At 70.4% G+C, this 56973-nt stretch carries 51 protein-coding genes, 1 tRNA gene and 2 pseudogenes (2 of these 54 running past the window's edge); 33 read left to right on the top strand and 21 right to left on the bottom strand.

The annotated features are described in order from the left end of the window. A protein-coding gene (locus MDN94_RS29640) for an NUDIX hydrolase (protein WP_482728911.1) crosses the window boundary here: on the bottom strand, positions 1 to 172 show its 5' portion. 356 nt of this gene lie to the left of the window's left edge; only the first 172 of its 528 coding nucleotides appear in the window; it begins with the start codon at positions 170 to 172; its stop codon lies off the left edge, out of view. A gap of 110 nt (positions 173 to 282) precedes the next feature. Here MDN94_RS29640 and MDN94_RS29635 point away from each other — a divergent pair, with 110 nt between their 5' ends. The 3 genes from MDN94_RS29635 to MDN94_RS29625 all read left to right on the top strand — a co-directional run bounded on the left by MDN94_RS29635 (position 283) and on the right by MDN94_RS29625 (position 3419). After that, entirely contained in the window at positions 283 to 1938 is a 1656-nt protein-coding gene (locus tag MDN94_RS29635) for an FAD-binding dehydrogenase (protein ID WP_482728910.1), read from the top strand. A 184-nt stretch (positions 1939 to 2122) separates the two neighbouring features. Beyond that, positions 2123 to 2788, top strand: a complete 666-nt coding sequence (locus MDN94_RS29630; protein ID WP_482729115.1) for a molybdopterin-dependent oxidoreductase — start codon at positions 2123 to 2125, stop codon at positions 2786 to 2788. Continuing rightward, positions 2730 to 3419, top strand: coding sequence for a cytochrome b/b6 domain-containing protein (locus tag MDN94_RS29625; RefSeq protein ID WP_482728909.1), 690 nt, complete (start codon positions 2730 to 2732; stop codon positions 3417 to 3419). Before MDN94_RS29630 ends, MDN94_RS29625 begins: the two co-directional genes overlap by 59 nt. On the opposite strand, the gene MDN94_RS29620 is transcribed toward MDN94_RS29625, so the two are convergent. Then, on the bottom strand, positions 3405 to 4802 hold the full coding sequence (locus MDN94_RS29620; protein ID WP_482728908.1) for a GntT/GntP/DsdX family permease: 1398 nt from the start codon (positions 4800 to 4802) through the stop codon (positions 3405 to 3407). The genes MDN94_RS29625 and MDN94_RS29620 overlap by 15 nt on opposite strands. Positions 4803 to 4811: 9 nt before the next feature. After that, on the bottom strand, positions 4812 to 5321 hold the full coding sequence (locus MDN94_RS29615) for a gluconokinase (RefSeq protein ID WP_482728907.1): 510 nt from the start codon (positions 5319 to 5321) through the stop codon (positions 4812 to 4814). Between the two features lie 152 nt (positions 5322 to 5473). Between MDN94_RS29615 and MDN94_RS29610 the strand changes: the two genes are divergently transcribed. The 4 genes from MDN94_RS29610 (at position 5474) to MDN94_RS29595 (ending at position 9708) form a co-directional block, all read left to right on the top strand. Continuing rightward, complete coding sequence (locus MDN94_RS29610) at positions 5474 to 6175, top strand: FadR/GntR family transcriptional regulator (RefSeq protein WP_482728906.1); 702 nt, start codon at positions 5474 to 5476, stop codon at positions 6173 to 6175. Positions 6176 to 6396: 221 nt separating this feature from the next. Then, positions 6397 to 7854: an amino acid permease gene (locus MDN94_RS29605; RefSeq protein WP_482728905.1), complete on the top strand. Its 1458-nt coding sequence runs from the start codon at positions 6397 to 6399 to the stop codon at positions 7852 to 7854. A gap of 139 nt (positions 7855 to 7993) precedes the next feature. After that, positions 7994 to 9079: an S-(hydroxymethyl)mycothiol dehydrogenase gene (locus tag MDN94_RS29600; RefSeq protein WP_482728904.1), complete on the top strand. Its 1086-nt coding sequence runs from the start codon at positions 7994 to 7996 to the stop codon at positions 9077 to 9079. Then, positions 9079 to 9708, top strand: coding sequence for an MBL fold metallo-hydrolase (locus MDN94_RS29595; RefSeq protein WP_482728903.1), 630 nt, complete (start codon positions 9079 to 9081; stop codon positions 9706 to 9708). The genes MDN94_RS29600 and MDN94_RS29595 overlap by 1 nt, the downstream gene beginning before the upstream one ends. Here MDN94_RS29595 and MDN94_RS29590 read toward each other — a convergent pair. The 4 genes and pseudogenes from MDN94_RS29590 to MDN94_RS29575 all read right to left on the bottom strand — a co-directional run bounded on the left by MDN94_RS29590 (position 9681) and on the right by MDN94_RS29575 (position 11509). Further along, positions 9681 to 10625, bottom strand: a complete 945-nt coding sequence (locus MDN94_RS29590; protein WP_482729114.1) for a pseudouridine synthase — start codon at positions 10623 to 10625, stop codon at positions 9681 to 9683. The two genes, MDN94_RS29595 and MDN94_RS29590, sit on opposite strands and share 28 nt — an antisense overlap. 147 nt (positions 10626 to 10772) lie before the next feature. Then, positions 10773 to 11039 (bottom strand): annotated as a pseudogene (locus MDN94_RS29585) (DMT family transporter); the annotation flags it as partial. Beyond that, positions 11039 to 11266: a hypothetical protein gene (locus MDN94_RS29580; protein WP_482728902.1), complete on the bottom strand. Its 228-nt coding sequence runs from the start codon at positions 11264 to 11266 to the stop codon at positions 11039 to 11041. The gene MDN94_RS29580 and the pseudogene MDN94_RS29585, both read right to left, overlap by 1 nt. A 155-nt stretch (positions 11267 to 11421) precedes the next feature. Further along, a tRNA-Leu gene (locus tag MDN94_RS29575) sits at positions 11422 to 11509 on the bottom strand. Between the two features lie 186 nt (positions 11510 to 11695). On the opposite strand from MDN94_RS29575, the gene MDN94_RS29570 reads away from it, so the two are divergent. From MDN94_RS29570 to MDN94_RS29560, 3 genes are all read left to right on the top strand, one after another. Then, complete coding sequence (locus tag MDN94_RS29570) at positions 11696 to 13021, top strand: M20/M25/M40 family metallo-hydrolase (RefSeq protein ID WP_482728901.1); 1326 nt, start codon at positions 11696 to 11698, stop codon at positions 13019 to 13021. A 177-nt stretch (positions 13022 to 13198) separates the two neighbouring features. Then, entirely contained in the window at positions 13199 to 13432 is a 234-nt protein-coding gene (locus tag MDN94_RS29565; RefSeq protein ID WP_482728900.1) for a chaplin, read from the top strand. Positions 13433 to 13577: 145 nt separating this feature from the next. Continuing rightward, positions 13578 to 14369, top strand: coding sequence for a chaplin (locus MDN94_RS29560; protein WP_482728899.1), 792 nt, complete (start codon positions 13578 to 13580; stop codon positions 14367 to 14369). A 117-nt stretch (positions 14370 to 14486) separates the two neighbouring features. Here the strand turns inward: MDN94_RS29560 and MDN94_RS29555 are convergent, their stop codons facing one another. Then, positions 14487 to 14675 carry a DUF5703 family protein gene (locus tag MDN94_RS29555; RefSeq protein ID WP_005319466.1) on the bottom strand — a complete coding sequence of 63 codons (189 nt, stop codon included), beginning with the start codon at positions 14673 to 14675 and terminating at the stop codon, positions 14487 to 14489. Positions 14676 to 14722: 47 nt separating this feature from the next. Between MDN94_RS29555 and MDN94_RS29550 the strand changes: the two genes are divergently transcribed. Beyond that, on the top strand, positions 14723 to 15376 hold the full coding sequence (locus MDN94_RS29550) for a hypothetical protein (protein ID WP_482728898.1): 654 nt from the start codon (positions 14723 to 14725) through the stop codon (positions 15374 to 15376). Here the strand turns inward: MDN94_RS29550 and MDN94_RS29545 are convergent. Then, a complete protein-coding gene (locus MDN94_RS29545; protein ID WP_482728897.1) occupies positions 15312 to 17753 on the bottom strand; it encodes a helix-hairpin-helix domain-containing protein in 2442 nt (813 codons plus the stop codon). The two genes, MDN94_RS29550 and MDN94_RS29545, sit on opposite strands and share 65 nt — an antisense overlap. Continuing rightward, on the bottom strand, positions 17750 to 18733 hold the full coding sequence (locus MDN94_RS29540; protein ID WP_482728896.1) for an aldo/keto reductase: 984 nt from the start codon (positions 18731 to 18733) through the stop codon (positions 17750 to 17752). Before MDN94_RS29540 ends, MDN94_RS29545 begins: the two co-directional genes overlap by 4 nt. Before the next feature lie 129 nt (positions 18734 to 18862). Here MDN94_RS29540 and MDN94_RS29535 point away from each other — a divergent pair, with 129 nt between their 5' ends. The 3 genes from MDN94_RS29535 (at position 18863) to MDN94_RS29525 (ending at position 22476) form a co-directional block, all read left to right on the top strand. Beyond that, on the top strand, positions 18863 to 19912 hold the full coding sequence (locus MDN94_RS29535; RefSeq protein ID WP_482728895.1) for an LLM class F420-dependent oxidoreductase: 1050 nt from the start codon (positions 18863 to 18865) through the stop codon (positions 19910 to 19912). 232 nt (positions 19913 to 20144) lie between these two features. Next, positions 20145 to 20930, top strand: a complete 786-nt coding sequence (locus tag MDN94_RS29530; RefSeq protein ID WP_482728894.1) for a ferritin-like domain-containing protein — start codon at positions 20145 to 20147, stop codon at positions 20928 to 20930. 1 nt (position 20931) lies between these two features. After that, on the top strand, positions 20932 to 22476 hold the full coding sequence (locus tag MDN94_RS29525; protein WP_482728893.1) for a hypothetical protein: 1545 nt from the start codon (positions 20932 to 20934) through the stop codon (positions 22474 to 22476). 27 nt (positions 22477 to 22503) lie between these two features. Here the strand turns inward: MDN94_RS29525 and MDN94_RS29520 are convergent, their stop codons facing one another. Then, positions 22504 to 23496 (bottom strand): magnesium and cobalt transport protein CorA, encoded by a 993-nt coding sequence (locus tag MDN94_RS29520; RefSeq protein ID WP_482728892.1) that lies wholly within the window; start codon positions 23494 to 23496, stop codon positions 22504 to 22506. 68 nt (positions 23497 to 23564) lie between these two features. Between MDN94_RS29520 and MDN94_RS29515 the strand changes: the two genes are divergently transcribed. From MDN94_RS29515 to MDN94_RS29495, 5 genes are all read left to right on the top strand, one after another. Then, a complete protein-coding gene (locus MDN94_RS29515; RefSeq protein WP_482728891.1) occupies positions 23565 to 24266 on the top strand; it encodes a histidine phosphatase family protein in 702 nt (233 codons plus the stop codon). Between the two features lie 91 nt (positions 24267 to 24357). Continuing rightward, positions 24358 to 24948 carry a DUF3090 domain-containing protein gene (locus tag MDN94_RS29510; RefSeq protein WP_441266469.1) on the top strand — a complete coding sequence of 197 codons (591 nt, stop codon included), beginning with the start codon at positions 24358 to 24360 and terminating at the stop codon, positions 24946 to 24948. After that, on the top strand, positions 24912 to 25739 hold the full coding sequence (locus MDN94_RS29505) for an SCO1664 family protein (RefSeq protein WP_482728890.1): 828 nt from the start codon (positions 24912 to 24914) through the stop codon (positions 25737 to 25739). Before MDN94_RS29510 ends, MDN94_RS29505 begins: the two co-directional genes overlap by 37 nt. A 92-nt stretch (positions 25740 to 25831) precedes the next feature. Next, positions 25832 to 27061, top strand: a complete 1230-nt coding sequence (mshC, locus tag MDN94_RS29500; RefSeq protein ID WP_482728889.1) for a cysteine--1-D-myo-inosityl 2-amino-2-deoxy-alpha-D-glucopyranoside ligase — start codon at positions 25832 to 25834, stop codon at positions 27059 to 27061. Positions 27062 to 27216: 155 nt separating this feature from the next. Then, positions 27217 to 28176: an SMP-30/gluconolactonase/LRE family protein gene (locus MDN94_RS29495; protein WP_482728888.1), complete on the top strand. Its 960-nt coding sequence runs from the start codon at positions 27217 to 27219 to the stop codon at positions 28174 to 28176. 88 nt (positions 28177 to 28264) lie between these two features. Here the strand turns inward: MDN94_RS29495 and MDN94_RS29490 are convergent, their stop codons facing one another. Further along, positions 28265 to 29386: a PAC2 family protein gene (locus MDN94_RS29490; RefSeq protein ID WP_482728887.1), complete on the bottom strand. Its 1122-nt coding sequence runs from the start codon at positions 29384 to 29386 to the stop codon at positions 28265 to 28267. Positions 29387 to 29617: 231 nt separating this feature from the next. On the opposite strand from MDN94_RS29490, the pseudogene MDN94_RS29485 reads away from it, so the two are divergent. Beyond that, positions 29618 to 30018 (top strand): annotated as a pseudogene (locus MDN94_RS29485) (fuconate dehydratase); the annotation flags it as partial. A 122-nt stretch (positions 30019 to 30140) separates the two neighbouring features. Here MDN94_RS29485 and MDN94_RS29480 read toward each other — a convergent pair. The 5 genes from MDN94_RS29480 to MDN94_RS29460 form a co-directional block, all read right to left on the bottom strand. Beyond that, complete coding sequence (locus tag MDN94_RS29480) at positions 30141 to 30812, bottom strand: FadR/GntR family transcriptional regulator (protein ID WP_482728886.1); 672 nt, start codon at positions 30810 to 30812, stop codon at positions 30141 to 30143. A 110-nt stretch (positions 30813 to 30922) separates the two neighbouring features. Further along, positions 30923 to 32548, bottom strand: a complete 1626-nt coding sequence (locus MDN94_RS29475; RefSeq protein ID WP_482728885.1) for a glycerol-3-phosphate dehydrogenase/oxidase — start codon at positions 32546 to 32548, stop codon at positions 30923 to 30925. Positions 32549 to 32560: 12 nt separating this feature from the next. After that, positions 32561 to 34087, bottom strand: a complete 1527-nt coding sequence (glpK, locus tag MDN94_RS29470; RefSeq protein WP_482728884.1) for a glycerol kinase GlpK — start codon at positions 34085 to 34087, stop codon at positions 32561 to 32563. Positions 34088 to 34139: 52 nt separating this feature from the next. Further along, positions 34140 to 34931, bottom strand: coding sequence for an MIP/aquaporin family protein (locus MDN94_RS29465; RefSeq protein WP_482728883.1), 792 nt, complete (start codon positions 34929 to 34931; stop codon positions 34140 to 34142). Between the two features lie 231 nt (positions 34932 to 35162). After that, positions 35163 to 35927 carry an IclR family transcriptional regulator gene (locus MDN94_RS29460; RefSeq protein WP_482728882.1) on the bottom strand — a complete coding sequence of 255 codons (765 nt, stop codon included), beginning with the start codon at positions 35925 to 35927 and terminating at the stop codon, positions 35163 to 35165. 240 nt (positions 35928 to 36167) lie between these two features. On the opposite strand from MDN94_RS29460, the gene metH reads away from it, so the two are divergent. The 3 genes from metH to MDN94_RS29445 all read left to right on the top strand — a co-directional run bounded on the left by metH (position 36168) and on the right by MDN94_RS29445 (position 42593). Then, positions 36168 to 39677, top strand: a complete 3510-nt coding sequence (gene metH / locus MDN94_RS29455) for a methionine synthase (RefSeq protein WP_482728881.1) — start codon at positions 36168 to 36170, stop codon at positions 39675 to 39677. Positions 39678 to 39785: 108 nt separating this feature from the next. Further along, positions 39786 to 40487 carry an HAD family hydrolase gene (locus tag MDN94_RS29450; protein ID WP_482728880.1) on the top strand — a complete coding sequence of 234 codons (702 nt, stop codon included), beginning with the start codon at positions 39786 to 39788 and terminating at the stop codon, positions 40485 to 40487. A gap of 507 nt (positions 40488 to 40994) precedes the next feature. Continuing rightward, positions 40995 to 42593 (top strand): ABC transporter substrate-binding protein, encoded by a 1599-nt coding sequence (locus MDN94_RS29445; RefSeq protein ID WP_482728879.1) that lies wholly within the window; start codon positions 40995 to 40997, stop codon positions 42591 to 42593. Positions 42594 to 42726: 133 nt separating this feature from the next. Here the strand turns inward: MDN94_RS29445 and MDN94_RS29440 are convergent, their stop codons facing one another. Then, positions 42727 to 43398: a response regulator gene (locus MDN94_RS29440; protein WP_177151020.1), complete on the bottom strand. Its 672-nt coding sequence runs from the start codon at positions 43396 to 43398 to the stop codon at positions 42727 to 42729. A 13-nt stretch (positions 43399 to 43411) separates the two neighbouring features. Next, positions 43412 to 44446, bottom strand: a complete 1035-nt coding sequence (locus MDN94_RS29435; RefSeq protein WP_482728878.1) for a RecB family exonuclease — start codon at positions 44444 to 44446, stop codon at positions 43412 to 43414. A gap of 123 nt (positions 44447 to 44569) precedes the next feature. On the opposite strand from MDN94_RS29435, the gene MDN94_RS29430 reads away from it, so the two are divergent. From MDN94_RS29430 to MDN94_RS29420, 3 genes are all read left to right on the top strand, one after another. Beyond that, entirely contained in the window at positions 44570 to 45808 is a 1239-nt protein-coding gene (locus tag MDN94_RS29430; RefSeq protein ID WP_482728877.1) for a site-2 protease family protein, read from the top strand. 18 nt (positions 45809 to 45826) lie between these two features. Then, positions 45827 to 46714 carry a tRNA (adenine-N1)-methyltransferase gene (locus tag MDN94_RS29425; protein WP_005319518.1) on the top strand — a complete coding sequence of 296 codons (888 nt, stop codon included), beginning with the start codon at positions 45827 to 45829 and terminating at the stop codon, positions 46712 to 46714. 156 nt (positions 46715 to 46870) lie between these two features. After that, positions 46871 to 47497 (top strand): hypothetical protein, encoded by a 627-nt coding sequence (locus MDN94_RS29420; RefSeq protein WP_482728876.1) that lies wholly within the window; start codon positions 46871 to 46873, stop codon positions 47495 to 47497. Positions 47498 to 47512: 15 nt separating this feature from the next. Here MDN94_RS29420 and MDN94_RS29415 read toward each other — a convergent pair whose 3' ends face one another. Further along, positions 47513 to 47824, bottom strand: coding sequence for a ferredoxin (locus tag MDN94_RS29415; RefSeq protein WP_441265406.1), 312 nt, complete (start codon positions 47822 to 47824; stop codon positions 47513 to 47515). Positions 47825 to 48088: 264 nt separating this feature from the next. Between MDN94_RS29415 and arc the strand changes: the two genes are divergently transcribed. From arc to prcA, 5 genes are all read left to right on the top strand, one after another. Continuing rightward, positions 48089 to 49855 carry a proteasome ATPase gene (gene arc / locus MDN94_RS29410; RefSeq protein ID WP_482728875.1) on the top strand — a complete coding sequence of 589 codons (1767 nt, stop codon included), beginning with the start codon at positions 48089 to 48091 and terminating at the stop codon, positions 49853 to 49855. A gap of 259 nt (positions 49856 to 50114) precedes the next feature. Next, a complete protein-coding gene (gene dop, locus MDN94_RS29405) occupies positions 50115 to 51626 on the top strand; it encodes a depupylase/deamidase Dop (RefSeq protein ID WP_482728874.1) in 1512 nt (503 codons plus the stop codon). A gap of 120 nt (positions 51627 to 51746) precedes the next feature. Further along, positions 51747 to 51965 (top strand): ubiquitin-like protein Pup, encoded by a 219-nt coding sequence (locus tag MDN94_RS29400; RefSeq protein ID WP_037777052.1) that lies wholly within the window; start codon positions 51747 to 51749, stop codon positions 51963 to 51965. Positions 51966 to 52111: 146 nt separating this feature from the next. Further along, positions 52112 to 52957, top strand: a complete 846-nt coding sequence (gene prcB, locus MDN94_RS29395; RefSeq protein WP_441265403.1) for a proteasome subunit beta — start codon at positions 52112 to 52114, stop codon at positions 52955 to 52957. Positions 52958 to 53001: 44 nt separating this feature from the next. Next, complete coding sequence (gene prcA, locus MDN94_RS29390) at positions 53002 to 53799, top strand: proteasome subunit alpha (protein ID WP_482728873.1); 798 nt, start codon at positions 53002 to 53004, stop codon at positions 53797 to 53799. Between the two features lie 165 nt (positions 53800 to 53964). Here the strand turns inward: prcA and MDN94_RS29385 are convergent, their stop codons facing one another. Further along, positions 53965 to 55011 carry a LacI family DNA-binding transcriptional regulator gene (locus tag MDN94_RS29385; protein ID WP_482728872.1) on the bottom strand — a complete coding sequence of 349 codons (1047 nt, stop codon included), beginning with the start codon at positions 55009 to 55011 and terminating at the stop codon, positions 53965 to 53967. Positions 55012 to 55154: 143 nt separating this feature from the next. On the opposite strand from MDN94_RS29385, the gene MDN94_RS29380 reads away from it, so the two are divergent. After that, entirely contained in the window at positions 55155 to 56426 is a 1272-nt protein-coding gene (locus MDN94_RS29380; protein ID WP_482728871.1) for an MFS transporter, read from the top strand. Positions 56427 to 56435: 9 nt separating this feature from the next. Further along, positions 56436 to 56973: the start of a Pup--protein ligase gene (gene pafA / locus MDN94_RS29375; protein WP_005319528.1), read on the top strand. It continues 824 nt past the right edge of the window; only the first 538 of its 1362 coding nucleotides appear in the window; it begins with the start codon at positions 56436 to 56438; its stop codon lies beyond the right edge, outside the window.

Below are 56973 nucleotides of genomic sequence, written 5' to 3'. Positions count from 1 at the left end.
TGGCCGTGCGCCGGTGCACGAAGACGCGTCCCTCGGCATCCCTGACGAGGATGAACGCGCACCGGTGGCGCAGTCCGCGCGCGTACGCCTCGCCGCGCGGGGCCTGTCCGATCACACGGTCGTGCTCGTCGACGATGTCGAGGATCTCTTCTGCGGGCCGCACGGAAGTCATGGCACCCATGAAAACACCGCCGCACGCCGCCGTTGACCGGTCCGCCATTGACGAGTTACCCACCCGTAAGGAAGATCGGGTGCCACCGGCCCGACGGAGAATGGACAACCATGGCGTACGACGCTGATGTGATCGTGATCGGGGCAGGACTCGCGGGCCTCGTGGCCACGGCCGAACTCGTCGACGCCGGACGGAAGGTCATCCTCCTCGACCAGGAATCCGAGCGGTCCGTCGGGGGCCAGGCGCACTGGTCCTTCGGCGGCCTCTTCTTCGTCGACTCGCCCGAGCAACGCCGCATGCGCATCAAGGACAGCCACGCGCTCGCCATGCAGGACTGGCTGGGCACCGCAGGCTTCGACCGCGAGGAGGACCGCTGGCCGCGCAAGTGGGCGGAGGCCTACGTCGACTTCGCCGCAGGGGAGAAGCGGGCCTGGCTGCACCGGCAGGGCGTGCGGTTCTTCCCCGTCGTCGGCTGGGCGGAGCGCGGCGGCTACGACGCGAACGGCCACGGCAACTCCGTACCCCGCTTCCACATCACCTGGGGCACCGGCCCCGGCCTGGTGGCACCCTTCGAGCGGCGCGTCCGTGAAGGAGTCGCCAGAGGGCTGGTGCAGCTGAGGTTCCGGCACCGGGTGACCGGTCTCGCCGGCAGCGCGGGCGTCCTCGACACCGTCACCGGTGAGATCCTCGAGCCGTCCGACGCGGAGCGCGGCGCGGCGAGCAGCCGCGAGGTCACCGGCGCCTTCGAGCTCAAGGCCCAGGCGGTGATCGTCACTTCGGGCGGTATCGGCGGCAACCACGACCTCGTCCGCGCGCAGTGGCCGAAGCGGCTCGGCACCCCGCCGAAGAAGATGCTCTCCGGCGTCCCCGCGCACGTCGACGGGCTGATGCTCGGCATCGCCGAGCGCGCCGGCGCGAGCCACATCAACCGCGACCGGATGTGGCACTACACCGAGGGCATCGAGAACTGGAACCCGATCTGGGCCAGGCACGGCATCCGCATCCTGCCGGGCCCTTCCTCCCTCTGGCTGGACGCACGCGGCAGACGGCTGCCGGTGCCGCTGTTCCCCGGCTTCGACACCCTCGGCACGCTCGAACACATCATGCGTACCGGCCACGACTACACCTGGTTCGTGCTCGACCAGAAGATCATCGGCAAGGAGTTCGCCCTGTCGGGCTCCGAGCAGAACCCGGACCTGACGGGCAAGTCCGTCCGCGACGTCTTCGTACGTGCCAGGGCCGACGTGCCCGCGCCGGTGAAGGCGTTCATGGACAGGGGCGTCGACTTCGTCGTGGAGAAGGACCTGGGCGCGCTGGTGCGAGGCATGAACGAACTTACCGGGGACGGACTGATCGACGAGGCTGAGCTGCGGCGCGAGATCACGGCGCGGGACCGGGAGGTCGCCAACCCGTTCACCAAGGACCTTCAGGTCACGGCGATCCACGGCGCCCGCAAGTACCTCGGCGACAAGCTGATCCGCACCGCCGCGCCGCACCGTCTGCTGGACCCCAAGGCGGGTCCGCTGATCGCCGTACGGCTCAACATCCTGACCCGCAAGTCGCTCGGCGGCCTGGAGACGGACCTCTCCTCGCGGGTCCTGGACGGGTCCGGCGCCCCGCTGCCGGGCCTGTACGCCGCGGGCGAGGCGGCGGGCTTCGGCGGCGGCGGCGTCCACGGCTACCGCTCCCTGGAGGGCACGTTCCTCGGCGGCTGTCTCTTCTCGGGCCGCGCGGCGGGCCGTGCGGCGGCGAGGGCGGTGTCATAGGGGCGGGGGCGCGGCCCCCCAAGTGTGACGGAAGTCTGACGGCCCCCCGTCACCCCTGGCATCCGGCCCGGCCAAGTGCTCGAATCGAAGGGTGACGTCCCCACACTCCGACCCGGCCGGCCCCGCCGAACCCGCCGAACCCGATGGTCCCGGCGCCCCCGTCGGCCGCCGTGTCGTGCTCGGCATGCTCGGTCTCGGCGCCGCCGGTGTCGCCGCCGCGCCCTATCTGCAGCGTGGCCTGGAGAGCTTCCTCGGCGCCACCGCCGACAAGGACCCGACGGGCCTGACCGGGCTGCTGCCGAACGGCGGCGGATTCCGCTACTACTCGGTCGCGTCGTCCGTGCCACGCAAGACCGCGGAGACCTACCGCCTGACCGTCGACGGCCTCGTCCGGAAACCGGCCACGTACACACTGGCCGACCTCCGGGCCATGCCGCAGACGCGGATCGTGCGGGACGTGCAGTGCGTCACCGGGTGGCGCGTGCCCGACACGCCCTTCGAGGGCGTGAAGCTCTCGCAGCTGCTTGACGCCGCCGGCGTACGTCCGCAGGCACGGGCGATCCGGTTCACCTGCTTCGACGGGACCTACAGCGAGAGCCTGACGCTCACACAGGCCCGGCGGGACGACGTCCTCGTCGCGCTGCGGATGCAGGACAAGCCGGTCAGCCACTCGCACGGCGGCCCGGTCCGGCTGTACGTGGCGCCGATGTACTTCTACAAGTCGGCGAAGTGGCTGTCCGGGATCACGGTCACGTCCTCCGTCCGGCCCGGTTACTGGGAGGAGCGGGGCTATGACGTCGACGCCTGGGTCGGCCGGTCCAACGGCCGCACCGACACCCCCACCGTCTGAGCCCGCCGCACGGGGTGAGCCGATGGAACGCACCGCCCGCAGACGGCGCTTCACCCGTGCGGAGCGCCTGCTGCACCGCACGACCGCCGCGCTGATGCTGCTGTGCATCGTGACCGCGGCCGTGCTCTACGTGCCGCAGCTGGCCGAACTCGTCGGCCGCCGGCACCTCGTGGTGACGGTCCACCAGTGGGCCGGGGTGCTGCTGCCCGTGCCGTTCGTCCTGGCGCTGGCCTCCCGCGCGTTCCGCGCGGACCTGCGCCGGCTGAACCGCTTCGCGCCGTACGACCCGGCGTGGCTGCGTGCCGTGCGCCGGCGCGAGCACGGTCCGTCGGCGCGTCCGGCGGGCAAGTTCAATGCCGGGCAGAAGATCTACGCGGCCTGGACGGCCGGAGCGGTGCTGGTCATGCTCGGCACCGGTCTGCTGATGTGGTTCACCGGCCTCGCGCCGCTGGTGTGGCGGACGAGCGCCACCTTTGTGCACGACTGGCTCTCCCTGGCTGTCGGGATCGCCGTCGCCGCGCACATCGCGATGGCGCTCGCCGACCCGGAGGCACGCCGCGGCATGCGCACCGGGTCGGTCGAGCGCCGGTGGGCCCGAGAGCACCACCCGAGGTGGCTAGAGGACGAGTGACAGCAGCAGCACGAACACGATGCCGACGACCGAGATGATCGTCTCCATCACCGACCAGGTCTTGATCGTCTGGCCGACGCTCATGCCGAAGTACTCCTTCACCAGCCAGAAGCCGGCGTCGTTGACGTGGCTGAAGAACAGCGAGCCGGCGCCGATCGCGAGGACGAGCAGGGCCGCGTGCGAGGTCGACATGTCGGCCGCCAGTGGCGCCACCAGGCCGGCCGCGGAGATCGTGGCCACGGTCGCGGAGCCGGTCGCGAGCCGGATCGCGACGGCGATGAGCCAGGCGAGCAGCAGGGTCGGGATGGCCCAGTCCTTGGAGAAGTCCAGGATCATCTGTCCGACACCGATGTCGATCAGCGTCTGCTTGAAGCCGCCGCCGGCGCCGACGATGAGCAGCACACCGGCGATCGGGGCGAGCGACTTCTCGACCGTCGAGGAGAGCCGGCTCTTGGTGAACCCGGCGGCCCGGCCCAGCGTGAACAGGCCGACGATCACGGCGGCGAGCAGGGCGATCAGCGGAGAGCCGATGACGTCGGTGACGCGCTGGACGCCGTTCTCCGGGTTGTCCACCACGATGTCGACGAGGGCCTTGGCCATCATCAGGACGACGGGGAGCAGCACCGTGGCGACGGTGGCGCCGAAGCTCGGCCGCTTCTCCAGGTCGTCGGAGGCGCGCTGCGGGATCATCTTCTCCGGCGCGGGGATGTCCACCCAGCGCGCGGCGTACTTGGAGAACACCGGACCGGCGATGATGACGGTCGGTATCGCGACGACAAGGCCGAGGGCCAGGGTGACGCCGAGGTTGGCGCCGATGGCGTCGATCGCGACCAGCGGGCCGGGGTGCGGCGGGATGAGGCCGTGCATCACGGACAGACCGGCGAGCGCCGGGATACCGATCCGCATCAGCGAGTAGTTGCCGCGCTTGGCGACCATGAGCACGACCGGGATCAGCAGGACGATGCCGACCTCGAAGAACAGCGGAAGTCCGATGATCGAGGCGATCAGCACCATCGCCCAGGGCATGGCCCGGCCGCTCGCCTTGGCGAGGATCGTGTCGACGATCTGGTCCGCGCCGCCGGAGTCGGCGAGCAGCTTGCCGAGGATCGCGCCCAGGGCGATCAGCACACCGACGCCCGCGACGGTCGAGCCCAGGCCGGCGGTGAAGGAGGCGATCGCCCTGTCGAGCGGTGCTCCGGCGAACGCGCCGAGCGCGAGCGACCCGATGGTCAGCGCCAGGAAGGCGTGCAGCTTGAACTTGGTGATGAGCAGAACGATGACAGCGATGCCCGCGAGGACGGCGATGCCCAGCTGTGCGTTGCCCGCCGAGGTGATCGGTTCGACGGCGTCCGCTGCCAGCATCTCGACGCTGAGACTGGTCACGGTGATTCCTTAGTCTTCGAGCCCGCGCAGCGCGGCGACGGCCCGTTCGGTGATTTCTTCGGGGGTTCCGGACACATCGACGGCGACGCCCGCCTCGTCCTCCTCCAGTGGCTGGAGGGTCGCGAACTGGGAGTCCAGCAGCGCCGTGGGCATGAAGTGGCCCTTGCGCTCCGCCATCCGCTGCTCGATGAGCTCGCGGCTGCCGGTGAGGTGGAGGAAGACGGCGTCGGGCGCTGCAGCCCGCAGCCTGTCGCGGTACGCACGCTTGAGCGCGGAGCTGGAGACCACTCCGCCGAGCCCGGCCCGGCCGTGGGCCCACGTGCCGATGGCGTCCAGCCACGGGCGGCGGTCCGCGTCGTCCAGGGGGACGCCGGCCGTCATCTTGGCGATGTTCGCCGGGGGATGGAAGTCGTCGCCTTCGGCGTACGGGACGCCCAGGGCGGCGGCGAGCAGGGGCCCGATCGTGGTCTTGCCGGTTCCTGCTACGCCCATCACCACGACGACGTGGGGGGTGCTCATTACGTGCCTCGCTGTCCTCGTCGACCGCTCGATGTCGGTCCGTCGCGCTACTGAAACCTATTAGGTACGACGTATTCAAGAGGCTGAGACATAAACGTCATACTTTTTGTTCCCGCGGGCCAGCGTGTGATCCACGCCCGTAGGCTTTGCCCATGACCACAGAAGGCCGAGGGCTTCACACCCATGTGCTCGACACCCTCGGCCTCGCCATCACGGCGGGCGAGTATCCGCAGGGCAGCGTGCTGCGTACCGACGAGGTCGCCCAGCGTTTCGACGTGTCACGCACGGTCGTCCGTGAAGTGGTCCGCGTCCTCGAGTCCATGCACCTCGTGGAGTCCCGCCGCCGCGTCGGCGTCACCGTGCGTCCCACCGAGGAGTGGAACGTCTTCGACCCCCGCGTCATCCGATGGCGGCTGGCCGGCGCCGACCGACCGCGCCAGCTGCGCTCACTGACCGTGCTGCGCTCCGCGGTGGAACCCGTCGCTGCCGGACTCGCCGCCGTCCACGCGACCCCCGAGCAGTGCGCGGCGCTGACCGAGGAGGCCCTCGGCATGGTCGCCACCTCCCGCGGCCAGCAGCTCGAGGGGTATCTGAAGCACGACATCGCCTTTCACCGGGTGGTGCTCAACGCCTCCGGCAACGAGATGTTCGCGCGGCTGGGGGACGTCGTCGCCGAGGTCCTCGCGGGCCGTACCCACCACCATGTGATGTTCGACGACCCCGACCCGGCGGCGGTGACGCTGCATGTCCGGGTGGCGGAGGCCGTTCGCGAAGGCGATGCGGAAAGAGCCGAGCGGCTCACCCGTGAGATCGCCGTCGGGGCCCTCGAGGAACTGGACGTACTCGCGCCCTGAACTTCGTGACACCCTGGCTTACCTTGCCGAAACCTCTGAAGTACCTCAGATGTCTGTCTGAGTGAGGTGCGACACTGCCAAAATCCCAGGGTTGCCCTGACGATGAGCCCTTGGGCCATTCATGCCCGAAGCCGGGCCGGGGCGTCCCCTTCCTTCACCCCTGGGAAGGCGCCGGCGCAGGCCGGGTACCGCACACCCCCTCACGAAGGCGAACAACCTCAATGAGTGACCGCACCATGGCTGCGGCCGATACGCCCGTCGCCGGCGCGACGGGTTCCCCCCACGTGGACGCCGGAGACGCCGGGTACCGCAAGGACCTCAAGTCGCGGCACATCAACATGATCGCCATCGGCGGTGCCATCGGTACGGGGCTCTTCCTCGGCGCCGGTGGCCGCATGGCCGGAGCAGGTCCCTCCCTGTTCATCGCCTACGCCGTCTGCGGCGTCTTCGCCTTCTTCGTCGTGCGCGCGCTCGGTGAGCTGGTGCTCTACCGGCCGTCCTCCGGCGCCTTCGTCTCCTACGCCCGTGAGTTCATGGGCGAGAAGGGCGCCTACACGGCGGGCTGGTTGTACTTCCTGAACTGGTCGACGACCGCCATCGCCGACATCACCGCGGCCGCGACCTACGCCCACTTCTGGGCGATGTTCAGCGACGTCCCGCAGTGGGTGCTGGCGCTGATCGCGCTCGCCGTGGTCCTCACCGCCAACCTCATCTCGGTGAAGTACTTCGGTGAGATGGAGTTCTGGTTCGCGATCATCAAGGTCGCCGCGCTCGTCGTATTCATGCTCATCGGCATCTACCTGGTCGTCACCTCCCACGACGTCGGCGGCCACACCCCGGGCTTCTCCACCATCAGTGACAACGGCGGTATCTTCCCGAGCGGCTTCATGCCGATGCTGCTGCTCATCCAGGGCGTCGTCTTCGCCTACGCCTCCGTCGAGCTGTGCGGTGTCGCCGCCGGTGAGACCGAGAACCCCGAGAAGATCATGCCCCGCGCGATCAACTCGATCATGTGGCGCGTGGGCCTGTTCTACGTCGGCTCCGTCGTCCTGCTGGCGCTGCTGCTCCCGTACACGGCGTACTCCGGCGACGAGAGCCCCTTCGTCACCGTCTTCGACAAGCTCGGCATCCCCGGTGCGGCCGGCGTGATGAACCTCGTCGTCCTGACCGCGGCCCTGTCCAGCCTGAACTCGGGCCTCTACTCGACCGGCCGCATCCTGCGGTCCATGTCGATGTCCGGTTCCGCGCCCCGGTTCACCGGCGTCATGAACAAGGGCGGCGTTCCCTACGGCGGCATTCTGCTCACCGCCGCCTTCGGTGTCCTCGGCGTGCTGCTCAACTACGTCATGCCGGGCGACGCCTTCGAGCTGGTGCTCAACTTCGCCTCGATCGGCATCATCGGCACCTGGGCGATGATCATGGTCTGCTCGCTGCTGTTCTGGCACCGCTCCCAGGACGGCCGCGTCACCAGGCCCGCCTATCAGCTGCCCTGGGCCCCGTACACGCAGATCGTCACGCTGCTCTTCCTGGGCTCCGTCGTCGTCCTGATGTGGATGGACGAGGGCATCTCCCGCACAACCGTCAACTGCCTGCCACTGATCGCGGCCGCGCTGGTCGGCGGCTGGTTCCTGGTCCGTAAGCGGGTGCGCACCGTGGCCGCCGCGGGCAAGGAACTCTGACCCTTCGCCTCGAGAACCCCGCCGAAGGCCCCCGCGGCACGTCCCGCGGGGGCCTTCGCCGTGCCCGTGCCCTGCCGGGTCCTCGAACAGTCCATAGTGGGTGGCGACGTCCACCGCACGAGGAAGGGCAGGTTCTGCGATGCCGCAGCAGGTGCAAGGTGTGATCGCACCCGGGAAGAACGAGCCGGTACGGGTCGAGACGATCACCGTCCCCGACCCGGGGCCGGGCGAGGCCGTGGTGAAGGTGCAGGCGTGCGGGGTCTGCCACACCGATCTGCACTACAAGCAGGGCGGGATCAACAACGACTTCCCGTTCCTGCTCGGCCATGAGGCCGCGGGCGTCGTCGAGTCGGTCGGCGAGGGCGTCACCGACGTCGGGCCGGGCGACTTCGTGATCCTCAACTGGCGTGCCGTGTGCGGCCGCTGCCGCGCGTGCCTGCGCGGGCGCCCCTGGTACTGCTTCGACACGCACAACGCCCGGCAGAAGATGACCCTCACGGACGGCACCGAGCTCTCGCCCGCGCTCGGCATCGGAGCCTTCGCGGAGAAGACCCTGGTCGCCGCCGGGCAGTGCACCAAGGTCGACCCGGCGGCCTCCCCGGCGGTCGCCGGACTGCTCGGCTGCGGTGTCATGGCCGGCATCGGCGCCGCCATCAACACCGGCCAGGTGGGCCGCGGTGACTCGGTGGCCGTCATCGGCTGCGGCGGCGTGGGCGACGCGGCGGTCGTCGGCGCGCGGCTGGCCGGGGCCGCCCGGATCATCGCCGTCGACATCGACGACCGCAAGCTCGAGACGGCGAAGAAGATGGGCGCCACCCACACCGTCAACTCGGCCTCCACCGACCCCGTCGAGGCGATCCGCGCACTCACCGGAGGCTTCGGCGCCGACGTCGTCATCGAGGCCGTGGGCCGGCCGGAGACGTACGAACAGGCCTTCTACGCCCGTGACTTGGCCGGCACCGTCGTCCTCGTCGGCGTGCCAACCCCCGAGATGAAGATCGAACTGCCGCTGCTGGACGTCTTCGGCAGGGGCGGGTCGCTCAAGTCGTCCTGGTACGGCGACTGCCTGCCCTCCCGCGACTTCCCGATGCTGATCGACCTGCACCAGCAGGGACGCATCGACCTCGGCGCGTTCGTCACGGAGACCATCGGACTCGGCGACGTCGAGAAGGCGTTCGCCCGGATGCACGAGGGCGACGTACTGCGATCGGTGGTGCAGTTCTGATGACGGCCCGTATCGATCATCTGGTCACCTCCGGCACCTTCTCGCTCGACGGCGGCACCTGGGACGTCGACAACAACGTCTGGATCGTCGGCGACGAACACGAGGCGATCGTCGTCGACGCAGCGCACGACGCGGACGCGATCCTGGCCGCGCTCGGCGGCCGTACGCTGCGCGCCGTCGTCTGCACCCACGCGCACAACGACCACATCGACGCGGCCCCCCCGCTCGCCGCCGCCACCGGCGCACCGATCCTGCTGCACCCCGACGACCTGCCGCTGTGGAAGCAGACCCACCCGGAGCGCGCCCCGGACGCCGAACTCGTGGACGGAGCGGTGCTCAGCGTCGCGGGCACCGGTCTGACCGTGCTGCACACACCGGGCCACGCCCCCGGCGCCGTCTGCCTCCACGCCCCCGAGCTCACCACCGTCTTCACCGGCGACACCCTCTTCCAGGGCGGACCGGGCGCCACCGGCCGGTCGTTCTCCGACTTCCCGACGATCGTCGACTCGATCCGGGACCGGCTGCTCACCCTGCCGCCTGAGACGGTCGTCCGTACCGGCCACGGCGACACGACGACCATCGGCGCGGAGGCGCCGCACCTTCAGGAGTGGATCGACCGCGGCCACTGAACGAACTCCAGCCGGCTGCGGAAGCTCCGCGGTTCACCGGTCACCGGATCGGTGAACTCCAGCCCCCGCGCGAGGAGCTGGAGCGGACGGGCGTAGTCGTCGGGGCCGTCGGGCAGCACCACCGGATACAGCGGGTCGTGCAGGATCGGCAGCCCCAGGGCGTTCATATGGACGCGTAGCTGATGGGTACGGCCGGTGGCCGGCAGCAGCCGGTACCGGCCGAGCCCGTCGCGCACCTCGAGCAGCTCGATCCGGCTCTCGCTGTTCGGCTCTCCCGGCTCCTCCACGGCGGCGAGCACCCCGCGTTCCTTGACGATGCGGCTGCGCACGGTACGCGGCAGTGCCACGGCCGGGTCGTGGGGCGCCACGGCCTCGTACTCCTTGCGCACCCGCCGGTCCCGGAACATCGTCTGATAAGCGCCCCGGTCGCCGGGCCGCACGACGAAGAGGACCAGCCCCGCCGTGAGGCGGTCCAGCCGGTGCGCGGGCTGCAGCGCAGGCAGCTCCAGGTCCCGGCGCAACCGGGCGAGCGCCGTCTCCCGCACATGGCTGCCGCGCGGCATGGTGGCCAGGAAGTGCGGCTTGTCGGCGATCACGATGTGCTCGTCGCGGTGCACGACGCCGATCCCGAACGGCACCGGCTCTTCTTCGGGGAAGTCACGGTGGAACCACAGATCCCGTCCCGCCGTGTAGGCCTCGTCGGCGGTGACGGGCCCTTCCGCGGTGACGAAACGCCCTTCGCGAACCATGGCGTCGACCCGCTCCGTGCCGATGGCGGCCCCGTACCGCGCCAGCAGATGGTGACGCACGGTCGGCCAGGCCCCGTCCGGGTCCTCGGGCAGTCGCAGCCGCACGGGATCGATGCCGTCGCGCTGGGGAAGCGGCGCGGGCAGGTGCGGTCGGTTTCTGCGTCTCACGACGAGACTGTAGACCGGATGGATCCGCTGCCGCGGTGGCGTCCGTAGCGTCCGGGCGCCGGGTCCGCCCAGCCGGTCCTCGCGCGTCAGTGCTCCAATTCCGCCGCCGACGTACATCACGACGACCCCGATGATGACGAGGGCGATGCCGATGAGCGTCGCCGGTCTGACCGGTTCGTCGAAGAGGACGACGCCGCCGAGGAACGCACGCACCGTGCCCACGCCCGACCAGATCGCGTACACCGGGCCGACGTCGAGCGTCTTGAGAGCCTGGGCCAGCATGACGAAAGCGGCGCCGTGGCCGATGGCCACCAGGACGGTGGGGCCGAGGCGGGTCAGGCCGTGCGATGCACGCAGCGAGAGGGTCGCGATCACTTCGGAGATGATCGCTCCCGCGACCAGCAGGGCCCCCATCAGCGCACCTCCCCGGCGGTGTCGGTCCGACCGGTGCCGACCGGATCGATTGTGGACGGATCGGCACCGACCGGAACCGCACCGGCCGGTCCGGTGTTCGCCGGACCGGTGCCGGCGCGATCCGTGGCGATGCACTCGGTGAGGAGCCGGCGCAGCTCGACATGTGCCGCATCGTGCGGCGGGGCGAGGTGGAGCAGGCGCGCCGTCCACCAGCCGTCGACGGCCATGCGTACCAGCGTGCTCACCCCGGCGGCAGGCCGTCCGCGTCCAGTCGTTCTGGTTGCTGGTCGGCGTCGGGCGTGCGGACCGGTCACGATCACTCGGGAGGGGATCAGGGGGCGGAGCAACAAAAGATCCCCACGGAATTCCGTGGGGATCTTGATGGTGTCCGAGGGGGGACTTGAACCCCCACGCCCGATAAAGGGCACTAGCACCTCAAGCTAGCGCGTCTGCCATTCCGCCACCCGGACAAGGTGTCTGTCTCGCGGCCCTGGGCCGTTCCGACGTGGAAAACCATAGCAAACATTCGGACCCCCTCGATCACACCCCCGGTTCACCCGACGGCCGCTGCGACGGCCGGGACCGGCCCTTGGGCCGAGGGCGTGATGACGAGAGGATGAGGCGGACCACCAGCAGCGACAGCGGGAGGAATCAGCGTGAGCGAGTCGAACACGGCCCGGGCGGTCACGGGCGAGGACGAGGTCGTCGATCTCTGCCGTGAGCTGATCAGGATCGACACCAGCAACTACGGCGACCACTCGGGCCCCGGCGAACGCGCGGCCGCCGAGTACGTCGCGGAGAAACTCGCCGAGGTCGGTCTGGAGCCGCAGATCCTCGAGTCGCACCGGGGCCGTGCCTCGACCGTGGCCCGCATCGAGGGCGAGGACCCCTCGCGGCCCGCCCTGCTGATCCACGGCCATCTCGACGTCGTGCCCGCGAACGCGGACGACTGGACCCACCACCCGTTCTCCGGCGAGATCGCCGAGGACTGCGTGTGGGGCCGGGGCGCCGTCGACATGAAGGACATGGACGCCATGACCATCGCTGTCGTACGGGACAGGCTGCGCAGCGGCCGTAAGCCCCCGCGCGACATCGTGCTGGCCTTCCTGGCCGACGAGGAGGCCGGCGGCACCTACGGCGCCCGGTACCTCGTCGACGAGCACCCGGACCTGTTCGAAGGGGTCACGGAGGCCATCGGCGAGGTCGGCGGCTTCTCCTTCACCGTCAATGAGAACCTGCGGCTCTACCTCGTCGAGACGGCGCAGAAGGGCATGCACTGGATGCGCCTGACCGTGGACGGCACCGCCGGCCACGGCTCCATGACCAACAACGACAACGCCATCACGGAGCTGTGCGAGGCCGTCGGCCGGCTCGGCCGCCACACCTGGCCGGTCCGGGTCACCAAGACCGTGCGCTCCTTCCTCGACGAGCTGTCCGATGCGCTCGGTACGCCCCTCGACCCGGAGGACATGGACGCCACGCTCGCCAAACTCGGCGGCATCGCCAAGATGGTCGGCGCCACCCTGCGGAACTCCGCGGCCCCCACCATGCTCGGCGCCGGCTACAAGGTGAACGTCATCCCCGGCCAGGCGACCGCGCACGTGGACGGGCGCTTCCTGCCCGGCTACGAGGAGGAGTTCCTCGCCGAACTGGACCGGCTGCTGGGCCCCCGGGTCAGGCGCGAGGACGTGCACGGCGACAAGGCCCTGGAGACGAGCTTCGACGGGGCGCTCGTCGACGCGATGCAGGTGGCGCTGAAGGCGGAGGACCCGATCGCGAGGGCCGTGCCCTACATGCTGTCGGGTGGCACCGACGCCAAGTCCTTCGACGACCTGGGCATCCGCTGCTTCGGCTTCGCCCCGCTCAAGCTGCCGCCGGAGCTGGACTTCGCCGGCATGTTCCACGGCGTGGACGAGCGGGTGCCGGTGGACGGCCTGAGGTTCGGCGTGCGGGTCCTCGACCGGTTCATCGACCAGTGCTGAGTCCGTCCGCCCATGCGCCGGCCCCGGCTGCCGGGGAAGACGCTCCGATAATCGCCAACGCGTACGTATGGGACTTGAAAGAGTGAATGGGGGTTACGGCTCGTAGCCCCGGTGCCTCCTCCTCGTTACAGGTGGTGCGGTCCGCGGCTGGGACCGCATTTGCCAACAGGAGGAATAATGATCAAGAAGGTCGTCGCGACTGCGGCTGCCGCCGGTGGTCTGGTGCTCGCGGGTGCGGGCCTGGCAATGGCTGACGCCGGCGCGCAGGGTGCCGCTGCCAGCTCCCCCGGTGTTCTGTCGGGCAACCTCGTCCAGGTGCCGGTCCACGTGCCCGTGAGCGCCTGTGGCAACACGGCCGACGTCATCGGCCTGCTGAACCCCGCCTTCGGCAACACCTGCGTCAACGCCTGACGTTGCGTTCCGGCCCATCTGGGCCGGGAGTGAATCCGGGCGGCTCCGGAGTGCGTGCCATGCGCTCCAGGGCCGCCCGCTTCTTCCAACCCCCTCGGCGTGTGCCCAGGGGTATTCGTGAAGCTGGAAGGCAGGGCATCAAGACATGCGACAGGTCAAGCGCAAAGGCCTGATCACCGTGGCGGCTGCGGGAGGCGTACTCGCCCTCGCCGGCGGTTACGCACAGGCAGACTCCGGAGCATACGGAGCCGCGTCGAATTCGCCGGGCGTGCTGTCCGGCAACTCGGTCCAGGCTCCGGTGCACGCGCCCGTGAACGCCTGCGGCAACACCGTGGACGTCCTCGGGCTGCTCAACCCCGCATTCGGCAACGAATGTGCCAATGTCTCCGGCACGGGCGCCGGAGGTGGCGGGGGCTCGGTGGCGGACGGCAGCGCCAGCAACTCGCCCGGCGTCGCCTCGGGCAACCAGGTCCAGGCGCCGATCGACGTGCCCGTCAACGCCTGCGGCAACAGCGTCAACATCGGCGGTCTGCTCAACCCGTCGTTCGGCAACGCCTGCTCGAACGGTCCGGGCACCACCCCGCCCGGTCAGCCGGAGGAGCCCACCACCCCGCCCGGTCAGCCGGAGGAGCCCACCACCCCGCCCGGTCAGCCGGAGGAGCCCACCACCCCGCCCGGTCAGCCGGAGGAGCCCACCACTCCGCAGACTCCTGAGCAGCCCACCACCCCGCAGACTCCTGGGGAGCCCATCACTCCGGACACCCCCGAGACGCCGAGCGTGCCGAACGCGCCTGAACCGCGTACCGTCACGCCTGGCGCCAGCGATGGTGAACTCGCGGAGACCGGCATGGACACGCTGGACGTCCTTGCGCCGGCGGGCATCGGCCTGCTGCTCGCCGGAGCGGTGCTCTACCGCAGGACCCGGGCCTCCGTGTAAGCGCCGCCGGAGTCCCGGCGGCCGTGGGCACGGCTGCGGCCGTGTCCCGCACCGCGGTACACAGAGGAGCGGGTCCCGTGATCTCGGAATCCGCTCCTCTCGCGTATCCGCTCGCGATCACCAGGTGGCGCGTACCTGGCGGATGATGCGCCGGCGCAGCCGCACTCTGCGGCTGCCGTCCCGGTGCAGGCTCAATCGGTCCAACTCCCAGTGTCCGTACTCGGCATGGTCGGTCAGCAGACGGGTCGCTTCCTTGCGGGAGACCCCGCGCGGCACATACACGTCGACAAATTCGTATTCCGGCATCGCATCTATTGTGCGGGCACCGCCCGGGTACGGATAGCGTCTGCACTATGTCTGATGCTGCGCAGCCCACCGCTGCCGAGGTACGTGCCGCCGCCGAGGCGGTCAAAGCCGCACTGGACCGTCACCTCGAGGCGGTCGAGAACCGCTCGGGAGACGAGGACCCGGCCGTCTACGACGCGTTCAACGCGCTCGCCGCGGCGGCGGAGGCGTACGACGAGCGGCTCTACGACCGGTACGACGAGGTCACCCCCTTCGAGATTCCCGGCGCGGACGACTCGCTGCCGCCGTACGCGGGCCCCGAGGAGCCGAACGCGCTGAGCGTGCTGATCCGCCGTGACTACGCGGTCGTGGAGCCGCAGCGGCTGCTCGCCCAGGCGCAGCGCATCGCGGACGTCGATCCGGACGAAGTGGGAGCGGGCGCCCCGGTCGTCGGTACGAGCGTGCACGCCGCCCTCGGCGTGCTCTTCGGCGAGTACGAACCGGACGAGATCGCTTCCCGACACAAGGAGTTCGGTCTGGAGGAGGGCGACTCCACGCTGTGGGTGTCCGCCGCGGACGAGCTTCCCGAGCCCGGCGAGTGGCTGAGCGTTCCCTTCGACCAGGCCGACCCGGAGCGGGTTGTCTGCCGCTTCGACGTCAGCTCCGTCTTCGACGAGGACGAGCTGCGCGAGGAACCACTGGACCTGGACGACGAGGACTGACCGCCCGTCGGCGCCCGCGCCGACGGGCGGATCGGGCCGTTCCACTGGGCGCGGCCCCGCCCGAAGCCGCCGGCTCCGCAAGCAGGCCCTCCAGCAACGCCCGCAGCCTGGTGGTGCGCTCGGCGCCGGGCTGCTCCGCGACCGCGCGGGGCAGCGCCTGGTCCACGCCGTGCACCACCGACAGATGGCGCTCCGCCCGGCCGAACGCCGTGTACACCCACGGCCGGCTCAGGGACTGAGCGGCGTCGCCCGGCAGCACCACGACCACCGCGGGCCACCGCATGCCCGCCGCCTGGTGCGCGGTGAGAGCCCAGCCGTGGCGCAGCGCTGACTCCACCCGCTCCCTCGGCACGACGGTCCTCGTGCCCTCGCAGTCGAGGTGCAGTCCGTCGGGACCGGCGGAGGCGACCGTGCCGGTGACCGTCCGTCCGAGCGCCTGGGCATAGGCGACCCGGTCGCCCGGGTCGAAGCCGCCGAAGCGGCCTGCTCCTGGGTTCAGGCGCTGCTTGAGCGCCGCGTTGAGGGCGCGGGTCCCCGCGGAGCCGCCGTGTCCGACGGTGATCACCTGGGTCTGCTCCGCCCGAACCCCGATGGCCCGCGGCACGGAGTCCGCCACCAGCTGGACCGTACGGTGCACCGCCTCGCCGGCGTCGCGCACCGGAACGATCACGACCTCCTTGCCCGGGGCCTCGACCTGGTTCAGCTCTCCGACGCCGATTCCCGAGACCAGTTCCCCGAGCGGACCGGGGTCGGGCGTACGGGACGCGACCTGCGGACACACCCGCGCGGCGAGCACGTCCGCGAACACCCGGCCCGCGCCCGCGCCGCCCAGCACCCCGGGGTCCCCGCCGAGCACCAGCCTGCTGCCGTCGGGCATGGATTCCACCAGCGTCGCCGCGGTCTCCACGTCGAGCTGCGGTGCGTCCAGCACGACGAGCAGGTCGAGGGCGAAAGCGCCGTCCTCGTCGCGGCCGGGCCCCGCGGCGCCCGACATCAGGTCGGCGACGGTGACCGCGCCGACATCCGGACCCAACCGGCGCACCCCGTTCTCTCCGTGCACAGCCACAGCCGCCCGCAGCCCCATGGCGCGTGCCTTCTCCGCGAGCGCCACCGGCTCAGCCCTGGCGGCCTCGCCACCGGTGTGGACGACCAGGCCGTTCGCACCCGCCGCCCGCACCAGCCCGGTCCCTTCCCAGACGTCGGAAGGACCGGTCCTGATCAGCCTCGCCAGGCCGTCCGCGAGGCTCTCCTCCGCCATCGCGTACCGGTCGAGTCCGAGGAGGACCGTGACGGGAACGTCTTCCTCCACGCCCTCCTGGAAGACCAGAACCATGCCCTCCGCGACCGCGTGCTGCACGGCCTCTTCGGGGTCGGGCACCGATCGCTCGGCGAGCGCGGCGTGCAGGGCCGAGGCTTCGAGGGCGGTGTGCCCCTGGAGCGCGGCACGCTCCAGCACCCAGGTGACGAGGGCGGACGTCCGGCGCTCGTCGCCGGGGGTCGCCTCCGCGCCGAGCAGCGCCCGCGCGAAACCGTCGGCCTGCTCCGGCCGCACGCCGGGCACCGAGAGCAACCGCCACGGATCCTCGGCGAGCGCCTCGCCCGCCGACTCGCCGAGCAGCTCGGCCACTCGCGGGGCGAGCGACTCGGGCGCGCCGCCCTTGAGCAGCACGGCCCGCGCGCCGGCGACTGCCTCAGCGGGGACGGCGGCCGGGGCAGGCTCGACGGCCCGGGCCCGGACGGGCGGGGCGGCGACGGGAGCGGCCCGCCGCGGCTCGGGCGGGGGCGAATCGAAGTAGGCGGTGGCGGCCTTCTCGCCGCTCTCCACGGCCCGCACGGCGGCGAGCAGGTCCGCCGCCTTGCCGCTCAGCTTGGCCCCGCTGTCGATGGGACCTTCTTTTTCGGCCTTGCGCTGCTCGATCCGCGCCCGGAGCTCCCGCTGCGCGGCGATCTCGGCCTCGGCCTCGCTCACCCCGCCACCGTCCGCCTCGGCCTCCTCTTTGCCGTCGGCTGTGGCGTCGTCGCGGCTCGCGTCCGGGACGCCTGCGTCGTCACTGGCGCCGACCTCGTCCGCGCCCGCCTTGCCTTCGGCGGGGGAGTGGTCCGTGGCCCCGCTCGCGTCCGCGTCGGCGGCGCCCGCGTTGCTGCCGGCAGGTCCGCCGCCCGCCGCGTTGTCCTCGAGCCCGTCGGCGACGCCTGCCTCCTCGGCACCCGCGCCCGCCGCCCCGGCGGCCGCGGGGCCCTCCGCCGCCTCCGTGGCGCCCGCGCCCTCGGTCGGCAGCGAGCCGCCGGGACCCGGCGCGACCGCCTCTTCGGCGTTGTCGGCGGGCGGCCCCGCGGCCGGGGAACCGGGGGGTGTCCCCCGGGAAGGCGCAGTCACAGCGTGCTCCAGTCCTGGTCGGGATAGCGGTGGACGGGCGCCGACACATCGTCGAGCGCTCGGCGGATCTCGTCAGGAAGACTAAGCGCCTCCACCGACAACGCCGCCATGAGCTGCTGCGCGTTGCGAGCGCCGACGATCGGCGCCACCACGCCCGGCCGGTCCCTCACCCAGGCGAGCGCCACCTCCAGCGGCGTCGCCGCCAGGCCGTCGGCCGCCGTGACGACCGCGTCCACGATGCCGCTCGCCGCCTCGTCCAGATACGGCTCCACGAAGGGCGCCATCTGCTCCGACGCGCCCCGGGAGTCGGCCGGTGTGGCCGTCCGGTACTTGCCGGTGAGCACTCCGCGTCCGAGCGGTGACGACGGCAGTAGCCCCACTCCGAGGTCGAGGGCGGCAGGGAGCACCTCCCGCTCCACGCCCCGCTGAAGCAGCGAGTACTCCATCTGCGTGCTTGCGAGCCTGGTGCGTACGCCCGGCGCCGCCAGCTGCCAGGTCGCCGCCTTGGCGAGCTGCCAGCCGCAGAAGTTCGACACGCCCGCGTACCGGGCACGCCCGCTACTGACGGCGATGTCCAGCGCCTGGAGGGTCTCGTCCAGGGGTGTGTCCGGGTCGAAGGCGTGGACCTGCCACAGGTCCACGTAGTCCGTGCCCAGGCGCGCAAGCGACGCGTCGAGCGCGGCCAGGAGGTGACCGCGTGAGCCGTCGAAGCGCCGGTCGGGATCCGGCACGCTGCCCGCCTTGGTCGCTATCACGAGCTCGCTGCGCGGCACGAGCCGCTCTACCAGCTGCCCGAGCAGATACTCCGCGTCCCCGCCGCCGTACACGTCGGCGGTGTCGACCAGCGTGCCGCCCGCCTCCCAGAAAACCTTCAGCTGGTCGGCAGCGTCGTGCTCGTCGGTGTCCCGGCCCCAAGTCAGGGTGCCGAGTCCGATGCGGGACACGCGCAGGCCGGTGCGGCCGAGATGCCTCTGCTCCATGGGCGCTGAGATTACTGGCCAGGGGCCCACCCTGAGAGAGCCTGTGGACAACGTGCCCCTGCCGGATCGCCCGCACCCGCGCTAGAGTCCGGAGACAGGCACGTTACTGATCAGTAAGAGGGAGCGGTTATGCGGCTCGGCATCAACCTCGGCTACTGGGGCGCGGGCATGGACGGCGACAACCTCGCCGTCGCACAGGAGGCCGACAGGCTCGGCTACGACGTCTGCTGGGCGGCGGAGGCGTACGGCTCGGACGCCCCGACGGTGCTCAGCTGGGTCGCCGCCCAGACCGAACGCATCGACGTCGGCTCCGCGATCCTGCAGATCCCGGCCCGTCAGCCGGCCATGACCGCGATGACCGCGGCCACCCTCGACTCGCTCTCGGGCGGCCGTTTCCGGCTCGGCCTCGGCGTCTCCGGACCGCAGGTCTCCGAGGGCTGGTACGGCGTCAAGTTCGACAAGCCGCTCTCCCGCACGCGCGAGTACGTCGAGATCGTCCGCAAGGCGATGTCCCGCGAGCGCCTGTCGTACGAGGGTGAGCACTGGACGCTGCCGCTGCCCGACGGGCCGGGCAAGCCGATCAAGCTCACCGTGCACCCGCAGCGTGAGCACATCCCGCTCTACATCGCGGCGATCGGACCGAAGAACCTGGAGCAGACAGGCGAGATCGCCGACGGCGCTCTGCTGATCTTCCCGTCCGCCGACCACATCGAGGACACCGCGCTGCGGCACATCCGCGCGGGCCGCGAGAAGGCGGGGAGGACGATGGAAGGCTTTGACGTCTGCCCGACCCTGCCGCTCGCCATCGGCGACGACGTGGCCGGTCTGGCCGACATGTTCCGGCCGTACACCGCGCTCTATGTCGGCGGCATGGGTAGCCGCAAGCAGAACTTCTACAACCAGCTCGCCCAGCGCATGGGTTACGAGAAGGAAGCCGCCGAGATCCAGGACAAGTACCTCGGTGGCGACAAGGCCGGCGCGGCCGCCGCCGTCCCGCACACGCTCATCGACCAGACCGCTCTGCTCGGGCCCGTGGAGCGGATCGCCGACCGGATGCAGGCCTACGCGGCGGCCGGGGTCACCACTCTGACCCTCGCCCCCGCGGGCTTCACGCTCGACGAGCGGATCAGCGCCCTGCGCGCCGGAACCGAGGCCCTGGAGCGCGCGGGCCTCGCCTGAGGCAACCGGGGCTCCGCCACGGGAAGTCTGCGGCCGTGGTGGGGGCTCGGGGGTCTTCCCCGCCACGGCCGTCACGCGGTACAACGCGCGACGGCCGTGGCGGTTACTGCCGACTGTGTCCTTCCCTTGGTCCGTTCGGGCGAGTTGGCCCCCCTAGCTGTTGCCTGGGCCGACGTCTCGCATTTGACTCGTTCTTTGCGGATGTCCCGAAGGTCCGACGGAGGTGGCAGTCATGCTCTCGGCCCGGAGTCTCTTCCAGGAGATCGTCGACAGCGACGACACGTTCCAGCTCTTCTGCTCCATCGCCGCCGGCGGCGAGACGCAGGGAGGCTGGGAGAACGGGCGCATCGCCGCGCTCGTACCGGAGAGCATGCGTGAACTGGCTCCGAGGATCACCCGGCACGGGGCGGACGAGGACAAGCACGGCCGCCTGTTCAACGCCCTTCTCAAGAAGCGGCAGTTGGACCCCGTCCCCGTGCCGCCGGAGACCGACTACACCATGCTGCTCGAGCAGCGCGGCATCGGTCTCGCCCACGAGAGACTCCGCCGTGACGAGCGGCTGACGGAGCACGACATCATCGTCTACCTCTCGCACAGCCGGGTCACCGAGCAGCGGGCCGCCGACCAGATGGCAATGCTCGTCAGGTACTTCGGCGACCATCCGGAGCTCGGCAAGGCCATCAGGATGATCTGCGACGACGAGGCGAACCACCTCGCCTACTGCCACGAGGAACTGCTGCGTCTCGCCGCGGCCGGCCACGGCCGCACCATCCAGCGTGTGCTGCGCGAGAGCGCGCTCGCCGAGATCCGGGTCCACCGCGATGTGAGTCTCGCCGTCATGGCGCACATGGGACACCTTCTGCGCTGGCCCAAGGCCAAGTCCGCGGTGCTGGCCGCGGGCATCCACGCGATGTACGCGTACGAGCGCCTCGGCGGCTGGCGGCGCATGGTCGACCTCAGGATGCCGGAGCGCCGCGGCGCCCTCGACGGCCCCGCCACCACGGCTCCCGCCTTCTGATGTGAACCGGACCCCGGCCCTGGCGCCCGTCCGCCCCCGCGCCCGGACCTGGCCGGGCCCGGAACGCCGGGCGGCCGACGGACTGCTGTGGATCGGCGCCGTCGCCGTCGCGTACACGGTGGTCCAACTGGCCCTGGCCGTCCGGGGTACAGGCCTCGGCTGGGACGAGTCGGTCTACGTCAGCCAGGTCTCACGCGGATCGGAAGCCGCCTTCTTCAGTGCCCCGCGCGCCCGCGGCATCACGTTCCTCGTCGCTCCGGTGACCGCTCTGACCTCCTCCGTCGGGGTGCTGCGTGTCTTCCTCGCGGTGCTCTCCGGCGCCGGCCTGTTCGTCGCTCTGGCCGTGTGGCGGACACTGCTTCCCCCTCGTGTGCTCGCCCTCGCCGGGGGCCTGTTCGCGGGCCTGTGGATCACCGTCTTCTACGGTCCGCAGGTCATGCCCAACCTCTGGGTCGCGCTCGGGGCGCTGTTCACGGTCGGCTGCTTCCTGCGGGCGGCCAGGGACCCCTCGGACCGGGCAGGACTCGTCGGCACGGGCGCGGGCCTGGTGTTCGTCGCGCTCATGCGGCCGACCGACGCCGTCTGGCTCCTGCTGCCGCTCGCAGCAGTCGTACTGCTGACCCGCGAGGCCCGCCGGCCGGCTCTGCTCGTGGCGCTCGTCGCGGGCACCGTCGTCGGCTGCCTGCCGTGGATCGTCGAGGCCTACGTCGCCTACGACGGGCTGCTCGCCCGGCTGCGGCGGGCCGGCGAGATCCAGGGGCACCTGGGCCCGCACTTCGCCGTCGACGACCAGATGCGCGCACTGGAAGGCCGGGCGCTGTGCCGCCCCTGCGACGTACCGTGGCGCAAGCCGGTCACCGCGGTCTGGTTCCTCGTCCTGTGGCCACTGGCCGCCGGAGGCGCACTGGTCGCCGCAAGCAGGCGGTGCCCCTTCACCACGGCCCCGACCGCCGTGCGTCCCTCCGCCGTGCTGGTGCCCGCCCTCGCGGGGCTGGTGCTGGCCGTGCCGTACCTGCTGCTGATCGGCTACGCCGCACCGCGCTTCATGCTGCCCGCGTACGCGCTGCTGGCGCTCCCGGTCGCGGTGTGCCTGGGCCGGATCGCCACGAGCGCGCGGCCGCGGGCCGCGGCGGCCGTCGTGCTGGGCCTGGCACTCGCCGGCCATCTGACGATCCAGTACGCCGTGCTGAACGGCACGCTGGAGCGCGGCCGGGTCAACCGGATGGCCTTCGACAGGATCGTCTCGGAGCTGCACCGCAACGGTGTGCGGGCGCCGTGCGTGGTCAGCGGCAGCGTCGCGCCCCCGCTCGCCTTCCATGCCGGCTGCGCGTCCCGCCAGACCGGCGGACACGACGGCAGCATCACCCGGGCCGAACTCGTACGGCTCGGCGACGAACGTGCGGTGGCCTATGTGGTGGAGGGCCGCAACCGGCCACCGTCGTTCGTCCGTGCCTGGCGGCTGCTGACCCTGCCCGGCCTCCCGTCCCGCCCCGAGCTCCGCGCCTATCTCAGTCCCGCGGCCGTGCCACCCGGGACGGGACGCTGACCGCCGCCCCGAGCGGGCCCGAGAAGATCAGAGCCAGCCGCGCCGCTTGAAGAGCCGGAACAACCCGTAGACGGCACCCGCCATCAGCACGAGCACCGCCGGGTACGCCCACACCTGCCTGAGCTCCCACATGTGCTCGAAGTTCATCCCGTAGATCCCCGCCACCATCGTCGGCACCGCCGCCATGGCCGCCCACGCCGAGATCTTGCGCATGTCGTCGTTCTGCCGCACGCCCATCTGGGCGAGGTGGGCGGAAAGGATGTCCGACAGCAGCCGGTCCAGCCCTTCCACCTGCTCGTTCGCCCGGGTCAGGTGGTCGCTGACGTCCCGGAAGAAGGGCTGCGCGTGCTCATGGACGAACGGCACGCCCGCACCCGCCAGCCGGGCCATCGGCGCCGCCAGTGGCCCTGCCGCCCGGCGGAACTCGAGTACCTGCCGCTTGAACGTGTAGATCCGGGCCGCCGTGTTCTTCGCGTCCCTGCGCGCCGGTTCGAAGACCTCGGTCTCCATCTCCTCCAGGTCCACCTGGAGCTCGGCCGCCACATCGATGTAGTGGTCGACGATGGCGTCGCTGATCGCGTACAGCACGGCGGTCGGGCCGTGCCTCAGCACCGCCGGCTCCGCCTCCAGCCGTTCGCGGACCGCGTGCAGCGGAGCACCCTCACCGTGCCGGACCGTCACCACGAACGAGTCGCCTATGAAGACCATCAGCTCGCCCGTGGTCACGGAGTCGCTCTCCGGCTCGTACACCACGGGTTTGAGGACCACGAACAGCGAGTCGTCGTACACCTCGAGCTTGGGCCGCTGATGGGCCTTGAGCGCGTCCTCGACGGCGAGCGGATGCAGCGAGAACTCGGAGGAGACGTGATCGAACTCCTCCTCCGTCGGCTCGTGCAGGCCGATCCACAGGAAGGCGTCGCCCGTGGCCCGCGCCTCGTCGAGGGCATCGGAGAAGTCCGACGGGCCTTCGCTGCGGCGCCCGTCGCGGTAGATGGCACAGTCCACGATCACGGCGCGCATTCTTCCCTGACCTCCGCCCCGGCACACCCCCGGCCCGCCGGAAGCCCGGGGATCGTAGGCTGGCCCCCATGGCCACGCTGATCCTCGTACGCCACGGACGTTCCACCGCCAACACCGAGGGAGTGCTCGCCGGCTGGACACCGGGTGTCCGCCTCGACGAGCACGGAGCCGGACAGGCGGCCGCGCTGCCCGCACGACTGGCCGCGGTGCCGCTCGCGGCCGTGGTCTCCAGCCCGCTGGAGCGCTGTCGCGAGACGCTCGCCCCTCTGCTCGCTGCCCGCCCGGGGCTCGTCGCGGAGACCGACGAACGCATCGGGGAGTGCCTCTACGGCGAGTGGTCCGGCCGCAAGCTCAAGGAGCTCGCACAGGAGCCGCTGATGGAGGTCGTCCAGCACCATCCCTCCGCGGTCTCCTTCCCCGGTGGCGAGTCCATGCGCGCCATGCAGGCGCGCGCCGTGGACGCCGTCCGCGACTGGAACGCCCGGATCGACCAGGCGCACGGCGAGGGCGCGGCCTATCTGATGTGCTCGCACGGGGACATCATCAAGTCCCTGGTGGCGGACGCCCTCGGGCTGCATCTCGACCTCTTTCAGCGGATCCACGTCGAGCCGTGCTCCGTCACCGCCATCCGCTACACCCGCAGCCGGCCGTTCCTGCTGCGCCTCGGCGACACCGGCGATCTCGGCTCCCTCGTTCCCCGCGCGGAGGGACCGGAGGAGAAGGGCGACAGCGGCGACGCGGTCGTCGGGGGCGGCGCGGGCGCATCGTGATCGCTCCGCGCAGTAGGGTGGACGCGCCGAAAAGCTGAAGTCCACCGGATGCCGAAACCCCCCGATCCGACGATCCAAAGGGAGACAGAACGTGTCCCGTCAGGTGTTCCTCTACGACCCGCCGGACCGCTTCGTGGCCGGTACGGTCGGGCTGCCTGGCCGCCGTACGTTCTTCCTGCAGGCCTCGGCCGCAGGACGCGTGACCAGCGTCGCCCTGGAGAAGACTCAGGTGGCCGCCCTCGCGGAGCGGATCGACGAGCTGCTGGACGAAGTGGTCCGCCGAACCGGGGGCAACGCGCCCGTGCCGGCCGTCGCCCCGGCGGACGTGACCGACACCGCGCCGCTCGACAACCCGGTCGAGGAGGAGTTCCGCGTCGGCACGATGGCGCTGGCCTGGGACGGCGAGGAACAGCGCATGATCGTCGAGGCACAGGCGCTGGTGGAGCTCGAGGCCGAGTCCGAGGAGGACCTCGCGGAGGCCGAGGAGCGGCTGCTGCAGGACGAGGAGAACGGCCCGCCGATGCTGAGGGTCCGGCTCACCGGCGCACAGGCCAGGGCGTTCGCCAAACGCGCACTGGACGTGGTGAACGCCGGCCGGCCGCCGTGCCCGCTGTGCAGCCTGCCCCTTGATCCGGAAGGACACGTATGCCCGCGCCAGAACGGATACCGACGGGGCGCGTGAGCACCCCGGACGCGCTGACGCTGCTGGCCAAGGGCGAGCTGAGCGTACGCGGAAGGCTGCGTGAGGCGTCCAACGCGGTGCTGTACTGCGCGGTTTCGTACGAGGGCGAGGAAGCCCACTGCGTCTACAAACCCATCGCGGGCGAACGCCCGCTGTGGGATTTTCCCGACGGCACTCTGGCGCAGCGCGAAGTCGCCGCGTACGAGGTGTCGCAGGCGACCGGCTGGGATCTGGTGCCGCCCACGGTGCTGCGGGACGGCCCCTACGGCCAGGGCATGGTCCAGCTGTGGATCGAGACCGATCCGGAGGCCGCGCTGCTGGCGCTCTTCGAGGACGAGGAACCGGGGGAGGGCTGGAAGGCGGTCGGCTTCGCCGAAGTGGGGGAGGGACGTACCGCGCTGCTCGTGCACGCCGACGACCCGCGCCTGCGCAGGCTCGCCGTCCTGGACGCCGTGATCAACAACGGGGACCGCAAGGGAGGGCACCTGCTGCCCACCGCCGACGGGATCCTCTACGCGATCGACCACGGAGTCACGTTCAACGTCGACGACAAGTTGCGCACGCTGCTGTGGGGATGGGCGGGGGAGCCGCTGCCCGCGGAGGCGGTCACGGCGCTCACGACCCTGGCGACGGCCCTCGCCGACGGCGGGACGCTCGCCACCCGACTGGCGGAACTGCTCACCCCGGCCGAGGTGGCCGCGCTGAGCGGCCGGGTGTCGGCCCTCCTCCGGTCGGGCACCCATCCCGTGCCGTCGGGCGACTGGCCGGCGATCCCCTGGCCGCCCGTGTAGGCACAGCGCCCGCCGGACCGCAAGAGTGCCCAACCGGTCAAGATCAGTGATCCGGTTCGTATCCGGAACATGCGTCCGGTTACGCTCATGACATGCATGCCTGGCCCGCTTCTGAGGTCCCCGCCCTGCCCGGCAAGGGCCGCGACCTCCGGATCCACGACACCGCGACCGATGGTCTGGTGACCCTTGACCCCGGTCCCGTCGCCCGTATCTACGTCTGCGGCATCACACCGTACGACGCGACCCACATGGGTCACGCGGCGACCTACAACGCGTTCGACCTCGTGCAGCGCGTGTGGCTCGACACCAAGCGGCAGGTTCACTATGTCCAGAACGTCACGGACGTGGACGATCCTCTGCTGGAGCGCGCCGACCGCGACGGACACGACTGGACCGAGCTCGCGGAGCGCGAGACGGCTCTGTTCCGTGAGGACATGACCGCGCTGCGGATGCTTCCGCCGCGTCACTACATCGGCGCGGTCGAGGCGATTCCGGGCATCGTGCCGCTCGTCGAACGCCTCCGTGACGCAGGCGCCGCCTACGAGCTGGAAGGCGACATCTACTTCTCCGTCGAGTCCGACCCGCACTTCGGCGAGGTGTCCCGGCTCGACGCGGAGGCGATGCGGCTGCTGTCCGCGGAGCGCGGCGGCGACCCCGAGCGTCCCGGCAAGAAGAACCCGCTCGACCCGATGCTGTGGATGGCGGCCCGCGAGGGCGAGCCGAGCTGGGACGGCGGCTCGCTCGGCCGAGGCCGGCCCGGCTGGCACATCGAGTGCGTCGCCATCGCGCTGGACCACCTCGGCATGGGCTTCGACGTCCAGGGCGGCGGCTCCGATCTCGCCTTCCCGCACCACGAGATGGGCGCCTCGCACGCCCAGGTGCTCACGGGCGAGCACCCCTTCGCCAAGGCGTACGTCCACGCGGGCATGGTCGCCCTCGACGGCGCGAAGATGTCGAAGTCCAAGGGCAACCTCGTCTTCGTGTCCAAGCTGCGCCGCGACGGCGTGGACCCTGCCGCCATACGGCTCGCGCTGCTCTCGCACCACTACCGGGCCGACTGGGAGTGGACCGACGCGGTGCTCCAGGAAGCGGTCGAGCGCGTAGGGCGCTGGCGTGCCGCCGTCTCCCGCCCGGACGGACCGTCCGCCGACGCTCTGGTGGAGGAGATCCGCGCGGCACTCGCCGACGACCTCGACGCCCCGTCTGCGCTCGCCGCCGTGGACCGCTGGGCGGCGCTCCAGCAGGCCGAGGGCGGCATCGACGAGGGCGCCCCGGGGCTGGTGTCCCGGGCGGTCGACGCCCTGCTGGGCGTGGCGCTCTAGGCACGTTCTCGACTCCCGCCCGGGTGCCGTCGACGTCCCGGGCGGGAGTCCGTTCCTCCGCTTTCACGATCTCGCGGCGCGTGCGCCGGACATGTGGTGGGGGTGACGGAACAGGCCCTCGGGCCATCCGTCCACCATTGCCGGAAGGACACACCGTGGAACGTGTCTTCGCACGCAGAGACGTACTCGGCGCGGCAGCGGCCATCGGCGCGGCAGCGCTTCTGGGGCCCGCCGCCGGTGAGGCCGGCGCCGCGTCGCCGGGCAGCCGGCCGACCCTCATCCCCCTGCCGAACGGCTTCCAGCCGGAGGGCATCACCATCGGCCGCAGCCCCTACGCCTGGTTCGGCTCGATCGCCGACGGCGACGTCTACCGCGCGAGCCTGGCCACCGGACGCGGCCGGGTGGTCGTCGAAGGACTGGGCGCCGGACGCTCCGTCATCGGGCTGAAGATCGACCGGCAGGAGCGGCGGCTGTTCCTCTCCGGTGGCTTCAGCCGGGAGATCAGGATCGCCGATGTGCGCTCAGGAAAGATCGTAGGACTCTTCACCGTCGGCGCGGAGGGCTCGATGGTGAACGACGTCGTGCTGACGCCGGAGGCGGCGTGGTTCACCGACTCCTTCCGACCACAGCTCTACCGGCTCGAGTTGGACCGGCACGGCGAACCGGCGCGCGAGGTGGCCACCGTGGCGCTGGGCGGTGAGTGGGAGCAGGGCACGGGCTTCACCGCCAACGGGATCGCGCGGACACCCGACGGCAGCGCCCTGCTGGTGGTCAACACCATGGTGCGAGGCGGCTCCTTGATGCGGGTGGACCCGCGCGACGGTACCGCCCGCCGGGTCGACCTCGGGGACCTCGCCATCCCGTTCGGTGACGGCCTCCTGCTGCTCGGCCGTCATCTCTACATCGTGCAGCAGCAGTTGAACCAGGTCGATGTCGTGCGGCTGAACGCCGCGGGATCCCGGGGCACGCCGATCGCCCGGATCACCGACCCGCGCTTCCGGATCCCCACCACGGCGGCCGCCTGGGGCGACCGGATCTACCTGCCCAACGCGCGTTTCGACGTGCCGCCCACGCCCGACACCGAGTACGACGCGGTGGCGGTCGACCGGGTGTGAGCGACCTGGTGGTGTGAGGAACAAGGAGCGGGGTGGCGCCGGTCCGCCCGGTGCCACCCCGCTTCGTACCGCTCGGTCACGCTACCGACTACGACTCCGGCCGCTCGCCGCCGCCTTCATCACGGTCGTTCCGGTCGCCGCGGTCGGCCTGTTCGCCCGCCGGGCCGCCGGTCTCTTCGTCGCCGGCCAGGGGCCTGTCCTGCTCCTCGTCGCCGCCGGACCCGCTCGTGCCGCCGGAGCGGTCCGCGTCCGTCGGGGAACCGGACTCCGGTTCGGGGCGCGGCGGCATCGGCGGCTTGGGACGCCCGCCCGCCGGGTCGCGCAGGTAAGTGCCCTCGCCGCCGTCCGTCGCGTGACCGCCGGGACCCCCACTGTCGCGCCGGCGCAGATACCGTTCGAACTCGCGGGCGATGGCTTCGCCCGAGGCCTCCGGCAGCTCCGCGGTGTCGCGCGCCTCCTCCAGCGTCTGGACGTACTCGGCCACCTCGCTGTCCTCCGCGGCCAGTTGGTCGACACCGAGCTGCCACGCCCGGGCGTCCTCGGCCAGCTCTCCCAGCGGGATACGGAGGCCGATGAGGTCCTCCAGCCGGTTGAGCAGCGCGAGCGTCGCCTTCGGGTTGGGCGGCTGCGAGACGTAGTGCGGGACAGCGGCCCACAGGCTCACCGCCGGCACACCGGCATGGGTGCAGGCCTCCTGGAGGATCCCGACGATTCCGGTCGGCCCCTCGTACCGGGTCTCCTCGAGATCCATCGTTCTCGCCAGGTCCGGGTCGGACGTGATCCCGCTGACCGGTACCGGCCTGGTGTGCGGGGTGTCGCCGAGCAGCGCGCCCAGGATCACCACCATCTCCACGCCCAGTTCATGGGCGAAGCCCAGGATCTCGTTGCAGAACGAACGCCAGCGCATGGAGGGTTCGATACCGCGGACCAGCACGAGGTCCCGGGGTTTGTCGCCGCCGACGCGGACCACGGAGAGCCGGGTGGTCGGCCAGGTGATCTTGCGTACCCCGCCGTCCAGCCACACCGTTGGCCGGTTGACCTGGAAGTCGTAGTAGTCCTCGGCGTCGAGCGCCGCGAACACCTCGCCCTTCCATTCCCGGTCCAGGTGAGCGACCGCGGTGGAGGCGGCGTCGCCGGCGTCGTTCCAGCCCTCGAACGCGGCCACCATGACCGGGTCGATCAGCTCGGGCATCCCCTCGAGCTCGATCACCCAGTGCCTCCTTCCGAAGTTCCCTTTCTTACGCCCCAACCTTACGGCTTTCCGAGGCCCTCGCCGCAGCCCCCGTGCACGGCCGGGTGAACGTGGTAGGGGTCGGGCATACGGCGAGCCACGAAGCAGCGTGATGGCGGATTCATCCGAGCTGTGAGGCGTGAAACTCGGCGACTTGCTGAATGGAAGCGAGTGGGCGGTGCTATACATCGGATGTCCATGAGAGGTCCGATGTTCATCTCACCGAGGGCGTGTAGCCGGACCGTCACGGAGTTCGAGGTCCCCCGACATCCGCTTCCCCATGTCGCGGCAGCTCGACGGCTCCGACGCCATGAAACCCGGACCCGGACCACGCCGCCGCCCACCTCGCGCTGCACGCCGGCGACGGGAGCGAGGGCCACGGCTTCCGCCTCACCATCGGCCGCGGCAATGAGATCGTCGCCGCCGCGGTCGAGTCGCTGCGTCGCCAGCTGGTGGGCGTTTCGCCCACTGGCGCCGCGGACCTCGCCGCCCTCCAGCACGACCTCACGCGTGATTCCCAACTGCGCCGGCCCGGAACGGAGAAGGGCGTCATCCACATGGCGGCCGACGCCGTCGTCAACGCCGCACGGGACATGGCCGCCACCCGGGCGGCAGGCTGATCGCGGAGCGAGATCCAGCCCGTCCGGCGTTCGAGGACACCGCGCGAAGCGCGGTACTAGGGGCGAAGCCAGGTTCGGGAAAGGGCGGGTAGGGGAGAAGCCCGCGGCAGGCGCTACGGCGTCGCGCGGAGCCACTGCTCCACGCTTGCCACGTGCACCGTCGCCCACGCCCGTGCGGCCTCCCCGTCGCGGTCCCGCAGCGCCGCCAGGATCGCGCGGTGCTCGTGGATGATGCGGCTGACCGCGTCCTCCTGGGTCAGGCCGCGCCAGACGCGGGCCCGGGTCGTGGGGCCCGACAGGCCGTCCAGGAGGGAGCAGAGCACCGAGTTGCCGGCGGCCCCGACGATGCGGCGGTGGAAGTCCAGGTCCGCCGCGACGAGTTCCTCGACCGACGGGTCTGTCCCCAGCGCGTCGAGCCGGGCGGTCAGCGCGTCGAGTTCGGCTTCGGGGATGCGGCTCGCGGCCATCGCGGTGGCCGCCGGTTCCAGGATGCGGCGTACCGCGAGGAACTCCAGCACTGTGTCGTCCCGATGGAAGTCGACGACGAAACTCAGCGCCTCGAGGAGCAGTTGGGGATCGAGGCTCGTGACGTAGGTGCCGTCGCCCTGGCGTACGTCGAGGATGCGGATCAGGGACAGCGCCCGTACCGCCTCGCGCAGCGAGTTGCGCGACAGGCCCAGTTCGGCGGCGAGTTCGCTCTCTTTGGGCAGCCGGTCGCCGGGGCGGAGCGCGCCGGAGACGATCATCCCTTTGATCTTCTCGATGGCCTCGTCGGTCACGGCCATGACGTCACCCCCATCGTCCATTCACTCACCAGACATCGGAGGTCTGAGCGTACAACGAGGGCGACTCCCCCGGAGTCGCCCTCGTTGAGCTGTCCGCCCGACCGGTCAGCTCACCGGTCGCGCAGCACGTCCTCGACCCTGTTTCGGACGTCGTCCGTCGCCAGGCCGCGGATGGTCAGCGTGGTGCGGCGGCGCAGCACGTCGTCCGCCGTCTCGGCCCACTCGTGGTCGCGCGCGTACACGACCTGCGCCCAGATCTCCGGCGCGTCCGGGTGGATACGCTCGCCCAGCGCGGGGTCCTCGTTCGCCAGGCGGGCGATGTCGAACGCCAGTGACCCGTAGTGGGTGGCGAGGTGCCGGGCGGTGTCGGCCGCCATCCGCGGACCGGGCATCCCGCCGTCGACCAGGAGCCGGTGCGCGACCGCGTTGGGGTTGGCGATGCCGGGCAGCGGCAGCTTCTTCGGCAGGTGCGCGAGCGGCTCCATGTCCTCGGCGAGCGGACGGCCCGGCAGGGTCGCCAGCTTGTTCATCACCGTGCGGCCGATGTGGCGGAACGTCGTCCATTTGCCGCCGGCCACCGACAGCATCCCGCCGCGCCCCTCGGTGACGACCGTCTCCCGCTTGGCCTTGGAGGTGTCTCCGGGGCCGCCCGGAAGCACTCGCAGACCGGCGAAGGAGTAGGTGATCAGATCGCGTGAGAGCTGCTGGTCACGGATGGAGAACGCGGCCTCGTCGAGGATCTGCGTGACGTCCTTGTCGTTGACGGCGACGTCGGCCGGGTCGCCCTCGTACTCCTCGTCGGTGGTGCCGAGCAGCAGCATGTCCTCCCAGGGGAGGGCGAACGTGATGCGGTACTTGTCGATCGGGGTGGCCAGCGCGGCCCGCCACGGGGAGGTGCGCTTCAGCACCAGGTGCGCTCCCTTGGAGAGGCGGATGGACGGGGCCGCCTCCGGGTCCTCCATCCGGCGCAGGTGGTCGACCCACGGCCCGGTGGCGTTCAGCACCAGCCGCGCGGTGACGCCGAACTCGGTGCCGTCGGTGCGGTCCTTCAGCTCCGCGCCGGTGACCCGGCCCCGGGTGAAGCGCAGTCCTGTGACCTCGGCGTGGTTGAGGACGGTGGCGCCCGACTCGGCGGCCGCGCGGACCGTCATGAGCGCCATACGGGAGTCGTTCATCTGGTCGTCGCCGTAGACGGCGACGGCCTTCAGGTTCTCCGTACGCAGCTCCGGCACGTCCCGCTGTGCCTTCGCCGCCGATATGACGTGGCCGACGCCGTCACCGAACGCGGAGAGCGCGGAGTAGGCGAAGACGCCCGCGCCGAGCTTCGCCGCGCCGTGCGGACCGCCCTTGTAGACGGGCAGGTAGAAAGTGAGCGGGTTGGCCAGGTGGGGGGCCACCTGGCGGGAGACCGCGCGCCGCTCGAAGTGGTTCTCCGCGACCAGCTTCACCGCACCGGTCTGCAGGTAGCGCAGGCCGCCGTGGAGAAGCTTGGAGGAGGCGGAGGAGGTGGCGCCGGCGAAGTCGCCGGCGTCCACCAGGGCCACCCGCAGCCCGGACTGCGCGGCGTGCCAGGCGGTGGAGATGCCCAGGATGCCGCCGCCGATCACCAGGAGGTCGTACGTCGCCTTGGAAAGCTGCTCCCGGGTCTCGGCGCGGCCCGCTGCTTTGAGGGAAGACACAGCCGAGCCGGAGGCCGGGTGCGTCCCGGGGGAGGGGACGCTCTGCAGGGTGGTCATTCTTGCTCCTCGTCAGTTTTCCTCGTCGAGCCAGCCCATGGTCCGCTCCACGGCCTTGAGCCAGCTCTTGTACTCGCTGTCACGCTTGTCAGCGTCCATGCGGGGGGTCCACTCGGCGGCCCTGCGCCAGTTGGCACGCAGCGCGTCGGTGTCCGGCCAGAAGCCGACGGCCAGGCCGGCGGCGTAGGCGGCGCCGAGGCAGGTCGTCTCGGCGACCATCGGGCGCACCACGGGGGCGTCCAGGAAGTCCGAGAGGGTCTGCATCAGCAGGTTGTTGGAGGTCATGCCGCCGTCGACCTTGAGCGCGGTCAGTTCGACGCCGGAGTCCTTCGTCATGGCGTCGGTGATCTCACGGGTCTGCCAGGCGGTGGCCTCGAGAACGGCGCGCGCGATGTGCGCCTTGGTGACGTACCGGGTCAGGCCGGCGATCACACCGCGGGCGTCGGAGCGCCAGTACGGGGCGAACAGACCTGAGAAGGCCGGCACGAAGTAGGCGCCGCCGTTGTCCTCCACGGAGGAGGCGAGGGTCTCGATCTCGGCGGCGGAGTTGATCAGGCCCATCTGGTCGCGCATCCACTGCACCAGCGAACCGGTGACGGCGATCGAGCCCTCGAGGGCGTAGACCGCCTTCTCGTCGCCGATGCGGTAGCCGACGGTGGTCAGCAGGCCGTTGTAGGAATTGACGGGCTCGTCACCGGTGTTCATCAGCATGAAGGTGCCGGTGCCGTACGTGGACTTGGCCTCGCCCTTCGAGTAGCAGGTCTGGCCGAACAGGGCCGCCTGCTGGTCGCCGAGCGCGGAGGCGACGGGGATGCCGTCGAGCGCGCCGCCCTTGGCGAGGCCGTAGACCTCGGCGGAGGACCGGATCTCCGGCAGGATCGCGGCCGGGACCTCCATGGACTGAAGGATCTTGTCGTCCCACTCCATGGTGTGCAGGTTCATCAGCATGGTGCGGGAGGCATTGGTGACGTCGGTGACGTGGACGCCGCCGTCGACTCCGCCGGTCAGGTTCCAGATGACCCAGGAGTCCATGGTGCCGAAGAGGATGTCGCCGCGTTCGGCGCGCTCGCGCAGGCCCTCGACGTTGTCGAGCAGCCAGCGGGCCTTCGGACCGGCGAAGTAGGAGGCCAGCGGCAGGCCCGTCTCACGGCGGAAACGGTCCTGCCCGACGTTGCGGCCGAGCTCCTTGCAGAGGGCGTCGGTGCGGGTGTCCTGCCAGACGATGGCGTTGTGGACGGGCTCGCCGGTGTTCTTGTCCCACAGCAGCGTCGTCTCGCGCTGGTTGGTGATGCCGATGGCCTTGACGTCGGCGGAGGTGATGCCGGCCTTCTCGATGGCTCCGGCGACGACCTCCTGGACGTTGGTCCAGATCTCGGCGGCGTCGTGCTCCACCCAGCCCGGCTTCGGGAAGATCTGCTCGTGCTCCTTCTGGTCGACGGAGACGATCCGGCCGTCCTTGTCGAAGACGATGCAGCGGCTGGAAGTGGTGCCCTGGTCGATGGCCGCGATGAACGGGCCGGTGGTGTGTGCGTCGGTCACGGTCTGCTCCTGCTCAGGTATCGGTGGGTACGGCTCGTGCTGCTGATACGGCTCAGGCGAACGCGATGTTGTAGATACCCGCTGCGACGGCCGCACCGATCAGCGGACCGGCGACGGGTATCCAGGCGTAGCTCCAGTCGGAGCCGCCCTTGTTCGGCAGCGGGAGCAGCGCGTGCACGATGCGCGGACCCAGGTCACGGGCCGGGTTGATGGCGTAGCCGGTGGGGCCGCCGAGCGAGAGGCCGATGGCGACGACGACGAGGGAGACCATGAGTCCGCCGAGCGGGCCGAGGCCCTTGCCGCTGTCGTTGAGACCCTGCGTGAGCACCGCCAGGACCAGCACGATCGTGCCGATGATCTCGGTGGCGAGGTTCTGCCAGACGTTGCGGATCTCGGGGCCGGTGGAGAAGACACCGAGGACCGGGCCGGCCTTGGCGGCAGCCCCGTCGTGCGGACCCTCGATCGCCTTGTCGGCGGGGTCGCCCACGATCTCGGGGTCGGTGAGGTGCGCGTGGAACTGGCCGTAGTAGGCGAGCCAGACCAGGGCGGCGCCGATCATGGCGCCGAGGAGCTGGCCTGCGACGTAGACGGGGACGTTGCCCCAGTCGTTGTCCTTGATCGCGATGCCGAGCGTGACGGCGGGGTTGAGGTGTGCACCGGAGAGCGTGCCGGTCATGTACACCGCGGTCAGCACCGCGAAGCCCCACCCGAGGGTGATGGCCAGCCAGCCGGCGTTCTGAGCCTTCGAGCGCTTGAGTACTACGGCGGCGACTACGCCGCCACCGAGCAGGATGAGTACGGCGGTACCGATGATCTCGCCGATGAAGATGTCGGAGTTGGACACCCGCGACTCCTTTGTCCTTCGTCCAGGGGGAAGGCGAACCCCGGGTCCCTCCGGTGGTCCGCGCCCTCAGTGAGGGCGTTACCGGCCTGGCGTTGTCACACTCTAGCGCGTATTGCCGTTAAGCGTTCGACAATGCCGACCGGTGAACGGCAGTTTTGCCCCCCGGTAAACATGGCGTCAAGGGTTGTGTGGCCGAAAACCGGATCGTTACCAGACGATGTGTTCGACGGGTCAGAAGCGCCCGGCGCCGAGGTCCCTGGAGACCGCCCGGGCGCAGTCCCGCACCGCCGCGACAAGCTCGGAACGGAGCTCTCCGTTGTCGCAGACCCGCTCCACGGCACCCGTGATGGCGATCGCCCCCACGGGCATCCGGCGCCGGTCGTGGATGGGTGCGGCGACGGCGGCCACGCCCTCCCACGTCTCCTCCACATCGGCGGCCCAGCCCCGCGCCCGGGTGTGGTCCAGCAGCGACTCGAAATCCTCTATGTCGGTCACTGTCCGCGGCGTGAACGCCTTGCGGTTCACCTCCAGGGCCTCCGTGTGGGCCACCGGGTCGAAGGCGGACAGGACCTTGCCGAGAGCGGTGGAGTGCAGCGGCTGCATGGCTCCCACCTCGAGCACCTGCCGGCTGTCGTCGGGCCGGAAGACGTGGTGCACGATCAGCACGCCGTGCTGGTGCAGCACGCCGAGGTGGACGCTCTCGCCGCTGGAGCGGGCCAGGTCGTCAGTCCAGACCAGGGCGCGGGCCCGCAGTTCGTGCACGTCCAGATAGCTGTTGCCGAGCCGCAGCAGCTCGGCGCCCAGCTGGTAGCGGCCGGACGCGGCGTCCTGTTCGACGAATCCCTCCGCCTGAAGGGTCCGCAGGATGCCATGGGCCGTACCCTTGGCCAGATCGAGCGACGACGCGATGTCCGACAGTCCCAGCCGGCGTTCTCCGCCCGCGAGCAGTCGCAGCATCGCCGCAGCCCGCTCCAGTGACTGGATGTTTTTCGCCATCGGATCGGCCCTTCTCCAACACGGTTCGACAATGCTGAACACTATCGGTCGATGCCGACCTTGGTCACGGCGGACCGAGTATCTCGCGGTGGAGGCCTTGCGAAAAAGTCCGGAGACATGGCGCAGTCCGGCCCGTGGGACACCTCAGCTCCGTCGGGCCCACCCGGCTACTCTGGCTGGGTGCGCCTTCCCGCCGGTAGGCGCAAAGCCGACAGCCGTCGCATCCCAGGGAGCACATCCATGGCCTCGTTGCCGACCCCCTCCGCCGACAGCCGGACCCGTGTCCACGCTCTGCGCGAAGCGCTCGCCACCCGGGTGGTGGTGGCCGACGGCGCCATGGGCACGATGCTCCAGGCACAGGATCCGACACTCGAGGACTTCGAGAATCTCGAGGGCTGCAACGAGGTTCTCAACGTCACGCGCCCCGACATCGTGCGCTCCGTCCACGAGGCGTACTTCGAGGTCGGCGTCGACTGCGTGGAGACGAACACCTTCGGCGCCAACCACTCCGCCATGGGGGAGTACGACATCCCCGAGCGGGTGTACGAGCTCTCGGAGTCCGGTGCCCGGATCGCCCGCGAGGTGGCGGACGAGTTCACCGCGTCGACCGGCCAGCAGCGATGGGTGCTGGGCTCGATCGGCCCCGGCACGAAGCTCCCGACCCTCGGGCACGCCCCCTACACCGTGCTCAGGGACGGATTCCAGCAGAACGCCGAGGGCCTGATCGCGGGCGGCGCCGACGCGCTCATCGTCGAGACGACCCAGGACCTGCTCCAGACCAAGGCCGCGATCCTCGGAGCCCGCCGCGCCATGGAGGCGACCGGCGCCGACCTTCCGCTCCTTTGCTCCCTCGCCTTCGAGACGACCGGCACGATGCTGCTGGGTTCCGAGATCGGCGCCGCGCTGACAGCGCTGGAGCCGCTCGGCGTCGACATGATCGGTCTGAACTGCTCCACCGGCCCGGAAGAGATGAGCGAGCACCTGCGCTATCTCACCCGCCACTCCCGTATCCCGCTGCTGTGCATGCCGAACGCCGGCCTTCCGGTGCTCACCAAGGACGGGGCGCACTTCCCGCTCGGTCCCGAGGGCCTGGCCTCGGCCCAGGAGCAGTTCGTCGCCGACTACGGCCTGTCCCTGGTCGGCGGCTGCTGCGGTACGACGCCCGAGCACCTGCGTCAGCTGGTGGAGCGTGTGCGGGGCGCGGAGCTGACGCCGCGTGACCCGCGTCCGGAGCCGGGCGCCGCCTCCCTCTACCAGTCGGTGCCGTTCCGTCAGGACACCGCTTATATGGCGATCGGCGAGCGGACGAACGCGAACGGGTCGAAGAAGTTCCGCGAGGCGATGCTCGAGGGCCGCTGGGACGACTGCGTGGAGATGGCCCGCGACCAGATCCGTGAGGGCGCGCACATGCTGGACCTGTGCGTCGACTACGTGGGCCGCGACGGCGTCGCGGACATGGAGGAGCTCGCCGGCCGGTTCGCGACCGCTTCGACGCTGCCGATCGTGCTGGACTCGACCGAGGTGGACGTCATCGAGGCGGGCCTGGAGAAGCTGGGCGGCCGTGCGGTCATCAACTCGGTGAACTACGAGGACGGGGACGGCCCGGACTCCCGCTTCGCGAGGGTGACCCGCCTGGCGCGGGAGCACGGCGCCGCGCTGATCGCGCTGACGATCGACGAGGAGGGCCAGGCCCGTTCGGTGGAGCACAAGGTCGCGGTCGCCGAGCGGCTGATCGCGGACCTGACCGGCAACTGGGGCATCCACGAGTCGGACATCCTCATCGACACCCTCACCTTCACCATCTGCACCGGGCAGGAGGAGTCCCGCAAGGACGGCCTCAACACCATCGAGGCCATCCGGGAGCTGAAGAGGCGTCACCCGGACGTGCAGACCACGCTGGGCCTGTCGAACATCTCCTTCGGCCTGAACCCGGCCGCCCGTATTCTGCTCAACTCTGTCTTCCTGGACGAGTGCGTGAAGGCCGGCCTGGACTCGGCGATCGTGCACGCCTCGAAGATCCTGCCGATCGCCCGGTTCGACGAGGAGCAGGTCACCACGGCTCTGGACCTCATCTACGACCGGCGCAGCGAGGGGTACGACCCGCTCCAGAAGCTGATGGCGCTGTTCGAGGGCGCGACCACGAAGTCGCTGAAGGCGGGCAAGGCGGAGGAGCTGGCCGCGCTGCCGCTGGAGGAGCGCCTGAAGCGGCGGATCATCGACGGCGAGAAGAACGGACTCGGGACAGACCTCGACGAGGCGCTGAAGGACCGTCCGGCGCTGGACATCGTCAACGACACGCTGCTGGACGGCATGAAGGTCGTCGGCGAGTTGTTCGGCTCCGGGCAGATGCAGCTGCCGTTCGTGCTCCAGTCCGCCGAGGTCATGAAGAACGCGGTGGCGCACCTCGAGCCGCACATGGAGAAGTCCGATGCCGAGGGCAAGGGCACGATCGTGCTGGCCACCGTTCGCGGCGACGTCCACGACATCGGCAAGAACCTCGTGGACATCATCCTGTCCAACAACGGCTACAACGTGGTCAACCTGGGTATCAAGCAGCCCGTCTCCGCGATCCTCGACGCGGCCAAGGAGCACAGGGCCGACGTGATCGGCATGTCGGGCCTGCTGGTCAAGTCCACGGTGATCATGAAGGAGAACCTCCAGGAGCTCAACCAGCGGGGCATGGCCGCCGACTACCCGGTCATCCTCGGCGGCGCCGCCCTCACCCGCGCCTACGTCGAGCAGGATCTCCACGAGATCTACGAGGGCGAAGTCCGCTACGCCCGCGACGCGTTCGAGGGCCTGCGCCTGATGGACGCCCTCATCGGCATCAAGCGGGGTGTCCCCGGCGCGGTCCTGCCCGAGCTCAGGCAGCGCCGGGTCAAGGCCACGACGGCGGTCGTGGAGGAGCGCCCGGAGGAAGGCGCGGTCCGCTCCGACGTCGCCACCGACAACCCGGTCCCGACCCCGCCGTTCTGGGGCACCCGGGTCGTCAAGGGCATCCCGCTCAAGGACTACGCCTCCTGGCTCGACGAGGGCGCCCTGTTCAAGGGGCAGTGGGGACTCAAGCAGTCCCGGGCGGGAGACGGCCCCTCGTACGAGGAGCTGGTGGAGTCGGAGGGCCGGCCGCGGCTGCGCGGCCTGCTCGAGCGGCTGCAGACCGACAACCTCCTCGAAGCGGCCGTCGTCCACGGCTACTTCCCCTGCGTGTCCAAGGGTGACGACCTGATCATTCTCGGTGAGGACGGCTCCGAGCGGACCCGCTTCTCCTTCCCGCGGCAGCGCCGGGGCCGGCGTCTTTGCCTGGCGGACTTCTTCCGCCCCGAGGAGTCCGGCGAGACCGATGTGGTCGGCCTTCAGGTCGTCACCGTCGGCTCCCGCATCGGCGAGGAGACCGCCAAGCTGTTCGAGGCCGACTCCTACCGCGACTACCTCGAACTGCACGGCCTGTCCGTCCAGCTCGCGGAGGCACTGGCCGAGTACTGGCACGCCCGGGTGCGCGCCGAACTGGGCTTCGGCGGCGAGGACCCGGCCGACGTGGAGGACATGTTCGCCCTGAAGTACCGCGGCGCCCGGTTCTCCCTCGGTTACGGCGCGTGCCCCGATCTCGAGGACCGGGCCAAGATCGCGGAGCTGCTCGAGCCCGAGCGGATCGGCGTCCAGCTGTCGGAGGAGTTCCAGCTCCACCCGGAGCAGTCCACCGACGCGATCGTCATCCACCACCCCGAGGCGAAGTATTTCAACGCACGCTGATCGTTCGGGTCGTACACTGGTCGGTCCAGTGCAGGCCGGTCGCCTGTCCCTGCGGGAGAGCCGCTGGGAGAGGTGGCCGGCCTTCTCGTCCCTCACGGAGGTGTGCCTATGACCAGCACCGTCCCCGCGTCGCTGACCCGTTCGGCGGAAGCGGCCGCACTTCAGGCCGTGTTTCTCGACATGGACGGCACCCTCGTGGACACGGAGGGCTTCTGGTGGGACGCGGAGGTGGAGGTCTTCGCGGATCTCGGGCACCGACTGGACCAGGCCTGGCGGGACGTGGTGGTCGGCGGACCGATGACCCGGAGCGCGGGCTATCTCATCGAGGCCACCGGCGCGGACATCAGCCTCGCGGAGCTGACCGTGCTGCTCAACGACAAGTTCGAGGAGCGGATCAGCAGGGGTGTACCCCTGATGCCGGGCGCGGCCCGGCTGCTCGCCGAACTGGCGGCGCACAATGTGCCTACGGCGCTCGTGTCCGCCTCGCACCGGCGCATCATCGACCGGATCCTCGCCTCTCTCGGGCCCCAGCACTTCGCGCTCTCGGTCGCGGGGGACGAGGTGCCGCGTACCAAGCCGCACCCCGAGCCGTATCTCCTCGCAGCCCAGGGCCTGGGCGCGGACCCGGCGAGATGCGCCGTCGTGGAGGACACGGCGACCGGCGTGGCATCCGCCGAGGCAGCTGGATGCCGGGTGGTCGCCGTTCCGTCCGTGGCCCCGATCCAGCCGGTCGGCGGCCGGGTCGTCGTGAGGTCCCTGGAAGAAGTGGACGTCGTTTTTCTGCGCACTCTCATCAGCGCAAAGCAGTGATACGGGCACTGTCCGTGCTTTTCGATTCCGTCGGAAACCAGGGGCGGGGAGTTCTGCCTTTTCCGTGACCGTCGAACGGCTTTCCGACTTGATCGAAATTGGGTCGAACGGCGTGACCTTCGTCACTGTGAGTGGTGCCCAACCAGGGGTGATGTGCGTCCGACACCTCTTCGGGAGGGGTCTCGGGCGGCCCATGTGTACCGATTGATGCGGGTGTTTACGAATATTCCGTGGCAGTGCCATCCACTCACAGGCATTGATGATCACTCAGCGATTACGGCCCAACTCGGGCCCGGTCAAGCTTTCCTGGCGTTGCCGACTAATCTCGTCGGCGAGAGCTTCGCTGCACCACCGTGGTGTCCCGTCGGCCACCCCGCCGTCGGAAACACAGGACCGATCGTCTGTATCCCCGGCCCGATCGCGCCGCCCCGACCGGGCGGAGGCGGCGGAGTGTCTTGAACACATCGCTGTATCACAGTGCCGGATCGGTGAGGGAGAACGTCCAGGATGAACCGTAAGACTTTGGTGCTGCCGGCCGTGGTCGGCCTGCTCGCGCCCGTGCTCGTCGCCTGCGGCAGCACGGAAGGCGGGTCCGACGGCGGTGATGCCATAGTCGTGGGCACCACGGACCAGTTCGTCGCCGGCGAGGACGCCCCGGCACCCCTGGACCCGGCCTACGCGTACGACACCGGTGCCTGGAACGTGCTGCGTCAGACGCTGCAGACCCTGATGCACGCCCCGCGCGGCGGCGGCGAGCCCGTGCCGGACGCCGCGGAGAGCTGCCTCTTCACCGACTCCGTGAGCGAGAGCTACCGCTGCAAGCTGCGCAGCGGCCTCAAGTTCGCCGACGGCACTCCGGTCACCGCCGAGGACGTCAAGTTCTCCATCCAGCGCGTTCTGGACATCGACGCCGACAACGGCACGGCCGCCCTGCTCTCGAACATCGACACGATCGAGACCAAGGGCGACAGCGAGATCATCTTCCATCTCGCCACGCCGGACGCCACCTTCCCGTACAAGCTCTCGACGCCGGCCGCCGGCATCGTCAGCAAGGAGAAGTACGACGGCAAGAAGCTGCGCGAGGGGTTCGAGGTCGACGGCTCCGGCCCGTACACGATGAAGACGGAGACCGACGGGGACACGGTCTCCAGGGTCGTCTTCAGCAAGAACCCGAACTACAAGGGCGACCTCAAGCTGAAGAACGACAAGGTCGTCCTGCGTTCCTTCGCCGACTCCGACTCCATGGGCAAGGCCCTCGAGTCCGGTGACATCGACCTGATGACGCGCACCATGGCGCCGGAGCAGATCAAGGAGATGCTGGAGAACCCGAAGGAGGGCATCGAGCTCACCGAGATGCCCGGCCTGGAGATCCGCTACCTCGCCTTCGACACCAGCGACCCGGCCGTGAAGAAGAAGGCCGTCCGTCAGGCCGTCGCGTCGCTCGTCGACCGCGGCCAGATCGCCGGTGAGGTCTACGGCGCCACCGCCGAACCGCTCTACTCGCTCATCCCGAAGAGCATCTCGGCGCACACCAACTCGTTCTACAACAAGTACGGCGAGCCCAGCCGCAAGAAGGCCGCCGCGCTCTTGGACGACGCCGGTATCGACACCCCGGTCCAGCTCACGCTCCACTACACCACCGACCACTACGGCGAGGGAACGGCCAAGGAGTTCGAGGCCCTTCGCGACCAGCTCAACGCGAGCGGGCTGTTCGAAGTCAAGGTCGAGGGCACCGAGTGGTCCAAGTTCCGGCCCGCCCAGAAGCGGGGCGACTACGCCGTCTACGGGCTCGGCTGGTTCCCCGACTTCCCGGACCCGGACAACTACACTGCGCCGTTCCTCGGCGAGGGCAACTTCCTCAACTCGCCCTACGTGAGCGACAAGGTCCGCGAACTCATCCCGCAGTCGCGGCGCGACGTCGACCGCACCGCGGCGTCGCCTGCCTTCAAGGAGATCCAGGACATCGTCGCCGACGACGTCCCCGTGCTGCCGCTCTGGCAGGGCAAGCAGTACGTTGCCGCGCGCGACGACGTGAGCGGTGCCGAGTGGGCGCTGAACTCCAGCTCCGACCTTCAGCTCTGGGAGCTGTCCCACGGCGGGAGCTGATCCGGGGCGGACGCGCGACCGCGGAAAGACCGGTGCCCGGCAACTGCTCGAAGCAGCTGCCGGGCACCGGCCGTTCCCGCAGGGCGCGACGGGCACCGTCCACCGGGCGGGCCGCCGGGTGGACGGGCCGCCGCTACTGGGCGCCGGGGCGCACCAGGCCGCTCTCGTACGCGTAGACCGCCGCCTGGACGCGGTCACGCAGGCCCAGCTTCGTCAGCACATGGCCGACGTGCGTCTTGACGGTCGTCTCGCTGACGAAGAGGTCCGCCGCGATCTCCGCGTTGGACAGTCCGCGGGCCACCAGCTTCAGTACCTCCACCTCACGGTCGGTCAGCGTGTGGAGCGTGTCCGGAACCGGCTCCTCGCCGGACGGCAGATGGTCCGCGTACTTGTCGAGCAGCCTGCGGGTGATGCTCGGCGCGAGCATCGCCTCTCCCGCGGCGACCACCCGGATCGCCTGCACCAGTTCGTTGGCCGGGGCGTCCTTCAGCAGGAAGCCGCTCGCACCGGCGCGCAGCGCCTCCACCACGTACTCGTCCAGGTCGAAGGTGGTCAGCACCAGGACCTTCGCCGGACCGTCCCGGCCGGGACCGGTGATCTGACGCGTCGCCTCCACACCGTCCATCCGGGGCATCCGGATGTCCATCAGCACGACGTCGGGCTGGAGCGCCCGCACCTGGTCGAGGGCCTGGAGGCCGTCCCCGGCCTCACCGACCACCGCGATGTCCTGCTCGGCTTCGAGGATCATCCGGAAACCGGTGCGCAACAGCGGTTGGTCGTCGACCAGTAGGACGCGGATAGCCACGGGTACTCCTTCTTTAGACCGGGCCCATTCTGCCCTGGCCATCCTCGGCCGACGCGCGCGGGGAAACGCTCAGCGGATAAACCGGGGGAGTGCCGCCGAATTCCGGACACACCGAACGGTGGTCGCACCAGCCGCACAGCTTCGTCGGCCGCGGCCGCCAGTCACCCGTCTGTGTGGCCAGCCGGATCGCCTCCCAGAGCGCCAGCAGTTTGCGCTCCGTCCGCTCGAGGTCGGCCATGACCGGGTCGTACGTCAGCACGTCGCCGCTGCCGAGGTACACCAGCTGGAGCCGTCGCGGCACTACCTGCTTCAGCCGCCAGATCACCAGCGCGTAGAACTTCATCTGGAACAGCGCGCCTTCGCTGTACTCGGGACGCGGGGCCTTGCCCGTCTTGTAGTCGACGATCCTCACGTCGCCGGTCGGCGCGACGTCCACCCGGTCGATCACGCCGCGCAGCCGCAGCCCCGACTCCAGCTCCGTCTCCACGAACATCTCCCGCTCGCGGGGCTCGAGCCGCGTCGGGTCCTCCAGAGTGAACCACCGCTCCACCAACTGCTCCGCCTCACCGAGCCAGCGGGACAGCCGCTCGCCGCCGGGGTCCTCCGTGAACAGCTCGCCCAGCTCCGGACGCGTCTCGAGGAGCCGGCTCCACTGGCCGGGAACCATCGCCTTGGCGCGCGGCGCCGTCCGCTCGGCCGCCGGATCGTCGAAGAGCCGCTCCAGCACCGCGTGCACCAGCGTTCCCCGGGTAGCCGCTTCGCTGGGCTTCTCCGGCAGCCTGTCGATCACCCGGAACCGGTAGAGCAGGGGGCACTGCATGAAGTCGCTCGCACGTGAGGGTGACAGCGACGTGGGCGGCGCGCTCCGCGCCGGCTGCTCCGGGCTCTCGTCGTCGCCTGCGACGGGTGCCGTGGCCGCGCCGTCCACGGGGGCGGCGGGCGCCGGCTCGTCGACGACTTCCGGCCGGGCGGCCACGGCCGGCCGGGGGACCACCGGCGTGGCGGACCCGTCGGTGGCCGGCTCTGCGGGCTGCTGGCTCGTACTCATGACGCAGACCCTACGGCCCGCCACCGACAGCGAGCGGCATACCATCGACCACAGACCCCGAGCACGTCATGATTTCGAGCGACGACCATTCGCAACGACCCCATTTCGCCCCGAAGGGAACCCGTGAACGAGGACGACACGAGCGGTGAGCGCGAGCGGTCCGGGCCGGACAAGACGTCCGGCAAGGGCAGACCGCGGCGCCCCGGCGAGCCGGGCGGTGGCCTCCTCATGGGCCGCCCCTTCGGCGTGCCCGTCTACGTCGCCCCCAGCTGGTTCGTCGTCGCCGCCCTGATCACCTGGGTTTTCGGAGGGCAGCTCGACCGCGTGCTGCCGGAGCTCGGCGGCGCACGCTACCTCGTCTCGCTGTTCTTCGCCGTGGCCTTCTACGCCTCGGTCCTCGTCCACGAACTGGCCCATACCGTCGCCGCGCTCCGGTTCAAGCTGCCGGTGCGCCGGATCCAGCTCCAGTTCTTCGGCGGCGTCTCCGAGATCGAGAAGGAGACCGAGACGCCGGGCCGTGAGTTCTGGCTCGCCTTCGTCGGACCGCTGCTCTCCCTCGCCCTGGCCGGGGTCTTCTACCTCGGCATGTACGCGGTGGAGCCCGGCACCGTCCCCGGCGTGCTCCTCGCCGGCCTGATGATCTCAAACCTCATCGTCGCGGCCTTCAACCTGCTGCCGGGTCTGCCCCTGGACGGCGGCCGGATGTTGCGCGCCGTGGTGTGGAAGATCACTGGCAGGCCCATGGCCGGCACCGTCGCCGCCGCCTGGGTCGGCCGGGCGCTCGCCGTCGCCGTCCTCATCGGCCTGCCGCTCCTCACCCACACCGGCGCCCTCGGGAACTCCACCGAGGACATCGGCGGGACGGAGACCGTCACCGACGCCCTGCTGGCCGCCATCCTGGCCGCCATCATCTGGACCGGCGCCGGCAACAGCCTGCGGATGGCCCGCCTGCGGGAGCACCTGCCGGAACTGGCCGCCCGCGCACTGACCCGCCGCGCCGTCCCCGTCGAGGCGGACACCCCGCTGTCGGAGGCCCTGCGCCGAGCCAACGAGGCGGGCGCCCGTGCCCTGGTCGTGGTCGACGGCCACGGGGACCCGACCTCGCTGGTCCGCGAGGCCGCCATCGTCGGCGTCCCCGAGCACCGCAGGCCCTGGGTCGCCGTCGGCGGACTGGCGCAGGACCTCACCGAAGGCATGAAGATCCCCGCGGAACTCGCCGGAGAGGCCCTCCTCGACACCCTGCGGGCCACACCCGCCACCGAGTACCTCGTGGTGGAGGAGTCCGGCGAGATCTACGGCGTGCTGTCCGCCGCGGACGTCGAGCGGGCCTTCGTCGCCGCCATGGCACGGCCCGGTTCCTGAAGCCCATACACTGGTCACATGTCCGAACCGACCGGTGCCGCCCGCCGTCGCGGGCCCTTCAAGGTCGGGGACCAGGTCCAGCTCACCGACCCCAAGGGACGCCACTACACGTTCACGCTCGAGGCCGGGAAGAACTTCCACACCCACAAGGGTTCCTTCCCCCACGACGAGCTGATCGGCGCTCCTGAGGGCAGTGTTGTCCGAACCACGGGAAACGTCGCCTACCTCGCGCTGCGCCCCCTGCTCCCCGACTATGTCCTGTCCATGCCCCGCGGCGCCGCCGTGGTCTACCCCAAGGACGCGGGGCAGATCCTGGCCTTCGCCGACATCTTCCCCGGCGCCCGCGTCGTGGAGGCCGGGGTCGGCTCCGGCTCGCTCAGCAGCTTCCTCCTGCGCGCCATCGGCGACCACGGCATGCTGCACTCCTACGAGCGCCGCGCGGACTTCGCCGAGATCGCCCAGGCGAACGTGGAGCGCTACTTCGGCGGTCCGCACCCGGCCTGGCAGCTCACAGTCGGCGACCTCCAGGACAATCTGACCGACGCCGACGTCGACCGGGTCATCCTCGACATGCTCGCTCCCTGGGAGTGCCTCGAGGCCGTCTCCAAGGCGCTCGTCCCCGGCGGCATCCTGTGCTGCTACGTGGCCACCACCACCCAGCTCGCGCGCACCGTCGAGTCCATCCGCGAGATCGGCTGCTTCGCAGAGCCGCAGCCGTGGGAGTCGATGATCCGCAACTGGCACGTCGAGGGCCTCGCCGTGCGCCCCGACCACCGGATGATCGGCCACACCGGCTTCCTGGTCACCGCCCGGCGTCTCGCCGACGGCGTCGAGCCCCCCATGCGCCGCCGCCGGCCCGCCAAGGGCGCCTACGGTGAGGACTACGAGGGCCCCAACAAGGGCTGACCGGCCGTCGCCGACCGCCCGTAACGCACTGACGCCGCCGTCGAGTTCCCGTGCCCCGCACCGAACTCGACGGCGGCTTCCTCATGTTGGCCGCCGCGCACCTTTACCGCAGTCTTACGGACCCCGCTGTTCCGGTCCTCTGTGACGTATGGCACGATGCTGGCCACCCCACCGGCCGAGCCCTCTCAGGAGACCACTCGCGTGCAGAACTCCGTCGCCGTCCCGGACCTCGCGCACACTCACGCCCGCCCCGTGCACTGGCTGGCCACGGCGGCGGCGATGGCCGCGGTGGTGGCGGGCGCCGGACTGCTCCAGCCCGACGCCGCGACGGCCTCCCAGCCCGGCGCCGGCCCCGGCACCACGACGGCCGCGGCCGCCCGTCCCGCACCGGACCCCGCTGCCGTACGGCTGCCCATCCAATGCGGCGGACTCCCGAGCGTGGTCACGAAGAGGGCGACGGGCGACCTCGACGGCGACGGCAGCCCGGAGACCGTGGTGGCCGCCCGCTGCGACGCCGGCTCCGGCACGCCGCCCAGTGGGCTCTATGTACTGGCGGGCGGCCGTGACGGCGGGCCACGGGTGGTCGCGACCCTGGTCGAGCCTGCCCGGAAGCAGAGCGTCGGCGAGCTCGCGGTACGTGACCGGACCATCACGGCGACCCTGCTCGGCTATTCGTCGGCCGCCGTGCCCAGCTGCTGCCCCGACGAGAAGGAACGGGTCAAGTGGCAGTGGCAGGGCGGCAAGTTCGTCCGCGGCGCCCAGGCCGAGGCGCTCAGCGCCTGACCCGTATGTGATCCGTCACTCGGCGTCGGGTCCGTAGACCTCGACGTTGTCCGAAACCCGCCGCACATGGATGCAGTCGCCCGGGCACTCCTTGGCGGAGTCCACCACGTCGTTCAGCAGCGGCAGCGGCACCGGCGTTGTGGCGCCCGGGGCCTGGAGCAGCTCGTCGTCGGCCGACTTCACATACGCCAGACCGTCGATGTCGAGCTCGAAGACCTCAGGGGCGTACTGCGCGCAGATTCCGTCCCCGGTGCAGAGGTCCTGGTCGATCCAGACCTCGAGCGCGTCGGCGGCGCCGTCGGTGGGAACCTCGTGCTGCACGGTCATATCTCCTGCCGTTTCCTTCGTCGGGCGTGGCTCTGTGATGCAAGTCGTGCCGCTGTTGACGGGTGTTGAACGCTTCGACGATACAACCGCCCGCTTTCCGATGTTGCTGGGTGGGTATCCCATGGGTATTCCCCTCGCAGGAGCAAGAGCGCAAGGGTGAAGATCGGACACACCCCTTCCGTCTTTGTGATCTAGGGGTTTCAATCACCACCCACACAGGTAGGGTCAGGAAGCGTCCAGCTCCCCTTGGAGGAGGTGAGGACCGTGGCAGCCCACGACGACGACATCAACCGCGGCATCCGGCCGGGGCGGGGGTCTGAAGACCCAGCCGGCCAGGTTGCCTATCTCGAGCAGGAAATCGCCGTCCTGCGCCGCAAGCTCGCCGACTCTCCGCGACACACGAGGATTCTCGAAGAGCGGATCGTCGAGCTGCAGACCAACCTGGCCGGCGTGTCCGCTCAGAACGAGCGGCTCGCCAACACACTCCGTGAGGCCCGCGACCAGATCGTGGCCCTCAAGGAGGAGGTCGACCGGCTCGCGCAGCCGCCGGCCGGCTTCGGTGTCTTCCTGCAGGCGAACGAGGACGGCACGTGCGACATCTTCACCGGGGGCCGCAAGCTCCGGGTGAACGTCAGCCCCAGCGTCGAGCTCGAGGAGCTCCGGCGTGGCCAGGAAGTCATGCTCAACGAAGCGCTCAATGTGGTCGAGGCCATGGAGTTCGAGCGGGCCGGGGACATCGTCACCCTCAAGGAGATCCTCGAGGACGGCGAGCGTGCCCTGGTGATCGGCCACACCGACGAGGAGCGGGTGGTGCGGCTCGCGGAGCCGCTGCTCGAGATGAACATCCGGCCCGGGGACGCCCTTCTGCTCGAACCCCGCTCGGGTTACGTCTACGAGGTGATCCCCAAGAGCGAGGTCGAGGAGCTCGTCCTCGAGGAAGTCCCCGACGTCGACTACGACAAGATCGGCGGACTCGGCGGCCAGATCGAGATGATCCGCGACGCCGTCGAGCTCCCGTATCTGCACCCGGATCTCTTCAAGGAGCACGAACTGCGGCCGCCGAAGGGCATCCTGCTCTACGGCCCGCCCGGCTGCGGCAAGACGCTGATCGCCAAGGCCGTCGCCAACTCCCTTGCCAAGAAGGTCGCCGAGGTGACCGGTCAGCCCGCGGGGAAGAGCTACTTCCTCAACATCAAGGGCCCCGAGCTCCTCAACAAGTACGTCGGTGAGACCGAGCGCCACATCCGCCTGGTCTTCCAGCGTGCTCGTGAGAAGGCGAGCGAGGGCACTCCCGTCATCGTCTTCTTCGACGAGATGGAGTCCCTCTTCCGCACGCGTGGATCCGGCGTCAGCTCGGACGTGGAGAACACCATCGTCCCGCAGCTCCTGGCCGAGATCGACGGTGTCGAGGGCCTGGAGAACGTGATCGTCATCGGCGCCTCCAACCGCGAGGACATGATCGACCCCGCGATCCTGCGGCCCGGCCGGCTCGACGTCAAGATCAAGATCGAGCGTCCGGACGCGGAGGCCGCCAAGGACATCTTCGCCAAGTACCTGACCCCCTCGCTCCCGCTGCACGCCGACGACCTCGGCGAGCACAACGGATCGAAGGAAGCCGCCGCACACGCCATGATCCAGTCGGTCGTGGAGCAGATGTACGCGGAATCCGAGGAGAACCGCTTCCTCGAGGTCACGTACGCGAACGGCGATAAGGAAGTCCTTTACTTCAAGGACTTCAATTCCGGCGCGATGATCCAGAACATCGTCGACCGGGCCAAGAAGATGGCCATCAAGGCCTTCCTCGACCACAACCAGAAGGGCCTTCGCGTCTCCCATCTCCTCCAGGCATGCGTGGACGAGTTCAAGGAGAACGAGGACCTGCCCAACACCACCAACCCGGACGACTGGGCCCGCATCTCCGGAAAGAAGGGCGAGCGGATCGTCTTCATCCGCACCCTCGTCACCGGAAAGCAGGGCGCGGACACCGGCCGTTCCATCGATACGGTGGCGAACACCGGTCAGTACCCGTAAAAGGCACACCGGCTGCGGATGCCGGCGGTCCCCCGCCGAAGGCAGGGGGACGGGCATCCGCAGCCGGTTGCTTTCCGGACAGCTCTGACCACACCGGAGCAATGACGAAATTGATCTCCCCACCCACGCAGCGGCGTTCTAGGCTCGTCCGTACCGTCGGGTCACGCAGTGCGGGGACGGGCACCGCGCGCACACCGGAGCACCCGCGGTACTTGAGCGCCGTTCCCGGAGGGGAACGACGCCGGGCAAGGAGGGCCGCATGACCGTACGGCGAGTAATGGGCATCGAGACGGAGTACGGGATCTCCGTCCCCGGCCACCCGAACGCCAATGCCATGCTCACCTCGTCCCAGATCGTCAACGCGTACGCGGCGGCGATGCACCGGGCGCGACGCGCCCGCTGGGACTTCGAGGAAGAGAATCCGCTGCGGGACGCCCGCGGCTTCGACCTCGCCCGCGAGGCCGCCGACTCCAGCCAGCTCACCGACGAGGACATCGGCCTGGCCAATGTGATCCTCACCAACGGCGCCAGGCTCTACGTGGACCACGCCCACCCCGAGTACAGCTCCCCCGAGATCACCAACCCCCTGGACGCCGTCCTGTGGGACAAGGCCGGGGAGCGGATCATGGCGGAGGCGGCCGCGCGGGCCGCGCAGCTCCCGGGCGCCCAGCCGATCCACCTCTACAAGAACAACACCGACAACAAGGGCGCGTCCTACGGCACGCACGAGAACTACCTGATGAAGCGGGAGACCCCGTTCTCGGACATCGTGCGCCACCTGACGCCGTTCTTCGTCTCCCGGCAGGTCGTCACGGGCGCCGGTCGGGTGGGAATCGGCCAGGACGGCCACGAGCACGGGTTCCAGATCAGCCAGCGCGCCGATTATTTCGAGGTCGAGGTCGGGCTCGAGACCACCCTCAAGCGTCCCATCATCAACACCCGGGACGAGCCCCACTCCGACGCCGAGAAGTACCGCCGCCTGCATGTGATCATCGGCGACGCGAATCTCTCGGAGATCTCGACGTACCTCAAGCTGGGCACCACGGCCCTGGTGCTGTCCATGATCGAGGACGGCTTCATCGCGGTGGATCTTGCGGTGGAGCAGCCGGTGCGTACGCTCCACCAGGTCTCCCACGATCCCGGCCTCAAGCAGCTCGTCACCCTCCGCAGCGGCCGCACACTCACCGCCGTGCAACTTCAGATGGAGTACTTCGAGCTCGCCCGCAAGTACGTCGAGGAGCGCTACGGCGCGGACGCGGACGAGCAGACCAAGGACGTGCTGACCCGCTGGGAGGACACCCTCAACCGGCTCGAGAACGACCCGATGAGCCTGGCGGGCGAACTCGACTGGATCGCCAAGCGCGAGCTCATGGAGGGTTACCGCAGGCGGGACGACCTGGACTGGGACGCCGCCCGGCTGCACCTCGTGGACCTGCAGTACGCGGACGTGCGGCCCGAGAAGGGCCTGTACAACCGCCTGGCGGCCCGCGGCAGGGTCAAGCGCCTGTTGGACGAGGGCGCGGTGGAACGGGCCATGACGCAGCCTCCTGAGGACACCAGGGCCTACTTCCGCGGCCGCTGCCTCGAGCAGTACGCGGACGACGTGGCGGCCGCCTCGTGGGACTCGGTCATCTTCGACCTCCCCGGTCGTGACTCGCTGCAACGCGTTCCCACGCTGGAGCCGCTGCGCGGCACCCGCAACCACGTCAAAGAGCTCCTGGACCGCTGCCGCAAGGCGGAGGACCTGCTCCGGGTCCTCGCCGGGGGCTGAAACGGCATCCGTCCGGGAATCATGAAGGTGGACCCCGGACGTTGGAGGAAGTGCGGGGCCGATGTCGGACCCCGCGAGTAGGGTCTGATCAAGAACGTCGAACCGAGCGGGGTGAGGTGCATGGCGACCAAGGACACCGGCGGCGGACAGCAGAAGGCGACGCGCTCCACTGAGGAGGTCGAGGAGCAGGCGCAGGAGGCGCAGGCTGCGGAAGACCTCAAGGAGCGCCAGGAGAAGCTCTCGGACGACGTCGACTCGGTTCTTGACGAGATCGACGATGTCCTCGAGGAGAACGCCGAGGACTTCGTTCGGTCATTTGTGCAAAAGGGCGGAGAGTAGCCCTGGTTGCCCGCCCTGGTGCCGCCGGTGAAAGCCGGGGGCACCAGGGCGGATGACTGGCGACAGCACGGGTAATGTCCGTGCACAGTTCGAAAGATCGGCCCGCGCGGGATGCGGCGGGCCGCCGCCTATCCGGAAGGACACGCGTGGAAGCCAACCCTCGTAGCACCGGGCGTCTGCCGGCAGCCTTCCTGACGCCGGGCTCGTCGTCGTTCATGGACTTCCTGGGCGACCACTCGCCCGACCTGCTGCCCGGCAGGCGCACGCTGCCGCCCGTGCAGGGGGCCATCGAGGCGCCGCACGGGACGACGATCGTTGCCACGACGTTCCCCGGCGGCGTGGTCCTCGCCGGTGACCGGCGGGCCACGATGGGGAACATGATCGCCCAGCGCGACATCGAGAAGGTCTTCCCCGCCGACGAGTATTCGGCGGTGGGCATCGCGGGCACCGCCGGTCTCGCGGTGGAGATGGTCAAGCTGTTCCAGCTCGAGCTGGAGCACTTCGAGAAGGTCGAGGGCGCCCAGCTCTCCCTCGAGGGCAAGGCCAACCGCCTCTCCACCATGATCCGCAGCAACCTCGGCATGGCCATGCAGGGTCTCGCCGTCGTCCCGCTGTTCGCCGGTTACGACATCGATCGCGAGAAGGGCCGCATCTTCTCGTACGACGTGACGGGCGGCCGCTCGGAGGAGCACGGTTTCGCGGCCACCGGTTCGGGGTCGATCTTCGCCCGCGGGGCGATGAAGAAGCTCTACCGCGAAGACCTCACCGAGCAGCAGGCAACAACGCTGGTGATCCAGGCGCTGTACGACGCGGCGGACGACGATTCCGCGACCGGCGGCCCGGACGTGGCCCGGCGCATCTACCCGATCGTCACCGTCATCACGGACGAAGGCTTCCGCAGGCTCACCGAGGCCGAGACCTCCGAGATCGCGCGTTCGATCCTCGAGGGCCGTCTCACCCAGCCCGACGGCCCCCGCGCCGCTCTCCTGTGACGGCCGCGATGTACCCGCTTTCGACAGAAAGGGACGGATAGCCGGTGTCGACGCCGTTCTATGTCTCACCTCAGCAGGCCATGGCCGACCGGGCGGAGTACGCCCGCAAGGGCATCGCCCGTGGCCGCAGCCTCGTCGTGCTGCAGTACGCCGACGGCATCGTCTTCGTCGGCGAGAACCCGTCCCGTGCCCTGCACAAGTTCAGCGAGATCTACGACCGCATCGGTTTCGCCGCGGCCGGCAAGTACAACGAGTACGAGAACCTGCGCATCGGCGGCGTCCGCTACGCGGACCTGCGCGGCTACACCTACGACCGCGACGACGTGACGGCCCGCGGCCTCGCGAACGTGTACGCGCAGACCCTGGGCACGATCTTCTCGAGCGCCGGCGAGAAGCCCTACGAGGTGGAACTGGTGGTCGCAGAGGTGGGCGCCTCGCCCGAGGGCGACCAGATCTACCGGCTGCCACACGACGGTTCGATCGTGGACGAGCACGGCTCGGTCGCGGTGGGCGGCAACGCTGAGCAGATCAGCACCTTCCTGGACCAGCGGCACCGTGACGGCATGTCGCTGGCGGAGGCCTTGAAGCTGGCCGTGCAGGCCCTTTCCAGCCAGTCGAACGGCAGTGACCGGGAGATCCCTGCGGAGCGCCTCGAGGTCGCGGTGCTGGACCGGACGCGCCCGCAGCAGCGGAAGTTCAAGCGGATCGTGGGCAGGCAGCTGGCACGGCTGCTGGAGGCCGACGGTGCCGCTTCCACCCCGACGGACGCTCCCTCCGACGAGGAGACGGACGAAGGAACGACCGGGGGAACGACCGGGGGCACGACCGGGGCCGGGGAGTAACCGCCGACGACGGCTCGCCCCGGACCGCCCGTGCGGTCCGGGGCGCAGTCATGTCCGGGGCGGCGGGGTACGCGAGCCGCCGTGGCCCCATGCCCGTTTCCGCGCCCGAGGAGCCCCGGCGAAGGCCCGGACACGCCCGTAACGCCCTCAGGGCCATCCGGTACGTCAGGCCGGCGCCGGAGCGGAGGAGCCCCGTACGACAAGCTCGACGGGAAGGCTGCGCTCCTCGGGGCGCCGGCCGTCGAGGACGGCGAGCAGCGCATCCATGCCCCGCTCGCCCACCAGCTCCGCCGGCAGGCGGACGGTGGTGAGCTCGGGCTCCACGGCGGTCGCGAGCGCGAGGTCGTCGAAGCCGGTGACGCTGACGTCCTCGGGAACCCTCAGGCCGAGCCGCCGGGCCGCCTTGCAGGCGCCCGCGGCCAGGATGTCGTCGTCGCAGACGACGGCCGTGGGGCGTGGACCAGAGGCTGTGAGTGCCCGTACGGCGGCTTCTCTGGCGCTGTCCACGTCGAGCGGCGCGGGGACGGTGCGCACCTCCGCGCCGGCGACCCTGGCCGCCTCCTCGTGGAGCGCACGGGCACGTACGTCGAAGGTCCACGAGGCGACCGCGGAGGCGAGGTGGACGATCCGCCGGTGGCCAAGAGCAGTCAGGTGGCCGATGACCTGCCGCATGCCGTCGGCGATGTCGAGGTTGACGTGGGCGGCGGCGCCGGTGTCGGCGGGGTCGCTGTCGAGCATGATCAGCGGCAGGTCGGTGCCGCGGATCGCCGTGAGGGCCTGCGCGGCCATCGAGGACGCGATGATGCCGTCGAGGGCCGCGCGGGCGGACGCGAACGGGTCCTTGGCGGGCCCGACGCCCTCTGGGGAGGGGTAGAGCACGACACCGAACCCGTGGCGGGCGGCGACGGCGGCGGCGCCGGTGTAGACGCGTGCGAAGAACTCGTTGGTGAGCGCGGGGACGACCAGGAGCGCGGTCCTGGTGCGGCCGAGGCGGAGGTTGCGGGCGGCGAGATTCGGCCGGTAACCGAGTTCCCGGGCGGCCTCCCGGACCACCGCGGCGGTCCGTTCCGAGACGCGGCCGCGCCACTTGTCGCCGAGCACGAGCGAGACGGTGGCCTGCGAGACTCCGGCGGCGCGGGCGACGTCCCTGCTGGTGGGGCGTGCGGAATCCGCACCGGCCGGGGGACGGTCCTGCTGGGACCGGTGTGTCATCTGTTCGCCGCCCTCGGCCGCCCGTCGGAGATGTCGCGACGCCCGGGGTGGCGGCGCTGTGGACCCGCGGACTGTCGACATGGTACGTATGGACCTTGAAGTTATACGTAAAACCTCGACGAAGCCGGGGGAGAGGGGACGGCATGGCCGCCGGGTACGCAGACATCCTCAAGGCCCCGCACGCGGCACGCCTGCTGACCGGAACCCTGGTCGGCCGGCTGCCCAACGCGACCGCACACATCGCCATCGTGCTGTTCACCCGCGCGGAGGGCGGCAGCTACACGCTCGCGGGCGCGCTCGCCGCCGTCTACGGCCTCGCCACCGCCGTCGGCCAGCCGCTGCTGGGCAGGGCCGTCGACCTGTACGGGCAGCCGCGGGTGCAGCTGCCCGCCGCCGTCGTGTCCGCGCTCGGCATGTTCCTCCTCGCGGCCGCAGGTACCGGCTCGCTCTTCCTCGCCTACGCCGCCGTCAGCGTCGCGGGCCTGTTCACCCCGCCGCTCGAGGGCGGGCTGCGGGCCCTGTGGCCGAGCGTGCTGGGCCGGGAGGACCGCGTGCACCGGGCGTACGCCATGGACGCGGTCGCCCAGGAGATCATGTTCACCGTGGGACCGCTGCTCGTGACGCTGCTCGTCTCGCTGTGGTCGCCCGGTGCCGCGCTGTTCGTCATCAACGTCATCGGGGTCGCCGGCGCGCTGTCGGTCGTGCTGTCGAAGCCGTCCCGCGTCTGGCGTTCCGCGCCACGGGAGGCCCACTGGCTCGGCGCGCTCCGCTCACCGGGCCTGCTCGCACTTCTCGCCGCGTTCTTCTTCGTCGGCCTGGCCCTCGGATCGATCACGGTCGCGGGCGTGGCCTACGCCGACGACCACGGCCGCGAGTCGGTGTACGGCTGGCTGATGGCCGCGCTGGGCCTCGGCGCCCTCGTCGGCGGCTCGGTGTACGGGGCGCGGCAGTGGGCAGGCGCCCCTGAGCGGCGCCTGCGCATCATCGTGGCTCTGCTGGCCGTGGGATACCTTCCGCTGATCCTCACGCCGGGTGTGGCCGCCATGACGGCCCTGTCGGCCGTCGCGGGCGTGTTCCTCGCGCCGGCGATCGCCTGCGCCTTCATCGTCGTCGACCGGCACGCGCCGCGCGGCACGGTCACCGAGGCGTTCTCCTGGCTCGTGACGACCTTCGGGGTGGGCGCGGCCGCCGGCACGGCGGTGGCGGGCCCCGCCGTCGAGATCGGCGGCACGGCGTGGAGTTTCGCGGTCGCCGGGGCCGGCGGGATCGCCGCGCTGCTGGTTCTGACGTCCACTCAGCGTGTACTCGCGGTTCCCGGCCGCACCGACGACATCACGGGCTCCGGCACCCACGCATCGGAAAATGATCGAAACGGTGCCGCCCAACCCGGTTTCAGCTCAGGCCGGGAGGCGTAATGTTCAGACATGGACCGCCGCATTTTCGGGCTGGAGAACGAGTACGGCGTCACGTGCACGTTCAGGGGACAGCGCCGACTGTCACCTGACGAAGTGGCGCGCTACCTCTTCCGCCGTGTCGTGTCATGGGGCCGCAGCAGCAATGTCTTTCTGCGGAACGGAGCCCGCCTGTACCTCGACGTGGGTTCGCATCCGGAATACGCAACACCTGAATGCGACAACGTGACCGAGCTGGTCACGCATGACAAGGCCGGCGAGCGCATTCTCGAAGGCCTTCTCGTCGACGCCGAACGCCGCCTGCACGAGGAGGGAATCGCGGGCGACGTCTATCTCTTCAAGAACAACACCGACTCGGCGGGAAACTCCTACGGCTGCCACGAGAACTATCTCGTCGCGCGCCATGGCGAGTTCTCGCGGCTGGCCGACATCCTGATTCCGTTCCTCGTCACGAGGCAGTTGCTCTGCGGCGCGGGAAAGGTGCTGCAGACGCCCCGGGGAGCGGTCTTCTGTGTGAGCCAGCGGGCGGAGCACATCTGGGAGGGCGTCA

It is taken from the genome of Streptomyces sp. WAC00040 (genome assembly GCF_056835925.1).
This window is presented reverse-complemented; position numbering and strand designations above follow the sequence as displayed.

Coding starts and splice junctions, on each gene's coding strand:
- MDN94_RS29520 (WP_482728892.1), bottom strand. CDS start 23,496: ATGCGCGCCGTGATCGTGGACTGTGCCATCTACCGCGACGGGCGCCGC.
- MDN94_RS29595 (WP_482728903.1), top strand. CDS start 9,079: ATGACGGCCCGTATCGATCATCTGGTCACCTCCGGCACCTTCTCGCTC.
- MDN94_RS29565 (WP_482728900.1), top strand. CDS start 13,199: ATGATCAAGAAGGTCGTCGCGACTGCGGCTGCCGCCGGTGGTCTGGTG.
- MDN94_RS29600 (WP_482728904.1), top strand. CDS start 7,994: ATGCCGCAGCAGGTGCAAGGTGTGATCGCACCCGGGAAGAACGAGCCG.
- MDN94_RS29605 (WP_482728905.1), top strand. CDS start 6,397: ATGAGTGACCGCACCATGGCTGCGGCCGATACGCCCGTCGCCGGCGCG.
- MDN94_RS29555 (WP_005319466.1), bottom strand. CDS start 14,675: ATGCCGGAATACGAATTTGTCGACGTGTATGTGCCGCGCGGGGTCTCC.
- MDN94_RS29550 (WP_482728898.1), top strand. CDS start 14,723: ATGTCTGATGCTGCGCAGCCCACCGCTGCCGAGGTACGTGCCGCCGCC.
- MDN94_RS29560 (WP_482728899.1), top strand. CDS start 13,578: ATGCGACAGGTCAAGCGCAAAGGCCTGATCACCGTGGCGGCTGCGGGA.
- MDN94_RS29480 (WP_482728886.1), bottom strand. CDS start 30,812: ATGGCCGTGACCGACGAGGCCATCGAGAAGATCAAAGGGATGATCGTC.
- MDN94_RS29435 (WP_482728878.1), bottom strand. CDS start 44,446: ATGAGTACGAGCCAGCAGCCCGCAGAGCCGGCCACCGACGGGTCCGCC.
- MDN94_RS29385 (WP_482728872.1), bottom strand. CDS start 55,011: ATGACACACCGGTCCCAGCAGGACCGTCCCCCGGCCGGTGCGGATTCC.
- MDN94_RS29625 (WP_482728909.1), top strand. CDS start 2,730: ATGACGTCGACGCCTGGGTCGGCCGGTCCAACGGCCGCACCGACACCC.
- mshC (WP_482728889.1), top strand. CDS start 25,832: ATGCATGCCTGGCCCGCTTCTGAGGTCCCCGCCCTGCCCGGCAAGGGC.
- MDN94_RS29420 (WP_482728876.1), top strand. CDS start 46,871: ATGCTGGCCACCCCACCGGCCGAGCCCTCTCAGGAGACCACTCGCGTG.
- MDN94_RS29380 (WP_482728871.1), top strand. CDS start 55,155: ATGGCCGCCGGGTACGCAGACATCCTCAAGGCCCCGCACGCGGCACGC.
- MDN94_RS29475 (WP_482728885.1), bottom strand. CDS start 32,548: ATGACCACCCTGCAGAGCGTCCCCTCCCCCGGGACGCACCCGGCCTCC.
- MDN94_RS29415 (WP_441265406.1), bottom strand. CDS start 47,824: ATGACCGTGCAGCACGAGGTTCCCACCGACGGCGCCGCCGACGCGCTC.
- MDN94_RS29635 (WP_482728910.1), top strand. CDS start 283: ATGGCGTACGACGCTGATGTGATCGTGATCGGGGCAGGACTCGCGGGC.
- MDN94_RS29505 (WP_482728890.1), top strand. CDS start 24,912: ATGCCCGCGCCAGAACGGATACCGACGGGGCGCGTGAGCACCCCGGAC.
- MDN94_RS29445 (WP_482728879.1), top strand. CDS start 40,995: ATGAACCGTAAGACTTTGGTGCTGCCGGCCGTGGTCGGCCTGCTCGCG.
- MDN94_RS29535 (WP_482728895.1), top strand. CDS start 18,863: ATGCGGCTCGGCATCAACCTCGGCTACTGGGGCGCGGGCATGGACGGC.
- MDN94_RS29580 (WP_482728902.1), bottom strand. CDS start 11,266: ATGGCCGTCGACGGCTGGTGGACGGCGCGCCTGCTCCACCTCGCCCCG.
- MDN94_RS29630 (WP_482729115.1), top strand. CDS start 2,123: ATGCTCGGTCTCGGCGCCGCCGGTGTCGCCGCCGCGCCCTATCTGCAG.
- MDN94_RS29530 (WP_482728894.1), top strand. CDS start 20,145: ATGCTCTCGGCCCGGAGTCTCTTCCAGGAGATCGTCGACAGCGACGAC.
- MDN94_RS29450 (WP_482728880.1), top strand. CDS start 39,786: ATGACCAGCACCGTCCCCGCGTCGCTGACCCGTTCGGCGGAAGCGGCC.
- MDN94_RS29540 (WP_482728896.1), bottom strand. CDS start 18,733: ATGGAGCAGAGGCATCTCGGCCGCACCGGCCTGCGCGTGTCCCGCATC.
- metH (WP_482728881.1), top strand. CDS start 36,168: ATGGCCTCGTTGCCGACCCCCTCCGCCGACAGCCGGACCCGTGTCCAC.
- MDN94_RS29460 (WP_482728882.1), bottom strand. CDS start 35,927: ATGGCGAAAAACATCCAGTCACTGGAGCGGGCTGCGGCGATGCTGCGA.
- MDN94_RS29610 (WP_482728906.1), top strand. CDS start 5,474: ATGACCACAGAAGGCCGAGGGCTTCACACCCATGTGCTCGACACCCTC.
- MDN94_RS29400 (WP_037777052.1), top strand. CDS start 51,747: ATGGCGACCAAGGACACCGGCGGCGGACAGCAGAAGGCGACGCGCTCC.
- dop (WP_482728874.1), top strand. CDS start 50,115: ATGACCGTACGGCGAGTAATGGGCATCGAGACGGAGTACGGGATCTCC.
- MDN94_RS29515 (WP_482728891.1), top strand. CDS start 23,565: ATGGCCACGCTGATCCTCGTACGCCACGGACGTTCCACCGCCAACACC.
- MDN94_RS29615 (WP_482728907.1), bottom strand. CDS start 5,321: ATGAGCACCCCCCACGTCGTCGTGGTGATGGGCGTAGCAGGAACCGGC.
- MDN94_RS29425 (WP_005319518.1), top strand. CDS start 45,827: ATGTCCGAACCGACCGGTGCCGCCCGCCGTCGCGGGCCCTTCAAGGTC.